The 57,232-nt window shown below is 63.2% G+C and carries 55 protein-coding genes (1 of these 55 cut by a window edge); 23 read left to right on the plus strand and 32 right to left on the minus strand.

Annotation, left to right across the window (positions count from 1 at the left end; translation table 11 throughout):
* Window positions 1–154: 154 nt before the first annotated feature.
* The 8 genes from NKH57_RS21705 to NKH57_RS21740 form a co-directional block, all read right to left on the minus strand.
* The gene (locus NKH57_RS21705) at window positions 155–1,648 is read right to left on the minus strand and encodes an aldehyde dehydrogenase family protein (RefSeq protein WP_502907327.1); all 1,494 of its coding nucleotides are present in this window, start codon (window positions 1,646–1,648) and stop codon (window positions 155–157) included.
* 24 nt (window positions 1,649–1,672) lie between these two features.
* Complete coding sequence (locus tag NKH57_RS21710) at window positions 1,673–2,317, minus strand: ThuA domain-containing protein (RefSeq protein WP_352947131.1); 645 nt, start codon at window positions 2,315–2,317, stop codon at window positions 1,673–1,675.
* A 41-nt stretch (window positions 2,318–2,358) separates the two neighbouring features.
* Entirely contained in the window at window positions 2,359–3,381 is a 1,023-nt protein-coding gene (locus NKH57_RS21715; RefSeq protein ID WP_352947244.1) for an LLM class flavin-dependent oxidoreductase, read from the minus strand.
* Between the two features lie 69 nt (window positions 3,382–3,450).
* Window positions 3,451–4,338: an ABC transporter permease gene (locus NKH57_RS21720; RefSeq protein WP_352947134.1), complete on the minus strand. Its 888-nt coding sequence runs from the start codon at window positions 4,336–4,338 to the stop codon at window positions 3,451–3,453.
* Window positions 4,335–5,294 carry an ABC transporter permease gene (locus tag NKH57_RS21725; RefSeq protein WP_352947137.1) on the minus strand — a complete coding sequence of 320 codons (960 nt, stop codon included), beginning with the start codon at window positions 5,292–5,294 and terminating at the stop codon, window positions 4,335–4,337. The genes NKH57_RS21720 and NKH57_RS21725 overlap by 4 nt, the downstream gene beginning before the upstream one ends.
* Window positions 5,295–5,301: 7 nt before the next feature.
* Window positions 5,302–6,939: an ABC transporter substrate-binding protein gene (locus NKH57_RS21730; protein WP_352947140.1), complete on the minus strand. Its 1,638-nt coding sequence runs from the start codon at window positions 6,937–6,939 to the stop codon at window positions 5,302–5,304.
* Window positions 6,940–6,973: 34 nt separating this feature from the next.
* A complete protein-coding gene (locus NKH57_RS21735) occupies window positions 6,974–7,750 on the minus strand; it encodes a DUF427 domain-containing protein (protein ID WP_352947143.1) in 777 nt (258 codons plus the stop codon).
* Between the two features lie 14 nt (window positions 7,751–7,764).
* Complete coding sequence (locus tag NKH57_RS21740; RefSeq protein WP_352947146.1) at window positions 7,765–9,123, minus strand: LLM class flavin-dependent oxidoreductase; 1,359 nt, start codon at window positions 9,121–9,123, stop codon at window positions 7,765–7,767.
* Between the two features lie 190 nt (window positions 9,124–9,313).
* Between NKH57_RS21740 and NKH57_RS21745 the strand changes: the two genes are divergently transcribed.
* The 12 genes from NKH57_RS21745 (at window position 9,314) to NKH57_RS21800 (ending at window position 21,298) form a co-directional block, all read left to right on the plus strand.
* Window positions 9,314–11,116, plus strand: a complete 1,803-nt coding sequence (locus tag NKH57_RS21745; RefSeq protein ID WP_352947149.1) for a dipeptide ABC transporter ATP-binding protein — start codon at window positions 9,314–9,316, stop codon at window positions 11,114–11,116.
* 151 nt (window positions 11,117–11,267) lie between these two features.
* Complete coding sequence (locus tag NKH57_RS21750; protein WP_352947152.1) at window positions 11,268–11,642, plus strand: hypothetical protein; 375 nt, start codon at window positions 11,268–11,270, stop codon at window positions 11,640–11,642.
* Window positions 11,643–11,768: 126 nt separating this feature from the next.
* Entirely contained in the window at window positions 11,769–13,211 is a 1,443-nt protein-coding gene (locus NKH57_RS21755; RefSeq protein ID WP_502907325.1) for a multicopper oxidase family protein, read from the plus strand.
* 42 nt (window positions 13,212–13,253) lie between these two features.
* Window positions 13,254–13,694 carry a DUF411 domain-containing protein gene (locus tag NKH57_RS21760; protein WP_127294807.1) on the plus strand — a complete coding sequence of 147 codons (441 nt, stop codon included), beginning with the start codon at window positions 13,254–13,256 and terminating at the stop codon, window positions 13,692–13,694.
* A 95-nt stretch (window positions 13,695–13,789) separates the two neighbouring features.
* Complete coding sequence (locus NKH57_RS21765; protein WP_352947155.1) at window positions 13,790–14,317, plus strand: TlpA family protein disulfide reductase; 528 nt, start codon at window positions 13,790–13,792, stop codon at window positions 14,315–14,317.
* 13 nt (window positions 14,318–14,330) lie between these two features.
* Complete coding sequence (locus NKH57_RS21770; protein WP_352947158.1) at window positions 14,331–14,666, plus strand: hypothetical protein; 336 nt, start codon at window positions 14,331–14,333, stop codon at window positions 14,664–14,666.
* Window positions 14,666–15,379 carry an SCO family protein gene (locus tag NKH57_RS21775; RefSeq protein WP_352947161.1) on the plus strand — a complete coding sequence of 238 codons (714 nt, stop codon included), beginning with the start codon at window positions 14,666–14,668 and terminating at the stop codon, window positions 15,377–15,379. Before NKH57_RS21770 ends, NKH57_RS21775 begins: the two co-directional genes overlap by 1 nt.
* A 306-nt stretch (window positions 15,380–15,685) precedes the next feature.
* The gene (locus NKH57_RS21780) at window positions 15,686–16,159 is read left to right on the plus strand and encodes a hypothetical protein (RefSeq protein ID WP_352947164.1); all 474 of its coding nucleotides are present in this window, start codon (window positions 15,686–15,688) and stop codon (window positions 16,157–16,159) included.
* A gap of 130 nt (window positions 16,160–16,289) precedes the next feature.
* Window positions 16,290–16,736, plus strand: coding sequence for a hypothetical protein (locus tag NKH57_RS21785; protein ID WP_352947167.1), 447 nt, complete (start codon window positions 16,290–16,292; stop codon window positions 16,734–16,736).
* Window positions 16,737–17,002: 266 nt separating this feature from the next.
* On the plus strand, window positions 17,003–18,862 hold the full coding sequence (locus tag NKH57_RS21790) for an ABC transporter ATP-binding protein (RefSeq protein WP_352947170.1): 1,860 nt from the start codon (window positions 17,003–17,005) through the stop codon (window positions 18,860–18,862).
* Window positions 18,862–20,754, plus strand: a complete 1,893-nt coding sequence (locus NKH57_RS21795; RefSeq protein ID WP_352947173.1) for an ABC transporter ATP-binding protein — start codon at window positions 18,862–18,864, stop codon at window positions 20,752–20,754. The genes NKH57_RS21790 and NKH57_RS21795 overlap by 1 nt, the downstream gene beginning before the upstream one ends.
* Window positions 20,755–20,965: 211 nt before the next feature.
* Entirely contained in the window at window positions 20,966–21,298 is a 333-nt protein-coding gene (locus tag NKH57_RS21800; RefSeq protein ID WP_352730880.1) for a hypothetical protein, read from the plus strand.
* A 47-nt stretch (window positions 21,299–21,345) separates the two neighbouring features.
* Here the strand turns inward: NKH57_RS21800 and NKH57_RS21805 are convergent, their stop codons facing one another.
* The 7 genes from NKH57_RS21805 to NKH57_RS21835 all read right to left on the minus strand — a co-directional run bounded on the left by NKH57_RS21805 (window position 21,346) and on the right by NKH57_RS21835 (window position 28,439).
* Window positions 21,346–22,128 carry an ABC transporter ATP-binding protein gene (locus tag NKH57_RS21805; RefSeq protein ID WP_352947176.1) on the minus strand — a complete coding sequence of 261 codons (783 nt, stop codon included), beginning with the start codon at window positions 22,126–22,128 and terminating at the stop codon, window positions 21,346–21,348.
* Between the two features lie 10 nt (window positions 22,129–22,138).
* Entirely contained in the window at window positions 22,139–22,906 is a 768-nt protein-coding gene (locus NKH57_RS21810) for an ABC transporter permease (protein ID WP_031260273.1), read from the minus strand.
* Window positions 22,907–23,030: 124 nt separating this feature from the next.
* Window positions 23,031–24,038 carry an ABC transporter substrate-binding protein gene (locus tag NKH57_RS21815; protein ID WP_352947180.1) on the minus strand — a complete coding sequence of 336 codons (1,008 nt, stop codon included), beginning with the start codon at window positions 24,036–24,038 and terminating at the stop codon, window positions 23,031–23,033.
* A 297-nt stretch (window positions 24,039–24,335) separates the two neighbouring features.
* The gene (hutC, locus tag NKH57_RS21820) at window positions 24,336–25,067 is read right to left on the minus strand and encodes a histidine utilization transcriptional repressor HutC (RefSeq protein ID WP_352947183.1); all 732 of its coding nucleotides are present in this window, start codon (window positions 25,065–25,067) and stop codon (window positions 24,336–24,338) included.
* A gap of 32 nt (window positions 25,068–25,099) precedes the next feature.
* Window positions 25,100–26,125, minus strand: coding sequence for a zinc-dependent alcohol dehydrogenase (locus NKH57_RS21825; protein WP_352947186.1), 1,026 nt, complete (start codon window positions 26,123–26,125; stop codon window positions 25,100–25,102).
* Window positions 26,126–26,140: 15 nt separating this feature from the next.
* Window positions 26,141–27,463: a histidinol dehydrogenase gene (gene hisD / locus NKH57_RS21830; protein WP_352947189.1), complete on the minus strand. Its 1,323-nt coding sequence runs from the start codon at window positions 27,461–27,463 to the stop codon at window positions 26,141–26,143.
* Window positions 27,464–27,665: 202 nt separating this feature from the next.
* Window positions 27,666–28,439, minus strand: a complete 774-nt coding sequence (locus NKH57_RS21835) for an SDR family NAD(P)-dependent oxidoreductase (RefSeq protein ID WP_352947192.1) — start codon at window positions 28,437–28,439, stop codon at window positions 27,666–27,668.
* Window positions 28,440–28,548: 109 nt separating this feature from the next.
* Between NKH57_RS21835 and NKH57_RS21840 the strand changes: the two genes are divergently transcribed.
* Window positions 28,549–28,944: a hypothetical protein gene (locus NKH57_RS21840; RefSeq protein ID WP_352730864.1), complete on the plus strand. Its 396-nt coding sequence runs from the start codon at window positions 28,549–28,551 to the stop codon at window positions 28,942–28,944.
* 260 nt (window positions 28,945–29,204) lie between these two features.
* Here the strand turns inward: NKH57_RS21840 and NKH57_RS21845 are convergent, their stop codons facing one another.
* The 5 genes from NKH57_RS21845 to NKH57_RS21865 all read right to left on the minus strand — a co-directional run bounded on the left by NKH57_RS21845 (window position 29,205) and on the right by NKH57_RS21865 (window position 36,589).
* Window positions 29,205–29,462 (minus strand): BrnA antitoxin family protein, encoded by a 258-nt coding sequence (locus NKH57_RS21845; RefSeq protein WP_352947195.1) that lies wholly within the window; start codon window positions 29,460–29,462, stop codon window positions 29,205–29,207.
* Between the two features lie 145 nt (window positions 29,463–29,607).
* The gene (locus NKH57_RS21850) at window positions 29,608–32,478 is read right to left on the minus strand and encodes a nitrate reductase (RefSeq protein ID WP_352947198.1); all 2,871 of its coding nucleotides are present in this window, start codon (window positions 32,476–32,478) and stop codon (window positions 29,608–29,610) included.
* Window positions 32,479–32,481: 3 nt separating this feature from the next.
* A complete protein-coding gene (nirD, locus tag NKH57_RS21855) occupies window positions 32,482–32,811 on the minus strand; it encodes a nitrite reductase small subunit NirD (RefSeq protein WP_352606443.1) in 330 nt (109 codons plus the stop codon).
* Window positions 32,812–32,816: 5 nt separating this feature from the next.
* Window positions 32,817–35,267: a nitrite reductase large subunit NirB gene (nirB, locus tag NKH57_RS21860; protein WP_352947201.1), complete on the minus strand. Its 2,451-nt coding sequence runs from the start codon at window positions 35,265–35,267 to the stop codon at window positions 32,817–32,819.
* A gap of 20 nt (window positions 35,268–35,287) precedes the next feature.
* Entirely contained in the window at window positions 35,288–36,589 is a 1,302-nt protein-coding gene (locus NKH57_RS21865) for an MFS transporter (RefSeq protein WP_352947203.1), read from the minus strand.
* A 164-nt stretch (window positions 36,590–36,753) separates the two neighbouring features.
* On the opposite strand from NKH57_RS21865, the gene NKH57_RS21870 reads away from it, so the two are divergent.
* Window positions 36,754–37,092, plus strand: coding sequence for a hypothetical protein (locus NKH57_RS21870; protein ID WP_352606449.1), 339 nt, complete (start codon window positions 36,754–36,756; stop codon window positions 37,090–37,092).
* Window positions 37,093–37,227: 135 nt separating this feature from the next.
* Here NKH57_RS21870 and NKH57_RS21875 read toward each other — a convergent pair whose 3' ends face one another.
* The 5 genes from NKH57_RS21875 to NKH57_RS21895 form a co-directional block, all read right to left on the minus strand.
* A complete protein-coding gene (locus NKH57_RS21875) occupies window positions 37,228–38,025 on the minus strand; it encodes an ABC transporter ATP-binding protein (protein WP_352732537.1) in 798 nt (265 codons plus the stop codon).
* Window positions 38,026–38,036: 11 nt separating this feature from the next.
* Window positions 38,037–38,927, minus strand: a complete 891-nt coding sequence (gene ntrB, locus NKH57_RS21880; protein ID WP_352947207.1) for a nitrate ABC transporter permease — start codon at window positions 38,925–38,927, stop codon at window positions 38,037–38,039.
* Between the two features lie 127 nt (window positions 38,928–39,054).
* Complete coding sequence (locus tag NKH57_RS21885; protein ID WP_352732534.1) at window positions 39,055–40,371, minus strand: CmpA/NrtA family ABC transporter substrate-binding protein; 1,317 nt, start codon at window positions 40,369–40,371, stop codon at window positions 39,055–39,057.
* Between the two features lie 359 nt (window positions 40,372–40,730).
* The gene (locus tag NKH57_RS21890; protein WP_352606493.1) at window positions 40,731–41,969 is read right to left on the minus strand and encodes a CmpA/NrtA family ABC transporter substrate-binding protein; all 1,239 of its coding nucleotides are present in this window, start codon (window positions 41,967–41,969) and stop codon (window positions 40,731–40,733) included.
* Window positions 41,970–41,971: 2 nt separating this feature from the next.
* On the minus strand, window positions 41,972–42,574 hold the full coding sequence (locus NKH57_RS21895; RefSeq protein WP_352947210.1) for an ANTAR domain-containing response regulator: 603 nt from the start codon (window positions 42,572–42,574) through the stop codon (window positions 41,972–41,974).
* 577 nt (window positions 42,575–43,151) lie between these two features.
* Between NKH57_RS21895 and NKH57_RS21900 the strand changes: the two genes are divergently transcribed.
* From NKH57_RS21900 to NKH57_RS21940, 9 genes are read left to right on the plus strand one after another with little or no spacing between them, the layout of a single operon-like run.
* Window positions 43,152–44,201, plus strand: coding sequence for a PilN domain-containing protein (locus tag NKH57_RS21900; protein WP_352947213.1), 1,050 nt, complete (start codon window positions 43,152–43,154; stop codon window positions 44,199–44,201).
* A gap of 2 nt (window positions 44,202–44,203) precedes the next feature.
* Entirely contained in the window at window positions 44,204–44,803 is a 600-nt protein-coding gene (gene gspM / locus NKH57_RS21905) for a type II secretion system protein GspM (protein WP_352947216.1), read from the plus strand.
* Entirely contained in the window at window positions 44,800–45,366 is a 567-nt protein-coding gene (locus NKH57_RS21910) for a hypothetical protein (RefSeq protein WP_023759604.1), read from the plus strand. Before gspM ends, NKH57_RS21910 begins: the two co-directional genes overlap by 4 nt.
* A complete protein-coding gene (locus NKH57_RS21915; RefSeq protein ID WP_352606463.1) occupies window positions 45,363–46,283 on the plus strand; it encodes a hypothetical protein in 921 nt (306 codons plus the stop codon). Before NKH57_RS21910 ends, NKH57_RS21915 begins: the two co-directional genes overlap by 4 nt.
* Window positions 46,280–47,920 (plus strand): GspE/PulE family protein, encoded by a 1,641-nt coding sequence (locus NKH57_RS21920; protein WP_352732516.1) that lies wholly within the window; start codon window positions 46,280–46,282, stop codon window positions 47,918–47,920. Before NKH57_RS21915 ends, NKH57_RS21920 begins: the two co-directional genes overlap by 4 nt.
* Window positions 47,920–49,137 (plus strand): type II secretion system F family protein, encoded by a 1,218-nt coding sequence (locus tag NKH57_RS21925; protein WP_023759607.1) that lies wholly within the window; start codon window positions 47,920–47,922, stop codon window positions 49,135–49,137. The genes NKH57_RS21920 and NKH57_RS21925 overlap by 1 nt, the downstream gene beginning before the upstream one ends.
* Window positions 49,134–49,607: a prepilin-type N-terminal cleavage/methylation domain-containing protein gene (locus tag NKH57_RS21930; protein ID WP_023759608.1), complete on the plus strand. Its 474-nt coding sequence runs from the start codon at window positions 49,134–49,136 to the stop codon at window positions 49,605–49,607. The genes NKH57_RS21925 and NKH57_RS21930 overlap by 4 nt, the downstream gene beginning before the upstream one ends.
* Window positions 49,604–49,963 (plus strand): PulJ/GspJ family protein, encoded by a 360-nt coding sequence (locus NKH57_RS21935; RefSeq protein WP_352606469.1) that lies wholly within the window; start codon window positions 49,604–49,606, stop codon window positions 49,961–49,963. The genes NKH57_RS21930 and NKH57_RS21935 overlap by 4 nt, the downstream gene beginning before the upstream one ends.
* Window positions 49,960–50,712, plus strand: coding sequence for a type II secretion system protein GspJ (locus NKH57_RS21940; RefSeq protein ID WP_352606471.1), 753 nt, complete (start codon window positions 49,960–49,962; stop codon window positions 50,710–50,712). The genes NKH57_RS21935 and NKH57_RS21940 overlap by 4 nt, the downstream gene beginning before the upstream one ends.
* Before the next feature lie 10 nt (window positions 50,713–50,722).
* On the opposite strand, the gene gspG is transcribed toward NKH57_RS21940, so the two are convergent.
* The 7 genes from gspG to NKH57_RS21975 form a co-directional block, all read right to left on the minus strand.
* Window positions 50,723–51,175, minus strand: a complete 453-nt coding sequence (gene gspG / locus NKH57_RS21945) for a type II secretion system major pseudopilin GspG (RefSeq protein ID WP_023759611.1) — start codon at window positions 51,173–51,175, stop codon at window positions 50,723–50,725.
* Window positions 51,175–51,663 (minus strand): prepilin peptidase, encoded by a 489-nt coding sequence (locus NKH57_RS21950; protein WP_031260278.1) that lies wholly within the window; start codon window positions 51,661–51,663, stop codon window positions 51,175–51,177. Before NKH57_RS21950 ends, gspG begins: the two co-directional genes overlap by 1 nt.
* A 2-nt stretch (window positions 51,664–51,665) precedes the next feature.
* Entirely contained in the window at window positions 51,666–53,789 is a 2,124-nt protein-coding gene (gspD, locus tag NKH57_RS21955; RefSeq protein WP_352947223.1) for a type II secretion system secretin GspD, read from the minus strand.
* Window positions 53,790–54,377: 588 nt separating this feature from the next.
* Window positions 54,378–55,604, minus strand: coding sequence for an RHS repeat-associated core domain-containing protein (locus NKH57_RS21960; RefSeq protein ID WP_352947226.1), 1,227 nt, complete (start codon window positions 55,602–55,604; stop codon window positions 54,378–54,380).
* A 100-nt stretch (window positions 55,605–55,704) separates the two neighbouring features.
* Window positions 55,705–55,866: a hypothetical protein gene (locus NKH57_RS21965; RefSeq protein WP_352947229.1), complete on the minus strand. Its 162-nt coding sequence runs from the start codon at window positions 55,864–55,866 to the stop codon at window positions 55,705–55,707.
* Between the two features lie 113 nt (window positions 55,867–55,979).
* A complete protein-coding gene (locus tag NKH57_RS21970; protein WP_352947232.1) occupies window positions 55,980–56,408 on the minus strand; it encodes a hypothetical protein in 429 nt (142 codons plus the stop codon).
* 307 nt (window positions 56,409–56,715) lie between these two features.
* A protein-coding gene (locus tag NKH57_RS21975) for a hypothetical protein (protein WP_352947235.1) crosses the window boundary here: on the minus strand, window positions 56,716–57,232 show its 3' portion. Its footprint extends 197 nt past the window's final position; 517 of the gene's 714 nt are visible here — the last part of the coding sequence; its start codon lies off the right edge, out of view; the stop codon is at window positions 56,716–56,718.

Genomic DNA, 57,232 nt, shown 5'->3' on the forward strand with positions numbered 1-57,232 from the left:
AAACCCATCGCCAGCAAGATGCGAAGAGCCAGATGGAACAGAGACTTCCTCTTCCAGCTCTTTACTCATATGCGATAGCCCTGCCACGAGGGGGGAGATGTCCGGCAGGACAGAGGGGGGCGCCGTAGAGCGCCATCTGCAAAATGCCGGCCTCTCAATCCGTCCTTATCCACACGCCTTTCGTATTGAGATATTCGTCGAGGTGCTCCGCCCCGCCCTCGCGGCCGTAGCCGCTCATCTTGTAGCCGCCGAACGGCACGGCCGGGTCGATGGCGTGGTAGGTGTTGACCCAGACCGAGCCGGCGCGCAGGCGGTTGGCCAGCTGGTGCGCCTTGCCGAGGTCGCGGGTGAACACGCCGGCACCCAGCCCATAGGGTGTATCGTTGCCGCGCCGCACCACTTCGTCCAGCGTGTCGAACGGCAGCGCCGAAATCACCGGGCCGAAGATCTCTTCGCGGGCGATGCGCATGTCGTCGGTGACACCCGAAAAAACGCTTGGCGCGATGAAATTGCCTGAACCAAGCGCACCTTCGGTGATTCGCTTGCCGCCGGTGACCAGCCGCGCGCCTTGCCTTGTGCCATCCTCGATGAATCCAGCGACGCGTTCGAGTTGCTTGGGCGAGATCAGCGGTCCGATCTCGGTCTCGGGGTCGGCGCCATCGCCGATCCGGAGCTTCGCCGCATAGGCCGAGACCCGCTCGACGAATTCGTCATGGATCGGCCGTTCGACGAACAGCCGCGAGCCGGCGATGCAGATCTGGCCGGAATTGGCGAACACCGACATCGCCGCGATCGGCACCGCGCGCTCGAGATCGGCGTCGGCGCAGACGATGACCGGCGACTTGCCGCCAAGCTCCAGCGAGACGCGCTTCATGTTGCCGGCCGAGGCGCGCAGGATGTTCTGGCCGGTCGCTGTCGAGCCGGTGAAGACGATCTTGTCGACGTCCATATGGGCGGCGAGCGGCGCGCCGGCCTCGGCACCAGTGCCGGTGACGACATTGACGACGCCGGGCGGCACGCCGGCTTCCATCATCAGCGCACCGATCAGCAGCGGCGTCAGCGGTGCTTCCTCGGAAGGCTTCAGCACAATGGTGCAGCCGGTTGCCAGCGCCGGACCGATCTTCCAGATCGACGCGGCGGTCGGCGCATTCCACGGAATGATGGCGCCGACGACACCGACCGGTTCCTTGCGCGTGTAGGAGACGATCTCGCCCGGCAGCGAATTGCCGATCGTGTGGCCATGAATAGCCGTCGCCATGCCGGCATAGAAGCGCAGCATGCCAAGCACGCGGTTCTTGTTGGCGAGCGTACGCACGATGGGCATGCCCATATCCGTGGTGTCGGACAGCGCGATCTCCTCCCAATGGCGCTCCATCAGATCGGCGATCTTGAGCAGCAGCAGCTGGCGCTCATAAGGCTTGAACCGGCTCCACGGCCCGTCGAAGGCGCGCCGGGCCGCCGCCACGGCAAGGTCGATATCGCCGGAATCGGAGAGCGGTACGGTGCCGATCACGGCGCCCGTGGCGGGATTGCGCGTCTCGAAAGTCCGGCCGCTGAGCGCGTCGCACCAGGCGCCGTCGATCAGCATCTTGCGGTGCCGGCCATCGATGGGCGTGTGCAGCGGCAAATCGGTCACCGAGACCGTCATGCTCATGTCCTCATTTCCGCTGATCTATCGGGCGGCCCAGATAAGACCCCGCTCGACGATCAGCGCCATCTCCGGCACCGCGAACTCGTCGGCATTGTGCCCCAGCGCGCTGTAAAAAACCTTTCCTGCGCCATAGCGACGCTTCCAGACGACCGGCATGACGACGCCGCCTATCCCCGGGAAATGCTCGTCGGTGAAGGTGGTGGTGGCCAGCACCTCGTTGCTCGGGTCGACGTGCATGTAATACTGCTCCGACCGGTAGGCGAAATCGGCGATGCCGGATGTGATCGGGTCGTCCGGCCTGGTGACGGCGACCCTATAGTCGATGATGTCGCCGGGATGCGCCACCCACTGGCCGCCGGTCATGAACTGATAGTCGGGTTCGTTACGAAAACTGTCGCCCATCGTGCCGTGAAAGCCGCCGAGTCCGCTGCCTCCGCGAACGGCAAGCGTCAGGTTCTGAAGTTCGGCTTTCTCGATCGTCGACATCGTGATCACCGGCACGATGAGATCGAAAGAGGCAAGCTCTGGATCGGCGAACATCGCGGTCCCCTGGCCGAGCGTGATGTCGAATCCGTTGCGCTCAAGCAGCGAGCTGATGATTTTGGCGCTGCGCTCCGGTGTGTGACCTTCCCAGCCGCCCCAGGCGATCAAAGCCTTCTTCGCCATGGTGTACCTCCCTGAAATGATCCGTCTTGACCGATCCGGTGTCAGCGCCAGCCCAGCGCCGGTGCAACATGGGTCAGGATCGCCTCGATGACATGCGCATTGTAGTCGACGCCGAGCTGGTTCGGAACGGTGAGCAGCAGGGTATCGGCTTCGGCGATCGCCTCGTCCTCAGCCAGTTCCTTGATCAGCACGTCCGGCTCGGCGGCGTAGCTGCGGCCGAAGATCGCCCTGGTGTTCTCCTCGATGAAGCCGATCTGGTCGCGGCTCTCATTGCCGCGTCCGAAATAGGCCCGGTCGCGATCGTCGACCAGCGCGAAGATGCTGCGGCTGACCGAGACGCGCGGTTCGCGCTTGTGGCCGGCAGCCTTCCAGGCCTCGCGGTAGATGCGGATCTGCTCGGCCTGCTGGATGTGGAACGGCTTGCCGCCCTCGTCGAATTTGAGCGTCGAGCTTTGCAGGTTCATACCGAGCTTCGCCGCCCATTCCGACGTGGCGTTGGTCGCCGCACCCCACCAGATCCGCTCGCGCAAACCCTCCGAATGCGGCTCAAGCCGCAGCAGGCCAGGCGGGTTGGGGAACATCGGTCGTGGATTGGGCTGTGCGAACCCCTCGCCGCGCAGAGTGTCGAGAAAGACCTCGGCGTGATGACGCGCCATGTCGGCGTCGCTTTTGCCTTCCGGCGGCGCGTAGCCGAAATAGCGCCAGCCGTCGATCACCTGTTCCGGCGAGCCGCGGCTGATGCCGAGTTGCAGGCGGCCGCCGGCGATGATGTCGGCCGCGCCCGCATCCTCCGCCATGTAGAGCGGATTCTCGTAGCGCATGTCGATGACGGCGGTGCCGATCTCGATGCGGCTGGTCTTGGCGCCGACAGCCGCCAGCAGCGGGAACGGCGAAGCGAGCTGGCGGGCGAAATGATGCACGCGGAAATACGCTCCGTCCGCGCCAAGCTGCTCGGCCGCGACGGCAAGATCGATGGATTGCAAAAGCGCATCCGATGCCGAGCGCACCTGCGATTGCGACGAGGGCGTCCAGTGCCCGAACGACAGGAAACCGATTTTCTTCATAGCCATGCGATATAAGGATGCGCGCCAGGCTTCAATGCAAAAGAAACTTTCCAGCGCCCGGTTTAAGGCTCATGCATCGCTATTTTCGAAGGCACCGATGCCTTGTGCGACGAGGTTGGTCGCCATCACCAGCGAGACGATTGCCGCGGAATTGAACACGACGACCCACCATTTGCCGCCGGTCAGGAAGCCGTAGCCGTCGGCGACGGCCAGTCCCCAATCGGCCGACGGCGGCTGGATGCCGAGGCCCAGAAAACTCAGGGTCGCGATCGAAAAGAACGCGTAGCCCAGCCGGGTGACGAGCTCGATGAGGATCGTCTCCCTGATGTTGGGCAATATCTCCAGGAACATGATGGCAAGCGCGCCTTCGCCGCCAAGCCGGGCGGCGCTCACATAGTCGCGCTCCTTCTGCTCGCGCACGGCGGCGCGGACGGTGCGCGCCACCAGCGGCGCATAGGCGATGCCGATCACCAGGATGACGGTCAGGTTCGACGGCCCGATCGCCACCAGCGTCATGGTGACGAGAACGATGAACGGAAATGCCATCAGCGTATCGAGCAGCCGCGCGCCGATGGCATCGGTGAGGCCATCGAGATAGCCGAGCACCAGGCCGATGATGCCGCCGGCGGCAACGCCGGCCAGCGTCGCCAACGGCGCAACCAGCAGGATGTCGCGCGACCCAATCACGATGCGGGACAGCACGTCGCGCCCGAGCTGATCGGTCCCGAACCAATGCAAGGCATCGGGCGGCGTCAGCGTCGCCAGAAAATCCTCGGCATAAGGATCGTAGGGAACGAAGCGATTGCCAAACAGCGCGCAGGCGACCCAGAACAGCAGCAGCAGCGTTCCAATCACGACCGATGGGGGCAGTCCGGAGAAGGCACTGCCGATCCTGCGCACCGCTGGCAAACCAACCACAGCGCGCCGCGGCGCCGGAGATTCCGTCAGATCCGTCATGGCGAGGTCCGACGGCGCTGCCGCGGATCGAGCAAGGCCAGCACGAGGTCTCCCACTGCCGCCGACAACACGAAGATTGCCGCCATCACCAGCACGCCCGCTTCAAGCATCGGAAAATCGCGTGCCTTGGCCGCGTTCAGAACCAGATTGCCAAGCCCCTGGATGCCGAACAGCGCCTCGATCACCACCAGCCCGCCAAGCATGTATCCGGTCTGCGTCGCCAGAACCGCGATGGTCGGGGTCAGCGCGTTGCGCAGTACGTGCCGAAGGATGATCTCACGCCGATTCAGACCCTTCAGGACGGCGGTGCGTGTGTAGTCGGCGGCCATCGCCTCGATCACGCCTGCCCGCGTCATCCGGGCGATGTAGCCGGCAAGATTGAGCACCAGCGGCAACGCCGGCAGGATCAGATAATAGCCATGCGTCCAGAAGCCCGCGCCATCCGGCGCAACGCCTGAGATCGGGAACCAGTTCAGCCACAGGCCGAAGACGATGAGCAGCATCAGGCCGGACACAAAATCAGGAACGATGCCAAAGGAGACGCCCGCCATCACGATCAGCCGGTCGATCAAGCGGCCGGCGTTGAGACCGGCAACGACGCCGGCACCGACCCCGAGCGGAACGAGAAAAATCAGAATAATGCCGGCAAGGGCCGCAGAGCGCTTGAGGCTTTCGAGCACGAACGGCGCCACCGGCCCGCGCATCGACAGCGAAGTGCCGAGGTCACCTGTGACCGCCTTGCTGAACCAGAGCCAGTACTGGACGAGAACCGGCTGGTCGGCGCCGAGCCGCTTGTTCAGTTCCGCCACCGCTTGCGCGTCGGCAAACGGCCCGAGCATCACACGGCCGACATCGCCGGGCAGAACCTGCCCCGCGAAGAACACCAGGACACTGACCAGCCACAGCGTGAGGACGAGCGTGCCCACACGCGCCGACAGAATGCGGCCGGTCAGCATGTCTCAATCATGCCTGGACGAAGGAAACGCGGTCGAGCAGAAGATGCGAGATCGCGGTGAAGCGCACGCCCTCGACCTTCGAGCTGACGATCCGGCTGTATTGCGAGAAGTAGCTGATGATCGCCGGCGTCTCGTCGAGCAAGAGGGTCTGGATCTTGCCGGCAACGAGGCGCTGCGCCTGCAGATCACGTGCCTTGGAGTAGTCGAGCAGCAGCGCATCATAGACCGGGTTGTTGAAATGCGCCGCGTTCCAGGCTCCCGAACTCTTCAGCGTGGCGTTGAGGAAGATGTCGGGCGTGCCGCGATGGCCGTAGTCGGTGATGCCGAGCACCGAATCCAGCCAGGGCGAGCTGCCGAAGGTCGCCGAGCCGTAATAGGCGTCTTGTGGCAAGACATTGAGCTTGACGTCGATGCCGGCCTTTTTGGCGAAGTTCTGGATGATCACCGCATAGTCGGGAATGTCATAGGCGCGCTCGGTGGTCAACGTCACCTCGAAGCCGTTGGGCACGCCCGCCTCGCCAAGCAGCCGCCTGGCTTCCGCAATGTCTTGCTTGCGCTGCGGCACCGACGGATCGGTCGAGGGGAAGATCGGCGCGAACGGGCTGTCGTTGCCGACGATTGCACGGCCCTTGAGCAGGCCCTTGACCACCGCCTCGCGATCGATGGTGAGGGCCAGCGCACGGCGGATGCGCTTGTCGGTGAACGGAGCCTGGTCGGTTCTGAGATGCACCTGGTCGTGTGAGCTCGCCTGCACGCTCAGCAGCTTGAAATTCGGATTGCCCTCGATCGCGAGTTCCAGGCGCGTCGTGCTCGGGATGACGTCGAGTCGGCCGGCCTGCAGCGCCAGCACCTGCGCCTGCTCGTCGTCGAAGAACTTGATCTCGACCCGGTCGGGCAGCGCCTTGTCGCCCCAGTAATTCTCATTGCGCACGAAGCTGGCGCCTTGCTTGGGACGGAACGATTCGAGCTTGAACGGACCGGTGCCGTTGAAAGTCTTCTCGAAATCACCGGCATAGTCGGCCGGCAGGATGACGGCGTTGTAGACGTCGGAGGAGACATAGAAGGGGAAGTTGCTGTTCGGACCGTCGAGATCGAAAGCGACTGTCTGCTCGTCGACCAGCTTGGCACCACCCTTGGACAGGATGCCCTTGTAGGCCGACAAGGCAGACGAGCCGCTGGCCGGATCGACCAGCCGCTCGAAGCTCGCCACCACGTCTTTGGCGGTGACCGCACGGCCATCGTGGAATTTCACCCCTTTCCGCAATTTGAAGGTCCAGCGGCTGGCCGTCTCGTCGGCTTCCCAGGACAGGGCAAGCTTCGGCTGCAGCCCGTCCTTGGGGTCATCGAGGATCAGATATTCGCCGACCTGGCTGATCACCCCGATACTGGCCGGATCGGTCACCGAAACCGGATCGATCGCCTTGGTCGGCTGGCCGAGCCCGACACGCACCGTGCCGCCTGCTGCGGCGGCAGCGCGCGCGCCTCCCAGCCCCTGCGAGGCGGCAAAGCCGGTCAGGCCAAGCAGTGCGGCATATTTCAGGAGATCGCGGCGCTTGAGAAAGCCGCCCTGATATTCGTCGACGGCGACATTCCAGATGTCTCCCGACAGATTGCGAAGTGCGTCGATATCCCTGTGTTTGGTCATGTTAAAACCCCTGCTCTGAAATGAAGATTGAAAGCTATGCGACGGGTTCGCCGTCGAGATGGATGCGGTCCACGGCCTGCGGATAGAAGGCGATGAGGCCCTTGATCTTGGGCATCTCCGCGATCGGATCGCGATAGCTCCAGGCGATGTCCGGGCGCACCCTTCCATCGCTCAGCAGACCGGACCAGTAGGAGGCGATGCCCTTGTAGGGACATCGCGTCGTTGTGACGGACGCCGTCAGCCGCTCCAGCCGGATGTCTTCCGCCGGCAGATAGAAGCGCGTCGGCAGATGCGTCTCGAACAGCAGCACCGGACGATGGCTGTCGGCGATCGGCTCGCCGTCGAACCACACCTGCACATGGCTCGTGCTTTGCAGCACATCGATGCGCGCATAAGGGTCTCGCGCATGGACGAAGACCTCTTCGTCCTCCTCGAACCATTGGTCGACGGCCTTCCAGGTGAAGGCGATGCGGCCGGCGAGCGGCGCCAGGTTCTCATCCGGCGGCGAGATGAAGGCCCACGCCGCGTTGGCACTGCGCCTATCGCCGCTGTCGATATCCCAATAGGCCGTCTCGCCACCGACCGGATGCGGTTCGCGATGCAGCGAAGGCTTCAGCACCGACGGGTCGACCGCTGACGGCGGGAAGAAATAGATCGGCAGGAAATGGTTGGAGCGCAGCACCAGCACGTTACGGCTGTCGGCGATGGTGCGGCCGCCGAATTTGACCCGCACGCGCTTGGGGCTGTGCAGGACGTTGACGAGCTGCGGAGCGGTCGCTTCGCGAGGCTGCAATCTTGGGGCGACAGTCATGATCGTTCTCCCGGTCAGGACACGGCGCGCGCATTGTCGCGCTGCTCGGCGAAGCGGTTGGCGGGCCGCGCCAGGCCGAAGCGGTCGCGCAGCGTTCCCGGCGCGTATTCGGTCGGGAAGACGCCGCGCCGTTGCAGCTCGGGCACCACCTGTTCGGCGAAGTTCACCCAGTCCTCCGGCAACAGCGGGAACATCAGGTTGAAGCCGTCGGCGGCACCCGAAACGAACCAGTCTTCGAGTTGGTCGGCGATCTGTTTGGGCGTGCCGGCGACGGTCGGTACAGAACCGCTGTTGGCGAGCTTGCGGGCAATCTCACGCAGGCTGAGATTCTGCTTCGCCCACTGCTTGACCCGGTTGAGCGACGTGCGCCCGCCATTGAAGGTGCTCTCGTCCGGCAGCGGCGGCAGCGGCCCGTCCGGCGGATAGACGGAGAGATCGATGCCGCTCCAGCTCGACAGCAGGTCGATGCCGACCTGATCGGGCAGCAGCGTCTGGAGGTATTCCTGTCTTTCCCGGCCTTCCGCCTCGGAAGCGGCGACGATCGGCAGGATGCCGGGCAGGATCTTGAAGCTCTCCGGCCGCCTGCCGTGGCGGGCGAGACGCTCGTTGATGTCCTGGCGATATTTGATGCCATCCTCCTTGGTGCTGTAGATGGCGAAGTGCGCATCGGCCTGCGCGGTGGCGAAGTTCTTGCCGTCCTCGGACGATCCGGCCTGGACGATCAGCGGATGGCCCTGCGGCGGCCGCGAGACGTTGAGCGGCCCCCGCACCTTGAAATGCTTGCCCTTGTGGTCGATGGGATGGACCTTGTCGGGGTCGGCGAAATAGCCCGACGCCTTGTCGATCAGCAGCGCCTCGTCTTCCCAGCTGTCCCACAGCGCCTTGACGATATCGAGGAATTCGGCCGCGCGCTCATAGCGGAGCGCATGCTCGATGTTCCCATCGCGGCCGAAATTGCGCGCCTCCTCATCCATCGCCGAGGTGACGACGTTCCACGATGCCCTGCCCTTGCTGATATGGTCGAGCGACGCGAACATGCGCGCCACATTGTAGGGCTCGCTGTAGGAACTCGACGCCGTCGTGATCAGGCCGATGTGTTCTGTCACCCCGGCCAGCGCCGACAGCAGCGTCAGCGGTTCGAGGCGGGCATTGGCGTAGTGGGCGACACCGCTCTTGACCGAATCCCAGATCGACACGTGGTCGGCGACGAAGATGGTGTCGATCCTGGCCCGCTCGGCCGCCTGCACGAGATCGCGGTAGAACTCGAAGTCCAGCACCTCCCGGCCCGGCGCCCGCGGATGGCGCCACGACATGCGATGATCGCCCTGCGGGTTGAAGAAAAATGCGCTGAGGATCATGTGGGCTCGAGCCATGCCGGTCTCCTTCCAGATCTGCTCCGAGGGACGTCGCGCTGCTTCGGCAGACGGCGACAATCTCTCTTGAGCCCTGAAAGTTAGATTGCGCTCCGGCTTAATTCGAGTAACTTTATAGAGATAATGCATTGAGAAAGTGGAAGCGATTGCCCTCGATCGCGACGCTGGAAGAAAGTGGTTTCAAGCCCCAATGTTCTCCTCGGTTCTGAACGTCGACCAGCTTTCCATCGCCTATGACGGGCGCAATGGGTCGCATCCCGCCGTCAGCGGCGTCTCGCTGCGCATAGCCGAAGGCGAAGCACTCGGCCTTGTCGGCGAGTCCGGATCGGGGAAAAGCTCGGTGGCGCTCGCCATCCTGCGCTATCTGCCGAGGAATGCCCGCATCGCGGCGTCAGCGCTGGAGTTCCAGGGGCGCGAAATCCGCGACCTCTCGGCCGAGCAGTTGCGCCAGCTTAGGGGGGATCATATCGCCGCCGTCTACCAGCATCCGGGCGCGGCCCTCAACCCAAGCATGACGATCGGCCGCCAGATCACCGAAACGATCATGCGGCATCGCCCGGTGCGCCATGAGGAGGCGCGCGAGCGGGCTTCCAAGCTGCTCGGGCGCGTTCGGGTGAGCCATCCGCAGCGGGTGCTGGGGCTCTATCCACACGAACTCTCCGGCGGCATGCAGCAGCGTGCCAACATCGCCATCGCGATTGCGCTCGACCCGTCGCTGCTAGTTCTGGACGAGCCGACGACGGCGCTCGACGCCAGCGTCCAGTCCGAGATCATCGCCATCCTCTCCGACCTGCGCAAGGACCACAAAACCAGCATCCTGCTGATCAGCCACGACATCAACTTGATCCGCCGCTCCTGCGACCGGGTGGCGGTGATGCAGTCGGGAAAGGTGGTGGAGAGCGGCGCTGCCGGTGATGTCTTCGACAACCCGTCTCACGCCTACACGAAGGCGCTCATCGCCTCGATCCCGGCGCTCGATTACACCAAGCGGAACGGAAGACTGGCGGAGACGGACGGCCTGCCATCACACCCGGCGGTCCAGAATGAAGCCGCCGGCCCGCCAAAGGAACGCCGAATCGCGATCGCCTGCAAGGGCATCAGCCATGCCTTCGGCAGCCAGCCAGTGCTGCACGGCATCGATCTCGACATCCGCCAGGGCGAGACCTTCGGGCTGATCGGCGAGTCCGGTTCGGGCAAGTCGACCCTGGCACGGATCGTCACCGGCCTGCAGATATCAGACGCCGGATCGGTCGAGCTGTTCGGCAGGACCGTCGCGCCGCGCGTCGAGAGAAGGAACCTTGCCGAACGCCGCGACGTGCAGATGGTCTTCCAGTCGCCGGATCGCACGCTCAATCCGCGCCAGCGGATCGGCAGGATCCTCGGCCGCCCCCTGCGCCGGCTCGCCGGCCTGCGCAGCAGTGAGGTCAAAGCCCGCGTCCGCGACTTGCTGCACTCGGTTCGTCTTGCCGGCGCCACAGCCGAGCAGAAGTCGCGATCACTATCCGGTGGCCAGCGGCAACGGGCGGCGATCGCGCGGGCCTTCGCCGGCCTGCCGAAGGTCGTCGTGCTCGATGAACCCACTTCGGCGCTCGACGTCTCCGTACAGGCGACCGTCCTCAACCTGCTCAACGACCTGCAGCGCGACAAGGACACGACCTATCTGTTCATCAGCCACGACCTCAGGGTGGTGCGCTATATGGCCGACAGGATCGGCGTGCTCTATCGCGGCCGCCTCGTCGAAACCGGCTCATCCGACCAGATTTTTCAGGGCCCCAATCACCCCTATACGGCATTGCTTCTGGCGGCAGCGTCCGATGAGGCCGAGCCGAAGCTATCCGCTCCAGTCGACATCGAGGAAGCCCCGAACACCGGATGCTCCTTCGCCGACCGCTGCCCTCTGGTCCTGCCCGACTGCAAAAGGGCCGAACCGCCCGCCAGAGAGACAGCGGCCGGCCATTTCATCGCCTGCTGGCGACACGGCCAGGCTTCGTAAGCGGATTACCGACAGTCCAAAGCCCTCAACAGCATGTTCTTCCTCAGGCACGATGCGATGCCGGGATTGTCGCAGCATCGGAATCCAGCTTGCAAATGCCATCTTTTGAGGCCAGCCTAGATGCATGATGGCACGCCGGTCGCCAAAACATATGCTTGTCATGCTCCTCGCGGTATTCCTGACCGCCGGGTTCAGCCTGTCTGCCGCTCAGGCGAGCGTCATGTCGGCGAAGATGATGATGGCTGGCGGCGGCATGACAATGCCTGTCGGCACCGGCATGGCCAAGATGGCCGACACCGGCATGAATGGCGACTGCAACGCCTGCCTCAAGGGCGCGGCCGACACCGGCAAACCGATGCATTGTCCACCGACCTGCATCGCACCGGTGCTCGCCGTACTCCCTCAAAGCCTCGCCATCGCCGTGGTTCCACCGGTGCAACAACCATCGGCGCTACCGATGCCGTTCCTTCACGGGCGAAGTTCCTTGCCCGACCCATTCCCTCCCAAATCCATCGATCTCGCCTGACGCCGGTTCAGCCATCCCGCGGCTGATTTCCGGCGTTTGATTGCCGCTGGCGCTTTGCGCCGGCAGGCACGCAGCAATTCGACGCCGAGAGGCTCGCCGTCGATCGAGATCGCAAAGGGAGTGAGAGTGAGTACCGATTTCCGTCATATGATGTCGCGCCGCAGGTTCGTCCTTGCGGCGGCGGGCGTTGCTGCGGCCACCCTGGTGCACCCCGCAACGCCAAGAGCATCCGCCGTCGATGAACGCCGCATCAGGATCGCGCCCGGCCACGCCAGCTTCACCGGCGCTGGCGATCCGCTTACTCCTGTCTGGGCGTATGACGGGACGGTCCCCGGCCCGATGCTGCGCCTGCGCCAGGGCCGACCCGTTCACATCACGGTCGAGAACGCATTGGACGAGGAAACCACGGTCCATTGGCATGGCATCCGCCTGCAAAACGCCATGGACGGAGTACCCGGCCTGACGCAGCAGCCGATCAAGCCGGGAGAAGATTTCGTCTATAAATTCACGCCGCCCGACGCCGGCACCTTTTGGTACCATCCGCATGCCAACAGCCTTGTGCAGCTCGGCCGCGGGCTCGCCGGCGCCCTCATTGTCGAGGAGACCGAACCCGTCGCCGTCGACCGCGACCTCTTGTGGTTGCTCCAGGACTGGCGGCTTGCCGATGACGGGCAGATGGCGCCCGGCTTCGGCAGCGCGATGGATGCGGCGATGTCCGGCCGCGTCGGCAACGTCGTCACCATCAACGGCACGGCGCCGGCCGACCAGAGCGTAAGGGCGGGCGAACGTGTCAGGCTGCGGCTGGCCAATGCGTCGCTCGCCCGTATCATGGCGCTGCGCTTCGAAGGCCACCGCCCGGTCGTCGTGGCGATCGACGGCCAGCCCTGTGATCCGCATGAACCGGAGGACGGCCGCCTTGTTCTGGCCCCTGCCATGCGCATCGACGTCGTGATCGATATGCAGGGCGACCCAGGCAAGCGTTACGCAGTGATCGACGATTTCTATGACGGTCTCGCCTATACGCTGGCCACGCTTGCCTATGACAGCGCATCGCCACTTCGGACCCATCCTCTCGGTACGCCGCTTGGCCTGCCGCGCAACCCGTTGCAGCAACCCGATCTCGCAAGCGCCGAGCGCCAGGAGATCGTCCTGCAAGGCGGCATGATGGGTGGCGGCAAGCTCGCCGGCGTCGGCGGCATGATGGGCATGGCGACACCCGGCATGAAGGGTGGCGCTGCGTGGGCGATCAACGGCATGTCGATGACCGGTGACGGCCACGCCGGCATGGCGCCGCAGTTCACCCTGCCCCGCGGCGCAACCTGTCATCTCACAATGCGCAACGAAACTGCCTGGTGGCACCCGATGCACATCCACGGCTTCAGCATGCTGGTGCTTGCGCGCAACGGTTCGCCGGTACCGCACCGGCAATGGCAGGACACGGTGCTGCTCGCTCCCAGGGACACGATCGAATGCGCCTTCGTCGCCGACAATCCCGGCGACTGGATGCTGCACTGCCATGTCGCCGACCACCAGATGGCCGGCCTCATGACGGTGTTTCGAGTGACCTGATTTTCTCGTCAAAACAACGATAAGACAACAAGGAGAACTGCAATGAAACTGACTTACTCTCTCGCCGCTTTCGCCGTCGCGATCGCAATGCCGCTGCCGGCTGTCGCGGCAACGATCAACGCGGTGATGTACAAGAACCCGCAATGCAGCTGCTGCGAATCCTATGCCAACTATCTGGAACACAACGGCTTCAAGGTCGACATCAAGCCCGTCAACAATCTGTCCCAGATCAGCAGTGACGCCGGCGTGCCGGCGGACCTCGAAGGCTGCCACACGCTGATGGTCGACGGCTATGTCGTCGACGGGCTGGTGCCGGTCGATATCGTCAAGAAACTGTTGACCGAACGCCCCGCCATCACCGGGATCACGCTGGCCGGCATGCCGACCGGTGCCCCCGGCATGGGTGGCGAGAAGGCTGGCCCTTTCATCGTCTACGCCTTCACCAAGGACGGCAAGGCTCCCACGGTCTACGCGACGGATTGAAAGGCAAGCGCCATGTCTGCCGATACGTCGGATTGCCCTGCCCGAACCTGGCTCGCCAGGACGTTCCTGCGGCTCGAATCGAGGGAACGGCAGCTATGAAGATGGTCGCTCTCGTTCTCTTCGGCGCACTGCTCGCGGTGCCTGGACCTGCGACGGCCGGCGAGCCGCCGCAGAATTTTGCTGTTCAGGCGAGCCCGCAGCCGCTTCCGGAGATTCAGTTCCAGGACGGCGATGGACAACCCAAAACGCTCGCCGATTTTTCCGGCAAGGTCGTGCTGCTCAACATCTGGGCGACGTGGTGCGCTCCCTGCCGAAAGGAAATGCCGGCGCTCGACAGGCTGCAGGCCAAACTCGGCGGGCCGGACTTCGAGGTCGTCGCGCTGTCGATGGAGCGCGGCGGTCCGGACAAGGTGAAAAAGTTCTTCGCCGAGATCGGTATCGAGCATCTCGCCCTCAACATCGACACGTCGGCCAAGGCGATGTTCGCGCTCGGCGCCCTCGGCCTTCCCATGACATTGCTGATCGACCGCCGGGGCAAGGAGATCGCCCGCCTGATTGGTCCGGCTGAATGGGATGCTCCCGACATGGTCGACTTCATCCGCAGCCATCTTGCTGCCAACTGAGAAGGAGTTCACTGTGACCACTACAGAACTGATCCGAGCCAATGAGGCCTCGTTCGGCCGCAATGTCCTCGCTTCGATTCGCTACTATCTCGGCGGCCGACGTGGCCTCCCCGCATTGGCGGCGGCCGTGATCGTCGCAGGCCTTGCATCCAACTGGAGCTGGCTGGCGGCGGCGGGCGTCGCGCCGCTGCTTCTCAGCGCTTTACCCTGCGTCGCAATGTGCGCGCTTGGCCTCTGCATGCACAAGATGACAGGTCGCGCCTGTCCGGGCGAAGACGGTTCCCCCAAGGCTGACGAGGTCACCGTTGGTCCGACAACGGTGCCCGCCGATCTGAAAGGCAACAGTTGATGCCAGTCCGTATCCAAGAATGGATGCATTTCCTGCGTTGCCTGATTTCCGTAGCTGCGCTGATTGTGGGCTTCGTCCACGGCGCGCAAGCGCACTCGCTCGAAGAACTCGACGCCATGCTTCAGGGCGACGAAAAGTATTTCCAGCAGATCGACAAACCCGCGCCAGACTTCACGCTGCGCACCGCAGACGGGCACATGGTGCGGCTGGCTGATCTGCGTGGCAAGGTTGTCATCCTCCATTTCATCTACACATCGTGCACGGACGTTTGTCCCTTGCATGCCGAGAAGATCGCCGAGATCCAGAAAATGGTGAACGGCACGCCGATGAAGGACCAGGTCACTTTTGTCAGCATCACCACAGATCCGACGAGAGACACGCCGGACGTGATGCGAAAATACGGGCCAACGCATGGGCTCGATCCCGTCAATTGGGCGTTCCTGACCACAACCCAGGACCAGCCGGAGGACGCTACCCGCACGCTGGCGGAAGCTTTTGGCCACAAATTTACCAAAACGGAGGACGGCATTCAGGCGCACGGCATCGTCACGCATGTGATCGACAAGGAGGGCCATTGGCGCGCGAATTTCCATGGCCTGGACTTCGCACCGATCAATCTCGTCACCTTGGTCAATGCGCTGACCAATAGCATCGAGCGGCCGCATCACGAACAGCAAGAGGGCTGGCTGGCGAAATTAAAGAACCTTTTCTGAAGCATCATCCGAAGGAAGGAGAACCCTATGATCTATAATTCAGGGCAATTCGGCGGAGTTTCCGGCAAAATGGCCCGTTCCCTCATGCTGGCCATTGCAACGCAGCCGCCAGGTGGCGCCGATCATGGCGGGCTTCGTCGTCAGCGACCAGATTTCCCCGGGCGCGACCGATCTTGCGACGATGAAGAGCCTGGTCGAGCAGGCCAGGGCCGCCAACTGAGCCAGATATCGCACCCCAGTCGACGAACGGTTCTGCGCGGCATTTTTGGGGCCGCCGCGATTATGGGCTTCCTCAGGGATACGGATTTGGCAATCGCCGCGGAGGATCCAGGCCTGGCGAGCCGCTTCAAAGACCTCAGCGAAAACGGCAACAGCACGTGCTCGGCCAAATTCACGGAATCGATCGCCACCATGCCGAGCACCTCGCGGATCAAGGGCTCGTGCTGCAGCCCGATGGAAATGAAGCGCTATGTCGAGCAGGTGACCGGCTTGGCCAGATACCGGGACATAGCGATGATCCCGAGCGATCCGTACGATATCCCGGCGGGCATCGCGCAGAAGATGATGCCTTACTACGATGTGAAACTCACCAGCACCGAACAGCAGACCTACGACTATGCGATGGCAAATTCCGAGGAGAAGGGTCCGTGCTGCTGCCAATGCTGGCGCTGGAAAGTGTATGGCGGCCTGGCGAAATACCTGATCCGCGAGCACGGCTTCATTGGCAAGCAGATCGTCGATGTCTGGGACCTGTCCGATGGCTGCGGCGGCGGCATGTGAAATTGTCGCGGCGTACTGACTTGCCGGTAACCGGAAGCCCGGAGTTCTACCGCCGAGATGGACTTCGGCGCTTCTTCGCATACAAGTAAATGCGTTTGTGCTAATATATCATCGCCATGCACCTTCGTGCGTGACCAACCAATGGGAGGACGCGATGAAAACCATGAATCGCAGGTCTGCAATTGCTCTCGGTATGACGGCCGCCGCGGCGACGCCTTTTTTTGCCCTGACGGCGTCCGCGAAGGTCAAGAAATACGGCCCGAAAGAAGGCAAGGAGATTGCGCCCGGTGTCAGACTGGTTGAGGTCGGCACCGGCAACTCCGACATTCCCGCCTACAAGAGCATCGCGATTGTCGACATAGTCTTTCAGCCCGGAGCACACGCCCCTCAAACCGTGATGGACAACGACATGGTCTGCACGATCACTTCCGGCGCGTTCACCATCAAGAAGGCAGACAAGGAATTCAAGCTCAAGACAGGTGACATGTACACCTGCTCCAAGGGCAAGACCGACGAGGCGACGAATACAAGCAAGGAGGTCGGTGTGCATCGTCTCGCCGTCCTGATACCTGCCTAGCAACTGGAACTCCGGCCGGACGGTTGGTTGCATCTCGTCCGGCCATCTCTTGCCTAACTGCGGCTGCCGGCCTCGTGGCCGATGGCCGCTACGAGCCGGTCCCGGCAATGCACCGGATCACACTCGCAGCATGTTGCTTCAGGCACAGTGCGCCGACGGCATTGGCTCTTGAACGGTGGAGCCGGACCCGCGTACCATCGCGCCATCTGAATTGAGTCTGCTTTATTAGTCCGGGCTAACGTCCGGATTGGTCTGGATATTTTCCTTTGAACACGCAAGCAATCGGCGGCGCGCCGGAGCGCGGCAAATCGTTTGCCCATGTGGCGGAAGCCTCCTGGGGCAAGGGTCTCAGCACCTTGCTCCGCATCGTGCGCATGACGCTGCGCCATCCCTGGCAGGTCGCCATCACCATCGTCTCGACCTTCATCGCCGCGACGCTGCAGCTTTTCATTCCGCGCCTGCTGGGACGCGCCATCGACCAGGCGCAGGGCGTCATGACCACGGGTGCCGGTGCCGCGGCAGAGCAGGCGCTGTGGAACACGGCGCTGACGCTGCTCGTCGTCAGCATCCTGCGCGGTCTCTTCACCATGGCGCAGAACTACTATGGCGAGGCTGTCGGCCACCGCACCGGCTATGAGCTGCGCCTGGCATTCTATGAGAAGATCCAGCGATTGAGCTTCTCCTTCCACGACAGGGTCCACACCGGCGATCTGATCACGCTCGGCCTGCTCGATCTCGACGGCGTGCGCATGTTCTTTTCCACCGGCATCCTGCGCGTCGTGCTGCTCGGCGTGCTGATCGGCGTCGGCGCCTATCTGCTGATCAGCACCGACCTCGTGCTCGGGCTGCTCAGCTTGAGCTTCGTGCCCTTCGTTGCCTGGCGATCCTCTGTCACCCAGCTCGCATTGCGCAGCACCTGGCTAACGTTGCAGGAGCGCCTCTCGGTGCTGAGCCGAGTGATGGACGAGAATCTCGGGGGCATCCGTGTCGTGCGCGCCTTCGCGGCGCAGCGGCACGAGCTCGAAAAATTCGACCGCGCCAAGCTGTCGGCATTGGAGCTTGCCAATCAGCGCGTCGACATCCGCGTCTCCAACACCAGCGCCATGAACTTCTCCTTCCTGGCAGCCATGGGCCTGGTGCTCTGGTTCGGCGGCCAGAAGGTGATCGCGGGCCAGATCAGCGTCGGCACGCTGGCCCAGTTCCTCACCTTCATGACCATCCTGCAGATGCCAGTTCGCCAGCTCGGCCTGATGGTCAACTCGTTCGCGCGCGCCTCGACCTGCGGCACGCGGCTGTTTGAGCTGCTCGACGCCGAACTCGACATCGAGGACGCGCCTGGCGCCAAGGACCTCGTCGTCACCGACGGCGTGTTGCGCTTCGACAATGTCGGCTTCCGCTACGAGGGCGCGGGCGGACGGCCGACGCTGTCGGGCATCTCCTTCGAGGCCCGGTCCGGTGAAACCATCGGCATTGTCGGCCCGCCTGGCAGCGGCAAGTCGACCATCGCGCACCTGATCCCGCGCTTCTACGACGTGACTTCTGGTGCGATCACCATCGACGGCCAGGATATCCGCAAGGTGACGCTGCAATCGCTGCGCAAGGCCGTCGGCGTCGTGCAGCAGGATGCCTTCCTGTTCACCACCTCGATCGAGAACAACATCGCCTACGGCAATCCCTGGGCGCGCGAGACCCGCATCGGGCAGGCCGCCGAATACGCCCAGTTGCACAATTACATCATCGGCCTTCCGGCTGGCTATACCACGGTGGTCGGCGAACGCGGCGCGTCGCTTTCCGGCGGCCAGCGGCAGCGCCTGACCATCGCCCGCAGCCTGATGCTGCGGCCGTCGGTGCTGGTCTTCGACGATTCCACCGCGGCCATAGACGCCGGTACCGAGCAGCGGATCCGGGCGGCGATGAAGCGCTTCGCCAGGGATCGCGTCACGCTCATCATCTCGCACCGGCTGAGCTCACTGATGCATGCCGACCAGATCTTGTTCGTCGAGGGCGGCCGGATCGTAGAACGCGGCACGCATGAGCAATTGCTGGCGCTCGGTGGACGCTATCGCGCGCTGTACGATCTGCAGCTGCGGCCGGACGACGATCGGCCCTTGGCGGGAGCCGCGTGATGTCGACACAGAGCGACGACGACAAGGAAGACACCAGCGGGCGGCCGACCAAGGCCGTCGTCGGCTCGCATCGCGACGAGGAAGAGGTTTTCGGCAAGGCCTACGATCCGCGCATCGTCAGGCGCGTCTGGAGCTTCGTGAGACCCTACCAGAGCCGCATTTTCATCTCGGTTGCCGCGGTGCTGGTGTTCACGCTGACGCAACTGGCGATCCCGCTGGTCATCCGCTACGCCGTCGACCACGGGATGACGGCGGGCAGGCTCGACCAGTCGGTGATGATCGCCGCGACCGGCGCGTTCACGCTGGTCATCCTCATCAACTATGCCGCCAGCTACGTGCAGGAAAGCGTCGTCGGCAAGGTCGCCGAGAACGTGCTGTCCGACCTGCGCCGTGCCATGTTCAGCCATCTGCAGCGTGTCTCGCTGAGCTTCATGGACAAGACCGAGGTCGGCCGGCTGATGTCGCGCCTGCAGGGCGATGTCAATTCGATGCAGGAATTCCTGGAGACGTCTGTCATGTCGGTGGGCGATATCGTGCTCTTGTTCGGCATAGTCAGCGTGCTTTTGTGGCTCGATTTCCGGCTCGGCCTGCTGACGCTGTCGACCATGCCGGTGCTGTTCGTCGTGCGCCTGTTCTGGCTGCCGCGCGCCAAGGTCGCCTTCATGGCCGCGCACGAAACCAACTCGATCGCCAACGGCGCGCTGGCCGAAGGCATTCATGGCGTACGCACGGTGCAGAGCCTCGAGCGCCAGCACGTCAATTTCGACCTTTACGACGAGAAGGTGCTGGCCAATCTCAATGCCCATCTGCGCTCGGCGAAATATGCGCAGGTGATGGTGCCGATCGTCGACACGCTGACCGGCATCGCCATGGCGACGGTCATCGTCGTCGGTGGTTCGATGGTGCTCTCGCACAGCCTCGATATCGGCGTCATGGTAGCGTTCCTGTTCTACATCCAGCGCTTCTTCGACCCGATCCGCTCGCTGACCATGCAATACAGCGTCATGCAGCGCGCCATGGCTTCGGGCCAGCGCATCTCCGAAGTGCTCGATGTTCCCGTGGACGTCAGTGACAGGCAAGGCGCCGTCGCCCTGTCGCGCGACATGGACGGCTCGGTCGAGTTCAGGAACGTCACCTTCGGATACCGGCCGAACCAGCCGGTGCTGAAGAACATCTCCTTTCGCGTCAATCCGGGCGAGACCGTGGCCCTTGTCGGTCCGACCGGGTCGGGCAAGTCAAGCTCGATGGCGCTGGTGCACCGTTTCTACGATGTCTGGTCGGGTCAGGTCCTGGTCGGTGGCCACGATGTGCGTGACCTGACGCAGGATTCGCTCGGCGATCAGGTGGCGATGGTGCTGCAGGAGCCGTTCCTGTTCTCAGGTTCGGTGCTGGAAAACATCCGCTATCACAAGACGAGTGCCAGCCGCGAGGAAGTGGTGCGTGCCGCGAAAGCCGTCGGCGCGCACGATTTCATCGAGAACCTGCCCGATGGCTACGACACCGAGCTCGAGCAGCGCGGCGGCAATCTCTCGCTCGGCCAGCGCCAGCTGATCAGTTTTGCGCGTGCGCTGGTGGCGGATGCGAAGATCCTGGTGCTCGACGAAGCCACGGCCAGCATCGATTCCTACACCGAGATGCTGATCCAGAAGGCGCTGGTCAAACTGCTGGAAGGCCGCACAGGGCTGGTTATCGCCCACCGTCTGGCCACCATCCGCGGCGCCGACCGCATCATCGTGCTGCAGAACGGAGAGAGCGTCGAAAGCGGCAACCACGAACAGCTGATGCAGGGGAAAGGCCTTTACGCCCGCCTCTACAACATGAACTACGCTTCGTTCGATGACATTTCTGGGGAAGAAATGGCAATGGACGCGGCGCTCGGCAAAGCGACCTGAGTGCGGCCGGCAGGGTTCGACCCGACAGATCGCCTGCTGCCCGTGCGTTTTCTGACAAGGCCTATGTGCGAGATCGCCTGAGTGAGGCAAGCGGCGATTGCGCAATACGGCCGTTGTCCAAAGATCGCTTGTCCCGATTTTGTGAAGGAACGTGTGGGTGCAGAATCCGTTTTCGTCCCGTGCATGTCTCGCATGAACAGGAGGCATCCTCATGAAACGGCAGATGATGCTCACCGGTGCCATTGTCTTGGCGGCCGCGAGCGCGATCTCTTTTAGCACTGTCGCCGATGCCGCGGTCGTCAGGCACCATTCTGTCCGCCATGCCGCGGCACATCGCGGCGGCGAGCATCGGCACGTGGTTCACCGGGAATATCTACGGACTGACGTGTGGGTTGGCGGCGGTTGGACGGGCGACAACTCGGCCGGTGACAATGCCCGGATGGACAGCTACTACAATGGTTACGGCAGCTACCATGGGTATGTCGGCGACTTTTGCGGAACCGTCGCGTGGACGCTCGGCCTATGCGGTCCCCACGGCCCCTGATTCCTGACTGATATGTGGGGCCAACGAATTGTTTGACCGCCCGGATGCTACGCCATTTCGGGACGTCTCGACGCCTCGCGGATCGCCTTGTGGACGCCGCGCTGCAAATCCATGAATGCCGGGCTTTCCATCACCTCTTCGCGGCGCGGACGCTCGATATCGACGTTGAACGTCTGCGTGATGCGCCCCGGACCGATCCCCATGACGACGATCCGGTCAGACAGATAAACGGCCTCCTCCACGTCATGGGTGACAAACAGGACGGTCAACCTGTGTTCCTCCCAGATCTGCGTCAGCAGCTCCTGCATCTGATGCCGGGTCAAGGCATCGAGCGCGCCGAAGGGCTCGTCCATCAACAGCATCTTGGGCCGATAGGAAAGCGCACGGGCGATGGCAACGCGCTGCTTCATGCCGCCCGAGAGTTCGGCCGGATAGCGATCGGCGCTGTCCGACAGCTTGACGAGCTCGAGATGCTCTAGCGCGATGCTGCGGCAGGTCGAACGGTCGTAGCCGGCGGCCTTGAGGGCAAACTCGATGTTCTGCCGCGCGGTCAGCCAGGGAAGCAGCGTGTAGGACTGGAAGACGACGCCCCGGTCGAGCCCCGGCTGCAGGATCGGCGCGCCATCGATGCTGAGATCGCCGGCGTCGAAATCCTGCAATCCGGCGACGATCGACAGTAGCGTGCTCTTGCCGCAGCCCGATATGCCGACCAGGGAGACGAACTCGTTGTCGGCAAGATCGAGGTTGATGTCGCGCAGCACTTCCTTGCGCCGCTCGCCCGTGCCGAAGCTCTTGTTGAGACCGGCGATCCGCAATTTGGGGGGGCTCATCGGCGGCACCTCATTGCGAGCGGCCCTCCTGCTTGAACAGCACCTTTTCCAACGCCTTCATGACCTGGTCGGTGATCAGGCCGAGCAGGCCCAAGAGCAGGATATAGCCGATGATGGTGTTGGTCTGGAAATAGCGCTGCGACACGGTGATGCGATAGCCAAGCCCGGATGTCGCCGCGACGAGTTCGGCGAGCACCAGCCAGGTCCACGCCCAGCCCAGGCTGATGCGCAGCGTATCCCAGATACCCGGCAGGGCGCTGGGGACGACAATGCGCGTCAGGATCTTGCGATCCGGCAGGCCGAGCGTGCGCCCAAGGCCGATGAAATCGGCGGGAACCCGTTTGACGTTGTCCATGATCATCAGCACCTGCTGGAAGAAGGTGCCGATGAAGATGATCAGGAATTTTTGCGTATCGCCGGTACCCGCCCACAGGATGGAGAGCGGCACGAAGGCGACGACCGGCATGTAGCGGATGAAGTCCACCAGGGGTTCGATGGCCGCTTCCCAGGAGCGGAAGCTGCCGATCAGAACGCCGATCGGTATCGACAGTGCCGAGGCGATGAGGAAGCCGATGGAAATGCGATACATCGAGGCTTTGAGGTCCAGCCACAACGTGCCGTCGGCCGCGAGCTTGGCTATCTGCGTCGCGACGCTGCCCGGCGACGGCAAGAAGATCGGCTTCACCCATCCCAGTCCGGTCGCCGTCCACCAGGCAAGGCCAAGCCCGACAAAGACAGCCACCGCGATCGTCAGAAAACGCGACCTGGCGATGGGCACACCGATCCCGGAGGATCGGCGGCGCCTCGCCGGTTTCGTGATAGGGCGTGGCGCGGAATGCGCCGGGCCTGTTTCCGCCGGTCGCTCCGCCGACATTTGCGTCACCACAGCGATCCGGCCTTGGTCATTCCGCCGCCTTGACGAAAGATGGGTCGATCATCTGTTCCGGCGTCACATCGGCCTGCAGCAGCTTGGCGTTCTTAGCGGCCGCTTCGACATCGGCGAAGGTCTTCGTGCTGAAGTCGCCGGTGAGCGCCGTCTTGTTCTCGGCAAGCGAGTAATAGCGCACGCCGTCAAAGGCGGTGTTGAGGTCCTTGACATCCGAGCCGACTGCCTTGGCAATGATGGCGCGGCCGCCTGATGTATCGGCTTTGTAGTCCTTGAGCGCCGCGTCCCAGCTCTTGATCATGGCCAGCACCTGGCCGGGCCGCGACTTGATCACCTCGTCGCGCACCACCAGCACGTCGCTGATCAGGCCGGGATCCTCGCCGGCGGTGAACAGCAGCTTGACGTCCTTGTTCTGCGCCATGGCGACAGTGAGGTACGGTTCATAGGTTACCGCGACCGGCACCTGGCCGGCGATCAGGGCGCCGCCTGCGTCGGATGCCGGCATCGGCACGGGCTTCACGTCGTCGATCGACATGCCGTTCTTGGCGAGCGCGTATTTGAGCAGGATGTCGCTCGTCGTGCCTTCCTCGAAAGCGACCTGCTTACCCTTGAGGTCCGCGATGGAGGTGACGTCCTTGCCGGCGATGATGGCGTCGGCGGTCATGGAGACGTCGAGCAGCAGCACGATCTTCACCGGCAGACCGGCCGCGACCATGCCCATCGCCGTGTGGGTGGCGATGTTGGCGGCATCGAGCTGGCCGCTTGCAAGTGCTGCATTGATGTCCTTGTCCTCGGCGAAGTTGACGATCTGGACGTCCGTCAGCCCGTTTGCCTTGAACAGCGCCTTGGCCTCGGCGACATGCCACTGGCCATAGCCAAGCCAGGGCTCGATGCCGATCTTGAACGACCCCGCCTCGGGCGTGGTGGGAATGGCCGCATCGGCCGCGTAGGCTGCCGGGGCGGCGGCGAGCCCGATGGCGGCGGCCATCACGAGCGCGCGAAATTGTCCTGTTAGGTTACGCATCATCTTTGTTCCCCTTGATGATCAGACCGCTTTTTCTAACCCAGGTAGCCGGTCTGGTGAGACTGCGGGTTTCTGCTCTTGCGGCACTGTGCCTCGGCGTCTTACCTGCCACCTCATGGTGAAGTGCGAGGATATTTCAGCGTCAGCAGGAGCGGATGTCAAGGCTAAAATACATACATGCATATACAAGTTGGAAGGGACTCAATTTCGACTTTGATCGTGCGCATCTGCCTGCCCTCAATACACGCAAAATACGTTGGCAACGAAACCTTTCCATTATGCGTCGCAGCGTTGCCGTCAGCTATTTTTGGAAGGGGAATAGCGGCTGCCGAGCGAATAGCGGCTGCCGGCATAAGTCAGCTTGCTGATCGTCGCCACCACCGCACCCGTCCATGTCCGGCGATGCAGGAAAAGGCAGCAGGCGCCGACATCGATGCCCAGGTGCCGCGCTGTCTCGGCATCCGCCGGGATCGCCGAGATGATGTGTTCGACCTCGGTCACCGGGGTTTTCTGCATGAGGTAGTCATAGGTCGCCGTCTTCGAAAAATCCTGCTTGTCATAATCGGGGATGAGGCTCGGATTGACGAAGCGCTCTTCCAACTGCACCGGCAGATCGTTCTCGAAATTGACGACGACGGAATGATAGATCGAGACACGCTTTGGAAACTCGAACGACAGCGCCAGTTCCTTTGTCGGCACGATCGTTTCGAGGACGAGGACTTCGGAACGATGCCTGTTGCCGCGCTCGACGATTTCCGCCGCGATGTTGTTGATCTCGATCAGCGTCGATTGCGGCCGCGGCGGTGCAATGAAGGTCCCCACACCTTGCAGCCGGGTCAGAAATCCCGCCGCGGTCAGTTCCCGCAAGGCCCGATGCACCGTCATCCGCGACACGCCGAGCGAAGCCACCAACTCATTTTCGGACGGCAGCTTGCGATCCTTGTTCCACTGGCCTTTTCCGATGTTGGTCAGGATGTAGTCCTTCACCTTCTCGTAGAGAGGGCTGGCCGTATCGGGCAAAGTGATCATTTCAAAAGTCCTTTCCGGCGATTTATCGGAAATCACGACTGCTCGACAGGTTGCCGCATGCGGATGATTGTTTTCAAGCCGTCGCTGCGCCCCGCCAACAGCCGCTCATAGGCGGCGGGAAGATCATCCAGGCCGATCTCTTGATCGATCAGTGCCAGCAGCGGTTCGCTGAGTTCACACAGCATCCGGACGGCCTCGGGCAGCTCGTCGGCAAAGGCGTGGCATCCCAACAACCCGATTTCGCGTTCGACCAGACTATTGGGGTCGATGTCGAGGCGGCCATGGAAGATGCCGACCATAGCTACCGTGCCGCCGGGATCGAGAACGCCGAGCAACTGGTTCAGTGCCGCGATGCTGCCTGTCGCTTCGACGGCCGCGAGCAACGGGGCATTGGCGGTAGCGCTGGCAATGGCATCCCTGTTCAGGTCGACGATCGTTGCCCCTGTCACCTGCGCCACCCGGGCGCAACGGGCCAGGTTGCGGTCGGCAACCAGCACGGTACCGGCGAAGGTGCGTGACAGCAGCAGCGCAGCGAGACCGCCGATGGGTCCACAGCCGACGACCAGCACGGAACCTGTCGTTTTCGGCAGCCGCCGCACCGCGTGCAGCGCCACCGCCAGCGGCTCGGCCATCGCCGCGACCCGCTCGTCGAGCGCGGCATCGACGGCATGCAAAAGCCGCGCGGGCAGTACCGCCTGTTCTGCAAATCCGCCGTCGCATATCTCACCCACGAAGCCCAGCGACGTGCAGAGATGCCGCCTCCCGGCGCGACATTGCGCGCAATCTCCGCACCAGAAACGGGAATCGGCAATTACCCTGTCGCCGACGACGAACGTGTCCACGCCCTCGCCAATGGCGATCACCGTGCCGGTCAGCTCATGACCGGCCGTCGAAGGCGACCGGCTTATCCATTGGCCCGTGCGGAAATTGTGCAGATCCGAGCCACAGATGCCGGCCGCATCGATCCTCAGCTTCACCCAGCCCGCATCCGGCGCGCCCGGCGTGGCGATGTCCTCGACGCGCAGGTCGCCGGGTCCGTAGAGTCGCGCGGCCTTCATCGCGATCGCGTCCGCTCAGCCGGCGAGATAGCGGTCGCGAATCTCAGACACGGCGTTCTCGTGCGAGCTGAACCCCTCGTAGCGGGCGAGCCTGCGCGCATGCAGCGCGAGTTCAGGATAGGCCGCCGAGGTCACATAGCCGACCGACGAGCGCTTGACGAAATCCGTCACCGAAAGCGGCCCATAGGTTCGCGCCCAGCGGCTGGTCGGCAGTACGGCATTGGGTCCGAGGACGAAGTTGGCAAGGGTCACCGGCGTGTGCGGTCCCATGAGGATTTCGGCCGCCTCGGTGATGCGTCCGAGATGCGCGAACGGCTCCTTCGACAGGATCTCGAGATGTTCGGGCGCATAGTCGTTGATGAAACGGTAGCTGTCTTCCAGCGATGCGGTCAGCACGATGCCGCCGCGCTTGCCGGTCAGCACGGCGCGCGAGAACTCAACACGCTGTTCGGTCATCCGCGACCAGTGATCCGGAAGCGCGGCGAGTGCTGCTTCGGCGACCTTGCGGCTGTGCGTCACCAGATAGGCCGAGGAATCCGGCCCGTGCTCGGCTTCGATGAGAAGATCAAGCGCGGCAAGGCCGCCGTCGATGCTGTCATCGGCAAAGATGATCGCTTCCGACGGGCCGGCTGGAAGACCCGTATTGATGACCGAGGACAACACGCTCTTGGCCGCCACCACCCACGGGCTGCCGGGACCGACGATCTTGAGTGCGGGCTTCACTGTCTCGGTGCCGTAGGCGACGGCGGCGACGGCTTGCGCGCCGCCGCATTTGTAGACGGTCCCGACGCCGGCAAGGCGCGCGGCGACCAGCGTTGCAGCGTCCACCGAACCATCCGATGTCGGCGGCGTCACGATGGCGATCTGGGGCACGCCGGCAATCACCGCCGGTACCGACGTCATCATCGTCACCGACGGGAAGGCGCCCTTGCCGCGCGGCACGTAAAGCGCAACGGAAGCGATCGGCGTGTACCTGTCGCCGGCATAGGCTCCCGGCCGGACCTCCTTGAGCCACATCGTTTCCGGCTTCTGCTCCTCGTGGAAATGCCGGATGTTGTCGATACCGAACTGGATGCTCTCCACGACATCTTTTTCGACCTTGTCGAACGCCGCGTCGAACTCAGCTTCCGACACCTGCAGTTCGCCCTCGGCGACATTGGCCTTGTCGAGTTCCCTGGCAAACCGGATCAAGGCGGCGTCGCCTTCGTCCTTGACGGCCTGGATGATCGGCCGGACCTTGTCGACGAAGACCGTCAGATCGGCCTCGGCGCGCTTCAGCAGACTGGCGCGCTGGTCGGCATCGATGGATGACAAATCGTGGAAGCTGATGTCGGACATGGCAGCTGGTTCTCCTGGGACTCTTCGAACGCAGTGACGGCCGGTCGGCCATCTTTCCGCAGGCCGACGGGTCGACCCGGGACGAGGATCAAAGCCATCGCGAGGCTTCGCCCGGACATAAAGTATATACATGTACGTATGACGGTCGCCAGCAATTTTTCCACCGTCCTTCCGGTCGAAACTGCCGAGGCAAACTGCTCCATCAGATCGAGGCGAGAAAGCCGCCATCGACCGGGATGGACTGGCCGGTGATGTAGGCCGCGGCATCCGAAGCAAGGAACACCGCGATGCCGTGCAGGTCGTGGAGATCGCCGAAGCGGCGCTGCGGAATCTTGGCCAGCATCGACTGCTGCCATGCTTCGCTGCTGTAAAACACGTCGGTCATCGCCGTCCTGAAATAGCCCGGCGCAATGGCGTTGACCCGGATGCCAAGCTCCGCCCACTCCGCCGCAAGCGCCCGTGTCATGCCGAGCAGGCCCGACTTTGACGAGCCGTACGGCACCGCCGTGGGGATTCCGACTTCCGATGTCAGCGAACACAAATTGATGATGGCGCCGGAACAGCCGGCGTCCCGCATCTGCCGTGCGGCGGCCTGGGCACAGAAGAACGCTCCCTTCAGATTTGTATCGACGATCCTGTCCCACAGCGCTTCGTCGACATCGAGCGAGGGCCGCACCTCCTCTATCCCGGCATTGTTGACGAGAATATCGAGACCGCCAAGCAGGCCGGCGGCCTCGGCCGTTGCTGCCCGGCACCGCTCGACATCGGTGACGTCAAGCGCGATGGCGTGCGCCACCCCGCCGGCCGCGCGGATGGCTGTCGTCGTCTCTTCAAGCGAGGCTAGGCCACGTGCCGTGACCGCGACGTCGGCGCCGGCCGCGCTCAGCGCCTCGGCGATGCTGCGCCCGATGCCGCGGCTTGCGCCGGTGACAAGCGCCTTCCTGCCGGAGAGATCGAAGAGAGAAGCATTTCGCATGTGATCCTCCTTGCTGTGCCGGCTTCGGTTTCGAGGCTATCATATCATATTGCATATACAAGCATATACAAAGTACATCAGCTGCGCTGCTGATGGCATCAGTCGCCGCATGAGCACCCTTGTCGTCAATGTCGACGGCACATTTTATTTGGCCTCGAACCGGACGCAGGTCTTAACTTTCGCGGCGTGGGTTTTTACATCCCTTGGCGTCTGCAAACCATTGACGCTTGAGGAGGCTCCTTTGCAGCAGCAACCAGACTCTGTCGCCGCCCGCCGATTGGGCATTCTCATCGAGCAGTATGTGGAAGCGCGCAAAAAGCGCTACGACTATGTGTCGACCGAACACGCCTATCGGGCCATCCGGCAGGTCCTCAAACCCGCCATTCCCGATCGCGAACTCGACGACATGGTCGCCTCGCATGCTGTCAAGAAGGGCTTGGCAGTCGTTTTCGACCGCCAGACCAAAGCGTCCGCCGATGATATTCCTCCGGGGATCCGGTCTTAGATCAACGCATGCCTGCCGGCCGCGTCAGGCCGCCGACCAATAAGCGCCGGCATCCGCGCCCGGTTTGTCGAATACAGGACGGTTGTCCTGTTTTGCCATGCCGCGCAGAAAATCGCCGAGGATGCCGCGACCTTTGCCGTGGAAATCAGCGGAGCAGAATTCTGAACCGTTGCAGCGCTCTGGAGTCGCGGCATGTATCCTCGGGTCTGCGCCGCGTTGCTACGCTCCTGCTTCGCCCGTGGATGACGAAGCAATGGACTCTACTCGTCGTCCAAGCCGCCGACCGTCGGCTTGCCTTCTATCGCCCGCCGCAAGGCGTCGTTGATGCGATCCTGCCAGCCGGGTCCATCCTCCTGGAAATAATCCAGAACGGCTCGGTCGATCCGGATCGAAACAAGCTCCCTGACACCTGGAGCGGCCGAGGGCTCACGAACCGGAGCAGCCGGCTTCTTCACCGGCTTGAAGGCGGCCTCGGCGGCCGTCATCGGATTTGTCGGTCGGCGCGGGGGATTAGCCATTGGGTGACCCTGACTGAAGAGGATTCGTGCCCGGTGCTGCACGCTTGTGCCATCTTAGCCCAACTGGCGCCGCGGCGCAGATCCTTTTGGTTTCGAGCGGGCGGCAGCGGTCGGGCGCACTCTTCGCGGCCCGCTCCGGCGCTCGTCACTCGGCTGCCTGAAGAGTTTGTGCGTCGACGATAACCCTGATTTCGGCGCGGCAGGAGCCGCAATTCGTTCCGGCATGCAGCGCCGCGCCGATTGCCGCGACGCTGCCGCAACCCTGGCGCACCGCTTCCGCGATCTGGTTGGCGCCGACGCCGAAACAGGAGCAGACGATGGCGCCGCGGTCGGCGTCGATCCCGCCGGGCCGCCCGGCCACGATCGCCAGCCTGCCGCGCCGGTCGACGTGATCGGCACTCAACTGTTCCGCCGCCCAACCACGCGAAACGGCAACCGGACCGGGCGCGACGAACAAGGCCCCGGACAATTGATCGCCGTCGAAGGCAGCGATGCGATGCTGGCCGGCGTCGCGGTCATGATAGGCGAGGATTTCGGCGCCCGGTGACGTGCCGAACAAGGAGCCGGCGAAGCCAGCCCAGTCGATGTCGTCATCGCCAAAGGCAAGCTCGACCCGCCAGCCGGCTTTGCATTTGGCCACGGCCCAGTAGCCCGCCTTGTCGGGCTCCGGCCTCCGCCGCGTCACCGCGAAGCCGAAGGCTTTCGCGGCGAATTTCTCGATGCGGGCCGCGACATGTTTCAGCGCCGGCTGGCCGGAAATCGGGTCGGTCAGCGGCGCGGTCAGCGTGTCGAGCCTGCCCTTTGCCGCAAACTGATCGGTCCAGTGCATCGGTGCAAACAGGCTGCCCTGGCGCTGGCGCGCCGTCACCAGCGCGCGCACCAGTACCTCGCCGCGCGGGCTGGAAACGCGCGCGATGTCGGCGTCGCCGATGCCGTAAAGCGCGGCATCCGCCGGGTGGATTTCGACGAAGGGCTCGGCGATGTGCTGGGAAAGCCGCGGGCTTTTCCCCGTCCGCGTCATGGTGTGCCAATGGTCGCGGATACGGCCGGTGTTGAGGATCAGCGGATAGTCCGGGCTGGTGCGGATTTCTGTAGTGGGGCGGATGGCAATGAAGCGCGCCTTGCGGTCGGGTGTGTAGAAATTGCCGTTGGCGAAGAAGCGGGTAGTGGAAGGGCCAGGTGCGGCGTGAGCGCTCTCCTCTGTCTGACGTCCAGCTTGAACACCCCCCTCTGGCCTGCCGGCCATCTCCCCCGCAAGGGGGGAGATTAGCGGTTCAGGCGTTGCCGCCATTCTTGCCACGTTGGCGATTGGCGAAGGCTGTAGTGACAGCCGATCTCCCCCCTTGCGGGGGAGATGGCCGGCAGGCCAGAGGGGGGTGCCTTGGCTCGGCGCCGGCCATTGGAAAGGCTCCAACGCGTCGTAGTCTTCTCCATCAACCCCGGCATAAGCTCCAATATCGAAATCCCGCGCACCATCGTTCTCGAACCCCGACAGCGCGGAATGCTCCGCAAACACCTCCGCCGGCGTGGCATGGGAAAACGCCTCGCCAAAACCCATCCGCTTGCCGACCTCGGCAACAATCCGCCAGTCCGGCAGCACTTCTCCGGGCAGGTCCAAAAAAGCACGCTGGCGCGAGATGCGACGCTCGGAATTAGTGACGGTGCCGTCTTTTTCGCCCCAGGCGGCGGCGGGCAGCCGCACATGGGCGTGGCGCATGGTGTCGGTCTGGGCCAGCACGTCCGACACCACGACGAACGGGCAGCCCTTGATTGCCGCTTCGACGGCGTCGGCGTCCGGCATCGAATCGACCGGGTTGGTGGCCATGATCCACAGCGCCTTGATGCGCCCATCGGCCAGCGCCTGGAACATCTCGACCGCCTTCAGGCCCGGCTTTCGGGCAATGGTCGGTGCATTCCAGAATCGCTGCACGCGGTCGCGATGTTCCGGGTTTTCGACTTCCATATGAGCGGCCAGCATGTTGGCCATGCCGCCGACCTCGCGGCCGCCCATGGCGTTGGGCTGGCCGGTCACCGAAAATGGCCCTGCCCCCGGCTTGCCGATGCGGCCGGTGGCGAGATGGCAGTTGATTATGGCGTTGACCTTGTCGGTGCCCGAGGATGACTGGTTCACCCCCTGGCTGTAGACGGTCACCGTTTTCGCGGTCGCCGAAAACAGGCTGTAGAAGCGGCCAAGCTCGTCCTCGCTCAGGCCCGTGGAGGCGGCGACGTCGGCAAGGTCGAGCGCGGAGGCGGCGAAAAGAGCCTGCCCGAAGCCGCTTGTATGCGCCGTGATATAGGGGCGGTCGAGCGCATTGTGCTGGCCGAGATAGGCCAGCAAGCCGGTGAACAGGGCGACGTCGCCATCCGGCGCGATCGCCAGGTGCATGTCGGCGATGTCGGCGGTCATCGTGCGACGCGGATCGACCAGCACGATCTTCATCTCCGGCCGCTTTTCCCGGGCCGCCGCGATGCGCTGGTAGAGCACGGGATGGCACCAGGCGAGGTTGGAGCCGACCAGCACGATGAGGTCGGCAAGCTCCAGATCCTCGTAGGTTCCCGGCACCGTATCGGCGCCGAAGGCACGGCGATGGCCGGCGACCGAGGAGGCCATGCACAGGCGCGAATTGGTGTCGATGTTGGCCGAGCCGATAAAACCTTTCATCAGCTTGTTTGCGACGTAATAGTCCTCAGTCAGAAGCTGGCCTGAGACATAGAAGGCAACCGAATCCGGGCCGTGCTCGGCGATGGTTTGCGAGAAGGTCGAGGCGACCAGGTCGAGCGCCTCGTCCCAGCCGGCGCGGCAGCCGTGGATCTCCGGATGAAGCAGCCTGCCGTCAAGGTCGACGGTCTCGGCCAGTGCCGAACCCTTGGAGCAGAGCCGGCCGAAATTGGCCGGATGGTTGGGGTCGCCGCGGACGGACACTTGCCCATCCGCGGCGACCTTCGCCAGCACGCCGCAGCCCACCCCGCAATAGGGGCAGGTGGTCCTCACCTCGCGCGCTTCTTCAATTTTCATGTGTCAGGCCGCGCGGCTCGCCAGCGCTTCCAGCGCAATGAACAGATGCTCGCCCTCGACCCGCACTGGAATGGTCCGCACCGCGCCCTCGTCAGCGCCGAGCGCCTTGCCCGTCTCCAGCGAAATCACCCAATTGTGCAAGGGACAGGTCACGGCCGTGCCATGCACGATGCCCTGGCTGAGCGGTCCACCCTTGTGCGGACAATGGTCATCGATGGCGTAAACCTGATCGTCGGCGGTGCGGAAGACAGCGATTTTCCCCTCGGGCGTGGCGACGCAGCGGGCGCCGCGGCGCGGGATGTCGGAGATGGAACCAATGGCGATCCAGTTCATGATTGTCACTCCGCCGCCTGCGCAAAGCCGACCGAGGCCATCGGCCGGAATTCGTGCTTGTCCTTGCCGGACACGCGTTCCGACCATGGGTCGACCTGGGCGAATTTCTGGCTGAAGACGAAGCGGTCGTAATAGGCCTTGCGCTTCTCCCCATCGTCCATGATCTGGCGCTTGATCTCGGGGATGCCGACGCGCTTGGCCCATTTGTAGATGCGCTCGAGATAGCGGCCCTGCTCCCGGTACATCTGTGTCAGCGCCACGATGTGCTCCAGCGCCTCGTCCTCGGTCTTGACCAGTCCGAGCACTTCGGTGCCCTTGATGTCGAGGCCGGCAGCCCCGGCAAAATGGATCTCGTAGCCACTGTCGACGCAGATGACGCCGACATCCTTGCAGGTCGCCTCGGCGCAGTTACGCGGACAGCCCGACACCGCCATCTTGACCTTGGCCGGGGTCCACGAGCCCCACATGAATTTTTCGATGCGGACGCCGAACCCCGTCGAATCCTGCGTGCCGAACCGGCACCAGTCGGAGCCGACACAGGTCTTCACGGTGCGCAGGCCCTTGGCGTAGGCATGGCCGGAGACGAAGCCGGCCTGCCCGAGATCCGCCCACACGGCCGGCAGGTCCTCCTTGCGGATGCCGAGCATGTCGATGCGTTGGCCGCCGGTGACCTTGACCATCGGGATCTCGAACTTGTCGACGACGTCGGCAATGGCGCGCAGTTCGGCAGCGTTTGTGACACCCCCCCACATGCGCGGTACCACCGAATAGGTGCCGTCCTTCTGGATGTTGGCGTGGACGCGCTCGTTGATGAAGCGCGACTGGTAGTCGTCGGCATAGTCGTCCGGCCAGTCGCAGACGAGATAGTAGTTGAGCGCCGGCCGACATTTGGCGCAGCCGCAAGAGGTCTTCCATTCCAATTCCTGCATGACCGCCGGAATGGTCTTCAGGCTCTTGGCCTTGATCAGCCGGCGCACCTCGTCATGGCCAAGCGTCGTGCAGCCGCACATCGGCTGCACCGCCGCCGGATTGTATTTGTCACCGATGGTCAGCACCATCAGCTTCTCGACCAGCCCGGTGCACGAGCCGCAGGAGGCCGATGCCTTGGTGTGCGCGCGCACGTCGTCGAGTGAGGTCAGGCCCTTGGCCGTGATCGCGCCCGTGATCTTCCCCTTGCAAACGCCGTTGCAGCCGCAGATTTCCGCATCATCCGGCAAGGCTGCAACGGCCGCCATAGGGTCCAGCGGGGCACCCCCCTGGTAGGACTGGCCGAAGATGAGCGTATCGCGCATCTCTGAAATATCGGTCTGCTTCTTTTTCAGATCGTTGAACCAGGCGCCGTCGGCCGTCTCGCCATAGAGCACCGTGCCGATGATGCGGTCGTCCTTGAGCACCAGGCGCTTGTAGACGCCGGCGGAGGCATCGCGCAGCACGATCTCCTGGCGGTCATCGCCCTCGGCGAAATCGCCGAGCGAGAACAATTCGATGCCGGTGACCTTGAGCTTGGTCGGCGTGTCCGAATGGACGAAAGCCGCTGCCTCGTCGCCGGCGAGCTGGCTGGCTGTCACGCGCGCCATCTCGTAGAGCGGCGCGACCAGCCCATAAACCTGACCATTGACCTCGGCGCATTCGCCGAGCGCGTAGATATCGGGATCATTGCTGCGCATGCCGGCATCGACGACGATGCCGCGATTGACGGCAATACCAGCTTCCTTGGCAATTGCGGCGTTCGGTCGGATGCCGACCGCCATGACCACCAGCGTCGCCGGAATGATGGTGCCGTCGGCAAGTTCCACCTGCTCGACCTTGCCGTTGCCGGTGATGGCCTGGGTGTTGGCCTTGGTGATGACCTTGATGCCTCGCTGCTCCACCGCACGCTGCAGCAGATAACCGGCGGCCGGATCGAGCTGACGCTCCATCAATGTCGGCATGACATGCAGCACGGTGACGTCCATGCCTTGCGCATTCAGCCCGGCTGCCGCCTCCAGGCCGAGCAGGCCGCCGCCGATGACCACGGCCTTGGCCCGTGACTGGGCGGCAAGCATCATCGCCCGGACGTCGTCCAGATCGCGATAGGTCAGCACGCCCGGCAGATTGTGGCCGGGTACCGGGATGATGAACGGCACAGAGCCGGTGGCGATGACGAGCTTGTCGTAGGGCTCGGTAACGCCATGATCGGACGTGATAGTCTTGGCCTCCCGGTCGATGGCAACGATCTTGTGGCCCTTGTAGAGGGTGATGTCGTTGGCGATGTACCAGCCGTCGCCGTGGATGATGATCTCCTCATAGGCCTTCTCGCCCGACAGAACGGGCGACAGCATGATGCGGTCGTAATTGACGCGCGGCTCGGCGTTGAAGATGGTGACCTGGTAGCGGCCGGGGGCCTTTTCCAGGAGATGCTCAAGCATGCGCCCAGGGGCCATGCCGTTGCCGATGATGACGAGTTTTTCGGTCATATTCCTGATCCGCTCCGGTCTCACTCAGCCGCGTAGGAAAGGGCTGGGGCTTCGGCAGATGCCGCACGCTCCATCCGCCGAATGCTGAACTGCATCCAGGCAAAGCAAGCGACGACGATGACAAAGAGCAGCATGAAGCAGCTCGACCAGACGCCCGTGAGGTCGTTGAGCGCGCCGAAGGCAATCGGCAGGACGAAACCGCCGAGCCCGCCGATCATGCCGACAACGCCGCCGACTGCGCCAACGCTGCCTGGATAGTAGGCCGGTATGTGCTTATAGACGGCAGCCTTGCCGAGGCTCATGAAGAAGCCGAGCACGCTTGCGACGGCGATGAAAGCCACCGGCCCGATGGCGAAGTGGAAGGCGATCGGCCCGGTAATGCCGTGCACGATATAATCCGTGGGCGGCAGCGACAGGATCAACGTGGCGACGGACGACACCGCGAAGGTCCAATAGAGCACGGTGCGAGCGCCGATCCGATCGGAAAGCACGCCGCCATAGGCGCGGAAGACACTCGCCGGGATCGAATAGGCTGCGCCGATCATGCCGGCGGTCGCGATGCCGAAGCCGTAGACGCCGATCAAGTAGCGCGGCAACCACAGCGACAGTGCCACGAACCCGCCAAAGGCGAAGAAGTAGTAGAAGGCGAAGCGCCAGACCTGCACGTTCTTCAGCGGCGCGAATTCCTCCCAGAACCTTCTCGCCGGTGCCGCCTTGCCGGCGCGGCGCTCACGAATGACCGGGTCGTCGCCCGTCGTGAACCAGAAAACGACGGCCATGAGGACCAGCGCGGCCGCCCAGATCAGCGCGACCAACTGCCATCCCCAGGACAGAAGCACGAACGGTGCCAGGAACTTGGTGACCGCGGCCCCGACATTGCCGACACCGAAAATGCCGAGCGCCGTGCCTTGCTTGCCGGCGGGGAAGAAGCGCGAGACATAGGCGACACCGACGGCGAAGGAGCCACCGGCCAGCCCGACGCCGAGCGCGGCGATTAGCATCTGCCCGTAGGTGTGCGCGAAAGCCAGCAGGAAGGTCGCGACCGCCGCAGCAAGCATGGTCGCCGTGTAGACCAGCCGTCCGCCAAAGCGGTCCGTCCAGATGCCGAGCAGCATACGTACGAGTGAGCCGGTGAGAATTGGTGTGCCGACGAGCAGGCCGAATTCCGTCTCGTTCAGCCCAAGCTCCGTCTTTATGCGGATACCGATGATTGAAAAGATCGTCCACACCGCGAAGCAGACGGTGAAGGCGATGGTGGACATCATGAGCGCCTGCCGGGAGGCATTGTCCTGGCTCGGCGCGGCTGGGAGATTTGCGGTCATTATCAGGCTCCGTTTTGCGGCGTGGGAGGCACCGCGCTTGTCTGGTCGTTCGCGGCTGTCAGCGGCGCGGCATCGGCGAACTGGTTGAAGCCGACCTTTGCGCGGTCGCTTCGAGACCCTTGCCGTCAGTCTTGGCGCCTGCGGGAAAGAGGAGGAGCGCAGCGGTGAACAGCGCCGCCGTCAGCGCGCTGCTGGCCAGAAAATCGCGGCGCGCGAAGTCCGCGAGGGACGCGCCAGTTCCGATCCGTTTCGTCATCGTCGTCTCCGGTTGGGCGCCGCTTGGGACCAGCGCCGTCGATTGCGTGTTCGGTCAAAACAAAAAAGCTGCCGGCCAGGCCGCCGCGTCCGTCTATCCGGGATCGCGTATTGACCTGAGCAGCAGCTTTGCTTGTGGCGCCCGCCATTGGACGCCGTGTCACTTGGCCCTTGCAGGCCTACATTCTGAGAAGCAGGAAGCGTGCCAATTCGACAGCGCTCTGAATTATCGAATGAAATCAATGTGAACCGCAGCCGCACGACTTTTGATCAAGCCCGGCAGCGGATCAAAGATTAGTCAGAATGCCTTGCACAGCAGCATAATATTTGTGCAATGCGGTATACTGCCCATTGCCGATGCAGATTGTTTTTCGGTCACGGCCTTACTCCGCTGCTTCGACGAAGCGGTGGCGTTCGTAGAGGAACTTCAGCACCGCCTCGCGGCAGCGCAGGAAGGTGCGGTCGGAAGAGAGTTCGACGCGGCGGCGCGGCCGGGCCAGCGGCACGGCAAGCACCTCTCCAATGGTCGCCGCCGGGCCGTTGGTCATCATGACGATACGGTCGGAGAGCAGCACCGCCTCGTCGACATCATGGGTGATCATGATCGTCGTCGAGCCGAGCCTGGAATGGATGTCCATCACCGCGTCCTGCAGATGGGCGCGCGTGAGCGCATCCAGTGCGCCGAACGGCTCGTCGAGCAGCAGGATCTTCGGCTCCATGGCCAGCGCCCGGGCAATGCCGACGCGCTGCTTCATGCCGCCGGAGATTTCCGCCGGGCGCTTGTCCTTGGCATGTGCCATCTGCACGAGATCGAGATTGCGCATGATCCAGTCATGCCGTTCGGCCCTGCTCTTCGAGCGACCGAAGACCTTCGACACGGCGAGGTTGATGTTTTCGTAGACGGTCAGCCACGGCAGCAGCGAGTGGTTCTGGAACACCACGGCGCGTTCGGGTCCGGGGCTGTCGACCTCCTTGTCCTCGAGGAGCACGGCGCCGGCGGACACCTTGGTCAGCCCGGCGATCAGGTTCAGCAGGGTCGACTTGCCGCAGCCGGAGTGGCCGATGATGGAGACGAATTCGCCCTTGTCTATGGTCAGCCGGATGTCCTTCAGCACTTCACTGACCTGATTGCCGCGGGCGAAGGATTTGTCGATATGGTCGAGTTTCAGATAGGCAGTCATCGCCCCTCTCCTCACTTTGCCGTTGCGCCGCGGGTGACGAAGGCGCCGACCGCCGCGACCAAACGGTCGAGGCAGAAGCCGGTGACGCCGATATAGGCGAGCGCGACGATGATGTCGGGCAGCCGCGACGAGTTCCACGCGTCCCAGATGAAGAAGCCGATGCCGACGCCGCCGGTCAGCATTTCGGCGGCGACGATGGCGAGCCAGGACAGGCCGATGCCGATCCTCAAGCCGGTGAAGATGTAGGGCGCGGCGGCCGGCACCATGATTTTCACGAAGAACTCGAACTGGTTGAGCCGCAGGATGCGCGAGACGTTGCGGTAATCCTCGGGGATGTTGCGCACGCCGACGGCGGTGTTGATGATGATCGGCCAGATCGAGGTGATGAAGATGACGAAGATCGCCGACGGGCTGGAATCGCGAAACGCGGCCAGAGACAGAGGCAGCCACGCCAGCGGCGGCACGGTACGCAGGATCTGGAACACCGGGTCGAGACCGCGCATCGCCCAGATCGACTGGCCGACCAGCGCGCCGAGCGCCACGCCGACGATCGCCGCCAGGCCGAAGCCGATGGCAACGCGCTGCAGCGAGATCAGCACGCGCCAGGCGAGCCCGATATCCTGCGGGCCATTGTCGAAGAACGGATGCGCGATCAAATCGTAGGCCTCGTTCCACACCTGACTCGGCGGCGGCAGGCTTGATGTCGGCGACGAGCAGGCGATCTGCCAGACGACCAACATGATGGCGATGACGATGGCCGGCGGCACCAGCGCCCTGGCCAACTTGCCAGCGATGGCGAGCAGATCGAAGCGGCGCCGCGCCTTGGCGGTGAAAGCGATCACCGCCGCAGGTTTCGCGGGGAACGCCTTCACCTTTGTGTCCTCGATAGTCTGGATCGACATGTCTGGGAAAAACTCCGTGGTCGGGATTTGCGACAAGCGGCGCGAGCGCCGCTTGCGTGCGGCAGCGGCGCAAGCGGCGCCGTTGCACTTGCGGTCGACAAACGGCGCACTGCGCCGTCTGCGGCGGTCAAGCCGAGGCCTTGATCTTCAGGCTGTCGAGATAGGCGGACGGGTTGGCCGGATCGAAGATCTTGCCGTCGAAGAAGGTCTCGACGCCTCGCGATGGCGACGCCGGGATGTCGGCTGCCGCGACGCCAAGGTCCTTGGCCGCCTCGCGCCACAGATCCTCGCGGTTGACCTGGTCGACCAGCACCTTGAGATCGGTGGTCGGCGCGAACTTGCCCCAGCGGATGTTCTCGGCGAGGAACCACGTATCGTGGCTCTTGAACGGATAGGAGACGCCGCCTTTCCAGAACTTCATGTAGAGATCGGTGCCGTTGGCGACGCGGCCGTTGCCGTAGTTGATGTCCCCCTTGAGGCGGCCGATGATATCGGCGACGGGCACGTTCATCCATTGCCGCTTGCCTATGATGGCGGCCATCTCGTCCTTGTTCTCGCTGACCTCGCACCATTGCTGGGCTTCCATCACGGCCATCAGGATCGCCTTGGTGGCGTTCGGGTACTTCTCGATGAATTCGGCGCGCAGGCCGAGCGCCTTTTCCGGGTGCCCCTTCCACAATTCGCCCGTCGTGGCAGCGGTGAAGCCGACGCCCTGGTGGACGAGTTGCTCGTTCCATGGCTCGCCGACACAGAACACGTCCATGTTGCCGACCTTCATGTTGGCCACCATCTGCGGCGGCGGCACGACGATGGTCGAGACGTCCTTGTCGGGATCGATGCCGCCGGCGGCGAGCCAGTAGCGCAGCCACAAATCATGCGTGCCGCCCGGGAAGGTCATGGCGGCCTTGATTTCTTTGCCGGCCGCCTTTTTGGCGGCGAAGGCGTCCTTCAGCTTCGAGGCATCGAGGCCGACACCGGTGCCGGCATATTCCTGGGCGACCGAAATGCCCTGGCAGTCGTAGTTGAGCCGCGCCACGATCGCCATCGGCATCGGCTGGTTGTTCTGCGTCACCTTGCCGGTGTGCATGAGATAAGGCAGCGGCGTCAGGATGTGAGCACCATCGATGCCATTGGCCGCGCCGCCAAGCATCAGATTGTCACGTGTCGCGCCCCAGGAGGCCTGTTTGAGCACCTCGACATCGGGCATGCCGAACTTGGCGAACAACCCTTTCTCCTTGGCGATCATCAGCGGAGCCGCATCGGTCAGCGCGATGAAGCCGAGTTTGGCGCCGGTGACTTCCGGAGCGGCCGTTGCGGCATAGGCGCCGGAGGGCAGCAGCGCACGCGCGGCCGCCAGGGTTGCCGCGGTGGCAGCACTTGCCATCAGGAAATTGCGGCGAGTCATACCCTCGAGAGGGGCTTCGGTCTTGATGCGTTTCGTCATCATCGTCTCCCGTTGGGCACTGCTTGGGATCAGCGCCGTTGATTGCGTGTTCGATCAAAACAAAAAAGCCGCCGGCCAGGCCGCGCGCGTCCGTCCATCCGGGATCGCGTGTTGACCTGAGCGGCAGCTTTGCCTGTAGCGCCCGCCATTGGACGCCTGTTCCGTGACCCCGAGAAGAGTCTGCTTATTGCAAAGCAGGAACCATGCCAGTTTTGGGATGGATAACAAACATCAATGGGATCAATGAGATGCCACAATCGTCGGCGCGCCGGCCCGCCGGGCGAGCAAGCCAAAGATTGTTCATTAGCGCTGGTGCGCGCACAACTTTTGTGCAATGCACAAGAGTGGCGCGGAAATGATCAGTCGTTCGTGTGAGCCGACTTCTGTCCGGCAATATAGGCGTCGATCTCAAGGGGATCGAAGATCTGGCCGTCGAAGAAACCGTCCGGGCCGAGCACCAGGCCGGCCCCAGTCGCACCGACCGCGGTTGCTGCTTTGAGCGCGCCCTCGACCTTCGAATTGGCGCCGGGAAGTGCTACGCCAAGCGGCTTCAGCGCCGAACGATAGAGGTCGGGCCGGTAGCAGTCACGGGCGATGGCGAGATTTTCCGGCGTGTGCGCCACATGCCCCCAGCGCACCATCTGCGTGTAGAACCACAGCGCATGACTCTTCCACGGAAAGTTCGCCGCCTTGTCGAAAGGCAGGAAGAAGTCGTCGATATCCAACTCCGCCCCGCCACCCAATTGCAGATGGCCGGTCAGGATCGGCATCTGCATCGCAGGCGGCAGGCCGAGGAAGCCGGCCTGCGCCATCACGGCGGCCAACTCGCCATGGTTGGCCGGATCCTGGCACCAGCGCGCCGAGTGATGCAGCGCGCGCAGCAGTGCTGCCAGTGCCTCGGGGTTCTCGTCCGCCCAGGCCTTGCGCACGCCGATCACCTTCTCCGGGCTGTTGCGCCATATCTGCGCCTTGACGGTGACGATATGGCCCGTGCCGGCAGCCACCGAGGCGCTGTTCCAGGGTTCGCCGACGCAATAGCCGTCGATCCGCCCAGCGGCCAGCGCGTCGGCCATGAAAGGCGGCGGCACGATGACGATCTCGATCTGCCGCTCTGGATCGATGCCGCAGGCGGCGAGCCAGTAGCGCAGTTCGTAATTGTGCCCGGAATGCGGATGCACAACCGCGAAGCGCAACGGGTCGTAACCGGCCACGGCACGCTCGCGGATGAGCGCGCCAAGTGCCGCACCGGCACGCGCCGGGTCGAGATCGGGTTCGGCGCCATGCGCCGCCATGCCGGCCCAGACGGCGTTGGAGATGGTGACGCAATTGCCGCCGAGCCCGAGCGAAAACGGCACGATGGTCTCCGAAGCGAGCGGCGTCAGCCCGAGATTGCAGGCGAGCGGCATCGGTCCCAGCATATGCGCAAGATGGAAGTGGCCGATGGCGATGCGGTCGCGGATGTTGGCCCAGGACGTCTCGCGATGCAGCGCAAGCTCGATGCCTTCGCGCGCGGCAAAGCCAAGCTCGCCGGCCGCGACCAGCACGGCGCTGTCGAAAAGCGGCATGAAGCCGGCGGTGATCTGGTGCTCGGCGCCCATGCTCATTCGTCCTCCGCCGGTCCCAGCAGCCCGGCGGCAGTCACCAGGCTCTGGGCGATGTCGCCGATCTTGCGGTTCTGGTTCATCGCCGTCTTGCGCAGCAGCGTGTAGGCCGCCTCTTCGGAGAGGCCACGCGACTTCATCAGGATGCCCTTGGCGCGATCGATCACCTTGCGGCTCTCGAGTTCGCCGCGAACTTCTTCCAGTTCGCGCGCCATGCGCGAAAAAGCGTTAAAGCGGCTCACCGCCATGTCGAGGATCGGCTTGACGCGCTCTTGCCGCAGCCCGTCGACGACATAGGCCGAAACGCCGGCATCGACGGCTGCCTCGATCGAGGCCTGGTCGGAACGGTCGACGAACATGGCGATCGGCCGCTTCACCGCGCGCGACAGCTGGAACATGTTCTCCAGCATGTCGCGGTTCGGATTTTCAAGATCGATGACGATGACGTCGGGCTCGATCTCGGCGATCCGCCGCGCAATGCCGGCCACGTCGTGGATGACGGTGACCCGCTCATGCCCGGCCTCACGCAGCCCCGCCTCGATGATCGCGGCGCGGATACGGTTTTCGTCGATCACCAGGACGGCGAGAGAAGTTCGGACCATGCCTGCATTGTGACCAAGCGAAGGAATTGTGCAATGCGGTATAACCGAACAATCCCTACATTCGCTGAAACCGGCGATTAATGCCGCACAGCTGAATTCAGCAGGCCCTATGACACCAACGCCGTCGATCACGCGCACGGGCGAAGCGCGAGCAGTTCCTTGGCCGTCGCAAGTCTCCTCGACACGGCCTTGCCGGAATCGGAACTGTTGGACGAAACGGCAGTCAGGAACCCGAGGATCGCCGCAAACGCCACGCGGACCGCCTCCACCTGATGCCTCCAACCCTGTATGCCGAACCAGGGAAATGAAAGGGGCTTCCGATACCTCTCAGTCGACCAGTTGCTCGACCATCGACTGAACGAGAACCCGCTTGGCAGGCCGACCGAGAAGTAAAGCAGAGGTGCTCAAGACCAAAAATCGGAATGCCTGCGGTTTTATGTCGTTCTTCGGTCTCAACAAAAGCTGTGACTAATCGGCCTACCGCGCCTTCGCTAATATCCGCATCAAATCGGCTTTTGTAGTAATCTCATCTTGAAAACCTCGGCCGAGAATCAGCCGGGTTGGCGGGCGGCTGGTTGTGGCGACACTCAACGCGCAGGTTCTGGATTTTTTCGACTGGTGGCTCGACGAGCTGCGAGGGGTCCGGGCGCGGCTTGCGCCCAAGCACAGGCAAGCCACCACCTGCGACTGGATCGTCAGCCTGGCCGATGACGGCATCCGCGCCCGCGAGGCCAATGCGCCGGAGTTCCAATCAATCCCGTTGGCGCTCAACGCCGCTTCGGACGAGGTCCTGGCGCTTCTCCAGGGCGGGCCTCGGCGCAAGCGGCCGACCTTCGATATCCGCATTGAGCCCGGGCTGTTCCTGACCCGGCAACTGGCGGCGCGGCGGCTGCCGCTTCGCCAGGCTCGGGACATGGCCGAGCTCGACCTCCTGGCCTCGACGCCGATCGATCCGGCGCAGGTGCATGTCGTCTTTGCCAGGCACGCCGAGCAGGACTGCTTCTACCATGTCGTCAAGGCGAAGACGCTTGCTGCGGTGCTCGAAGCGGTCCGCCGGGCTGGTGGATCGGTCCGCTGCCTATCGCTGTCGCAGCCGCACAGCGTGCTGCCGGCCGATCCGCTCAGCCTCGCCGCCGTCTGGCCGCCGAGCGCTGGCGACCGGAGCCGCAGAACTATAGGGATCGCGGCCTGTTCGATCCTGGCCGGAGCCATGCTGGTCACCTTTGCTCACGCGCATTGGCGCAGCTGGCAGGCGGGTGCCGAACTGGACGCGCAGATCGCCGATGCGCAGGTGCTGGCCAAGGCGGCACGCACCTCGCTGCAGAAGCGCCAGGCCGGCATCGAGCAGATCGAAAGAATCCGCCAGGAAAAGAAGACGACGGCGTCGTTGGTCCGCGTCTGGGCCGAGCTGACGCACCTGCTTCCCGACACGACCTGGCTGACCGATCTTTCGGCCAAGGGCGGCGACCTGACCATCACAGGCTTTTCGGCCTCCGCCGCCGAGCTGATCCAGCCGCTCGACGCCTCGCCGTTGTTTTCGGCGCCCGAATTCGCCTCGCCCGTGGTCAAGGTTCCCGGCCAGGAGGGCGAACACTTCACCATTACGGCAAAGATCGGAGCGCTCTGACGATGCTCTCCGCCATCCTCAACACCAGCCCGCTGGTTCGCCGCCTGATCGCGCTGGCCATCGCGGCGGTATCGGCTGGCGTCCTCGCCTGGGTGGTGTTCGCGGCGCTCGACAGTGTCGCCTCGGCACAGGCCGGGATCGAGGAGAAGCGCGAGCTCCTCGGCCAGTTGCAGAGCGTGGCGGCACTGGCCAAGCGCCTCGATAGCGCCGCCAGTCCGGCAGTGGCAGCAAATCCCGAATTTCTCACCGGCGGGAGCGAAGCGATCATTCGCGGCGGGCTGCAGACCCGCCTGAACGCGATCGCCGCCGCCAATGGCGTGAACGTGCTGTCGGCCGGCAATGCACCGGTGCTCAGCGAAGCCGGCGTCGATTTCATCGGGCTGCGGGCCAACCTTTCGGGGCCGCTCGAGGGCATTCACAACGCCGTTCTCGCCATCGAAACGTCGCTTCCGGTGCTGTTCATTCGCGAGGCCACCGTGCGCACGACCGATGTCGGACCGGCCGCCGGGCACAGCGGCGACCCCGAGATCTTTGCCGAGATCCTGTTTTACGGCCCGCTGCAAACGCAAGGCGCATCGGCAGCCAGTGGGGTCAAGCCATGACCCTGAAAGTCACCGGCCTGGCGATTGCGGCCATGATCGCGGGCCTCATCCTGGTCAATGTCGTGCTCTACGGCACGCCGGTGGACATCACGCCGGTCGCCTCCGGGAAAGGGCATGACGGCGCGTTGGCATCAGCGGCGGGATCGCTGCAGTTTCCTGAGGCCGGCGATTTCAGCGAGACGTTCCAGCGTCCGCTGTTCACACCGACGCGCCGGAAAATCGTGCCGCCGCCAGTCCCGCCGCAGCCGGTGGAAATCGCCGTCGCACCGGCCGAGCAGCCGGCTCCACGGCCCGAAGCCGCACCGGCCGTTACGCCATCGCTGCTGGGCATCAGCAGAAACGGCGGAGCGGCAAAGGCGCTGCTGCGCGTCGCGGGCAGCGATGCTGCTGTCTGGTATGGCAATGGCGAGACCGTCGATGGCTGGAAGGTGTCGGCGATCGACAAGGATCAGGCCGTGCTCGAGCGTGACGGCAAGGTGGCCCACATCCTGCTTTATCCGCCATGGGAGAACCTCCCGCCACCACCACCGCCCCCTCCGCCACCCCCGGTCCCGGAATTATGAGCGGCCGCACACCTCACGACGGCGCAAGCGCAGGCAACGAAAGCCCAAATAGCGGCTTTTCGCTGGTCGCCGTGCTGGTGTTCATGCTGATCGTCTCGGCAATAGTCGTGCCCTTCGCCGTGACGGCCAAAACGCGGCTGATGATCGCCAACAACGAGGTAGAACAGGAGCGCCTGTCGCTGCTTGCCGAGGGCCTGGGCAATCTTGTTGCGAGCGAATTGACCGGCGGCTCGGGGACAAAGACGTTTGCGCTGGATTCCACACCGGCGGCGTGCCGGTCGGGTGCGTTCAGCTTCGATGTGCGCGTCCAGGATCACGGCGGGCTGATCGATCTCAATGCCGCCGACGACAATTTGTTGGCGCTTGGTTTCGCGTCGCTTGGCTTCGAGCAGCAGGCGTCGCAAGCGCTGGCCGAGGCCGCGCTCCGGTTTCGTGACAACGCCAAGCTGTTTGCCGGCCAGCCCGGGCCAAGAAGCGCCGTCGGGCCGCCGCAAGACAAGCAGGCGCCGTTCGAATCGGTGTCCGAACTGCAGGAGTTCGCTGCCCTTGCGTCAGTGCCCCTGCAGGCCCTCCATGCCGCCTTCACGGTCAACTCGAAGCGCGGCACGATCAGCGCCGATCGTGCACCGAACCGTCTTCGCGCGGCCCTTGCCACTGGTTCCAGCGCCGCGCTTGTTCAGGCTGCCGAGGCATCGGCCTACACGGTCGACGTGGCCGTCAGACGCGACGGATCCGGCATCACGGGTCAGGCCGGGTTCATCATCGAGAAATCTCCGGTGAGCGACACGGCGTTCCGGCGCGTCTCGCGAAGCCCGGCGCGTGACGCCGGCACATTGCCGGCAGGCGCCGGCAGTGCCGGCTGCGAGGTGCTTTTCGGCACCGAGGCCGCACAGCTCCTGCAGGGGTGGAGCTCATGAACGCCCCCGCCCAGCCCCAGGGGACCGAAGCGTTTCTGGCCTTTCTCGAAGGCGAGAAGGTGCTGACTGCGCACGCGGCCCAGCGCGCATTGGGAGCATCGCGAACATCAGGACACCCATTCGATACGGTGATGACCGAACTCGGACTGATCGGCGAGCAGGAGCTTGCCAACAGCCTCAGCCGCTACCTCCAGGCACCGACGGTCGAGATTCCCGAACAGATCAGCCCCGAAATGCTGGCAAGCGTGCCGTTGGTCTACCTGCGTGCAAATGCGATCCTGCCGCTGCAAATGGATGCCGAGCGGCTGGTTGTCGCCGTCGCCGATCCCTTCTCGTCGGCAACCATCGACGCGCTTGCCTTTCACTATGAGCGGACACTGGCGCTGCGCATCTTGCCGAGGCGCACGATCACCGAATGCATCGATCGCATCGAGCAATCGGCTCTGGAGGCCGTTTCAAATGGCGGCGGTGGTGGCGAATTCCTGGATTTCGGTCCCGACGACCTCGAACGATTGAAGGATTTTGCCCGTGAGGCGCCGATCGTCCGCTTCGTCGCCGAGACCATCCACAAGGCTGTCGATGCAAGGGCCACCGACATCCATATCGAGCCGCTCGAGGATCACGTCCGCATCCGCTTCCGGCATGACGGCATGCTGTCGACCGTCGATACCGCATCGATTGCGATGCTGTCCGGCATCTCCACCCGCATCAAAATCCTGTCGCGCCTCAACATTGCCGAGCGGCGCCTGCCGCAGGATGGACGCATGCGCATCGCCGTGCGCGGCCGCGACGTCGACCTGCGCGTCTCGGTCATTCCGTCGATTCACGGCGAAGCCATCGTACTTCGAATTCTTGACCGTGCCGGCGTCGAATTGAAATTGGAGAAACTGGGTTTCGACGGTGTCGCGCAAGGCAAGATCCGCTCCATGTCGCAAGCCGCCAACGGCATCGTGCTGATCACCGGGCCGACCGGCAGCGGCAAGACGACGACACTCTATTCGATCCTCGCCGAGCGTTCGCGGCCGGACGTCAAGATCTTCACGGTCGAGGATCCGGTCGAATATCGCATGGCGGGCATCACCCAGTTGCAGGTCAATCCGGCGATCGACCTCGACTTTGCCGCCGCCCTGCGTTCGATCTTGCGGCAGGACCCCGACATCATCCTGCTCGGTGAAATTCGCGATCGCGAGACGGCGCAGGTCGCGGTCCAGGCGGCGCTCACCGGCCATCTGGTGTTCTCGACACTTCACACCAACAGTGCCGCGGGCGCGCTGACGCGGCTTCGCGACATGGGCATCGACGGCTATCTGCTCGGCGCGACGATCCGGGGCGTCATCGCACAGAGGCTGTTGCGCCGTGTCTGCCCGACCTGCCACGGCGCCGACCAAACCGGCCCGGCCTGCCGCACCTGCAACGGCTCCGGCTACAGCGGGCGCACAGTGACCTACGAAATGCTGCAGGTATCGCCGCGCATCGCCGAGCTTATTGACCGGGGCGCCGGCGAAATGGAGATCGGGAAAATTGCCGCCGAGGACGACCTCGTGCCGATGTCGGTCCACGCAACCGCCCTTGCCCGATCGCAGGTCACCACGATGGACGAAGTCCGGCGTGTCATCGATCTCGCGGGAGGGGGCTGATGCCGGCCTTCGCCTATCGCGCCTATCTCGTCGACGGCAGCACCGAGACCGGCATTCTCGATGCGTCGACCAAGCAAGATGCGGCGCGCAAACTGGCGCAGCAGGGCCGCCGTTCCTTTCACCTTGCGCCTGTGAGCGGCGACAAGCAGCAGCTTCGCCTGCCCGGGCGCAGCGCGCTGACGTTGACCCGCAAGGTCGATCTCGGCCGTCTGTTTTCCGAGCTTTCGGTGCTTCTGAATGCCGGGTTCACCGTCGACCGCGCCTTGCATGCGGTCATTTCGGGCGAGGCCAACGGTCAGCGGCGTCAACAGCTGCAATCGGTGCTCGATCTCACAACCGGCGGCCGGCCGATCGCCGAGGCCTTTGCCGGGCTGCCGGGTATCACCTCCGACGTTGCCGCCCTGCTCGCCAGCGGCGAGCGCAGCGGCAAGATGGCCTATATATGCCAGCGGCTGGCGGACACCTATGAGGCAACGGCCAAACGCCGTGCGGCAATTATCGAGGCTCTGGCCTATCCTGCCTTCCTGCTGCTGGTGATGAGCGGGGCGCTGGTCATTCTGGCGACGGTCCTGGTACCGGCGCTGGAACCGATTTTCGAAGGCTCATCTGCTCCCAAGCCGTTCACCATGACCATGCTTTCTGCATTCGGCACGGTGTTTCGCGACTATCCGTTCGTCTTCCCGCTGGCGGCGGTCCTCGGCCTGCTTACCTGGCTTTTTCTGTCCCGATCCACCGGTGCGAGAAAACGCCTCTCGCATTGGCTGTTGAAGATCCCGCTGATCGGCGCGCTGGTCAGGGATGCCGTGATCGCGCGCTATCTGGAAACGCTTGCGCTGCTGCTCGGCAATGGCGTGGCGATGACCGAGGCGCTCGGCCTGGCCGCCAATGTTTCCAGGCAGAGTTCGCTGGCGGCAAGCTTTGCGGCGATCGAAGAAACCGTCGCCAACGGCGCCCGCCTGCATGGCGCGATCGTCAAGGCAGGGATTTTCGACAATGCGACGATGTCGCTGGTCTCGCTCGGCGAAGAGGCGAATGCCCTTCCCGTGGTCCTGGATCGGGCCGCGAAAATGCTCCAGCTGACGCTGACGCGCCGGATCGACACTGTGCTGAAGCTGCTGACCCCGGCTTTGACGATTTCGCTCGGTTTCCTCGTCGGCAGCCTGGTCATTTCGGTGATGACCACGATCCTCAGCATCAACGACCTGGCGCTGCAATGACAGCTGCGTCGAGAGCCGGCGCGCCGGCACACGCAACCGCCGGATTTACTCTGGTCGAGATGCTGGTCGTGCTGGCGATCATGGCCCTCGTCGCGGCCATCGCTGCACCGGGGCTGGTCAGCAACTATCGCACCAGGAACCTGGAGACACTGGCCGGCGAGATCACCATGCGGCTGCGCCTGTCGCGCACATCGGCGATCGCCGCCGCCAGGCCCAGGCAGGTTCTCGTCGATCTCGGCACCCGCACCTTCCGGTTCGGCGAACAGAACACGCTCACGCTGCCGGACGATGTCAAAATGACCGTGACCACCGGCCAGGAGACCGTCATCGCCGACCGGCAGACAGTCCTGACCTTCCTTCCCGATGGCAGCGCTTCCGGCATGGACATCTCGCTGCTGCAAAAAGGGCGGACCGCGCGCATCGCGGTCAACTGGCTGACCGGGCTTTCAACCTGGCGCGCGCTGCCATGACGGCGCCATCGTCTCAACCGACCTCCGAAGACGGATTTTCGATCCTGGAGATGATCGTCGCCATGACCATCCTGGCGCTTGTGCTTGGCATCGCCAGCCAGTCGATCGTTCTGGCGAGCCGCAGCATCGCCGCGGCCAAGCGCCAGGTCGAAGCCGCCAGGACGGTGCGTGTGATGCTGGCCGACTACGAAGCCCGGACACAAACCACGGCGCCAAACGGCTGGACCCTGAAGACGTACACGATAGAAATGTCGAAGGCCAAGGTGACGGCTGTGCTCATAGAAAAGACGGGCGGAGCGTTTCCAGGCAGGCCGTTTCTAACCTTCGTGCCGGTGCAGGAGCCCGGTGCTCAATGAGCGGCCTGTTTTCCCGCGCTCACTCGAAAATCCGCGCCGTCTGCCGGCCGGAGCGCCGTTCAGGCATCCCCCTGCCCGACGCCAGATCATCAAGGGGACCATCGGCATCAGTCGAGGGATTTGCGCTGATCGACGTGTTGGTCGGGCTGGCCCTGATCGGCGTGATCACATCGCTGATGATGGTCTTCCTCGGCCAGGCTCGAACCATGCTGCGCATCGAAAAAGCAACGGAATTCCAGATGGAGGTCGATTCCGCATCGCGGTTTCTGGAAACGGCGATCAGCCATGCCGAGCCCTTGCCCTTGTCGAAGTCGTCGCCGGACCAGGTGCTTTATCTCGACGGCGATGGTTCCCGGATCGAGTTCAACGCCGTTCAGGCGATCGGCTTCAAATCCTCCGCGCTGCGCGAAATTGCAGTTTCGCTTGGCGGAAGTGCACTGGCCATTGTCCAGAAAACACGGCGCGGCAGCGGACCCGGCGCGTCGACGCAGAGCCAGCCGGTGCGGCTGCTCGGCGGTGTGAACGCCATAAGATTCGAATATCTCGACGGTTCGACGGCTGGTTCATCATGGTTGTCGAGCTGGAATGCGCCGCGGCGCCTGCCCGCCGCAGTGCGGTTCACCGTGTCGGTTCAGCGCGATGGTGCCGCCTTTTCGGCGAGCGGTTTTGCTCGCCTCGATCTGGCCAATGCCCGGCAGCTGCCGGGCATGAACGAAACACAGCGCCCCGAAACACAGCGCCGACCATAGAGAAGAAAAATCAGTTGCTGATGTCCTGGTCTTCGCCGGTTCCATCGGGCTTGCCGTCTTTTCCAAGGCTGCGGATGACCACGCCGCTCGCATCGGCCTTCACTTCGTAGGAATAAGGCCTCCCCCACGGATCCTTGAGACCGGTCGTCCCCTTGAGGTAAGGGCCGTTCCAACGCGCTTCGCCTGTGGGCGCCGCAACCAGGGCCGAGAGCCCCTCCTCCGCGGTCGGATACTTCGCATTGTCGACATAGTAGAGTTCAAGCGCGCTTTCGATGTTGCGGACTTGCGCCTTGGCCGCGTTGGTTCTTGCCGAGCCGAGATAGCGCAGCACCTGAGGTGCTGCGAGCGTGGCGATCAGCGCGATGATGGCGAGCACGACCAGAAGCTCGACCAGGGTGAAGCCGCTTTCGCGATCGTCGCGTTCTCGGCGGGATTTTTCAGAGGTAAAGCGTGGAGTGATCATCAGAGCAGTCCCATGTCCAAACCTGCAAGTTGCTCCAGTGCCCAGCTGCAGCCGAGGCCGATGGCGATGAACGGGCCGAAGGCGACACGGGCTTTGGCCGCCGCCGGCCCTGTCGCGATCACCAGCCCGCCGACGAACAGCAAAGCGCTGGCGCTGGCGACGAACAGCAGCACCGGCAACAGCCGTGGGCTGATCCAGCATGCAGCGGCGGCCAGCATCTTGACGTCGCCGAGGCCGAGGCCAATCCGGCCGGTCATCAGGAAATGGCCGCGCCGGATCAACCAGGCAGCGGCAAAGGTCAAGGCGGCGAACAGCAGGCGCGCCGGCAGGCCATCCGCCTGCGTCGCCATCTGATAGACAAGGCCGATGCCGGCCAGGGCCAGGTTGAACCCATCCGGGATGATCTGCCGGCGGAAATCGGCGATCGAAATAGCGCAGAGAATAGCGGCCAGAGCGATCGTGGCAGCCAGCACGAGGGATGAGTGCATCGTCAATACGCCAGCCTCTTCAGGTCCTCTTGCAGCTTGGTGCCGCCGCGTCGCTTCTGGATCGGCGTCTGCAAGCTGATCTTGCCGCGGAATTCGTCCGTCACCTCGCGCGCTTCGTTGATGTCGCGCACGACATGCGGCCTGATGAAGATGATCAGTTCGGTGCGTCCGATGCTGTCCGTCTTTTGCTTGAACGCGTTGCCGATGATCGGGATATCGCCGAGGATAGGCACTTGCGTGCGGTCGACATTATTACGCGACTGGATCAGGCCGCCCAGCGCCAGGCTCTCGCCGTCATTGACCAGGACGCGGGTCTGAATCTTGCGCTGCTGGATGGTCGGCGAATCGATGCCGGAGCTGGTCGTCCTTGTGACGTTGCTGACCTCCTGCTGGATGTCGAGCATGACCCTGCCGGCATTGTTGATGCGTGGCGTCACCGTCAGTATGACACCGGTGTCCTTCATCTCGACCGAGACGACCGGCGAGCTGCCGAGCGTCTGGTCCACCACTTGCCTTGTCGCGATCGGCACCTGGTCGCCGACCTGCAAGATCGCCTTCTGGTTGTTCAGCGCCATGATGGTCGGCGCCGAGATGACATTGACGTCGGTGATGCTGGAAAGTGCATTCAGCGTCACCTGGATGTTGTCGGTGGCGTAGCTCCAGTTGAAGCCGGGCAGTGCCGCAGCGGCAACGCCCTTTGCCACGTCGGTCACCGAGATGTTCATGCCGCCATTCTCGAAGAACCAGCGCAGTCCGTATTTCAAATCGTCGTTGAGCGTCACTTCGGCGATGACAGCCTCCAGCATGACTTGCGTCGGCAGCACGTCGACCTTGGCCAGTATCTGCTCGATGCGTTCGTAGTCGCGCGCTGTGGTCTGGATCAGCAGCGCATTGTTTTCGACATCGGCGACGACCGTGGCGTGGGCCGGCGCCTGTCCATCCTGCATCGGCATCGAAGGCGACGGCCCGGTCAGTGGCACCGGCGTGACGCCATCCGATTGCATGGCGATCGGCGTCTGGTCGGGCGACACATTCGAGCCGCCTGTATCTCCCTCGGTCTTGACCGTGGTGCCAAGCACGGAGCTCAACACCGCAGCCAGTTCCTTGGCCGGGCGGTTCTGGATCTGGTAGACGAAAAGCTGATCTTCGTTGGTCTCGGCCAGCCTATCGAGCTTGTTGATCCAGGTCGCGGCACGGGCGAGATAGGCCGGGCGCGACGTGATCACCAGCACCGAATTCAGCCTGTCGTTGGGGATAAACTGGATGAGCTTGGCGCCGGGCCCTTCCTTGGTGCCGAAGATGGAATCGAGTTCGGCGGCAACCGCCTCCGGCTTGGAGGTCTTGAGCGGATGCAGCGCCACCGACATGCCGCGCATCCAGTCGACGTCGAACACCGAGACCGCTTCTCTGATAGCATTGAGGTCGCTGTCGTTGCCGGCGACCGTGATCAGGTTGCGAACGGAATCGACCCGCAGCACCGACCCCTGTCGGGTGATCGGTTCGAGAATGGTCTTCATCTCGTCGGCGGCGATGAACTGCAGCTGCAGCACCTGCACCTTGACGCCGGGGCCGGACGGCGAAACCGAAGGCACACTGACCGGCGGTGTGCTGGACATGATCTCGGAAAGCGGCACGATCTGATAGGTGCCGGCGCGGTTGGTGATGCCGGCGGAATTCACCGCGAGCGCCGATTGCAGGATATCGACCAGCGCGTCCTTCGACACCGGCTGCGAGGTCTGCAAGGTCACCGTGCCCTGCACGCGCGGATCGACGATGTAGTTGAGGTGCAGCGCATCGCCCAGAACCGCTTTGGCCGCCTCGGTGATCGGCGCATTGATCAGGTTGAGCTCGAACTGGCCCGAACCGTCTGTCGTCACCTTGGTGACGGGCGCGCCGGAGGAGACGAACTGGCCCGAGCCCTGATATTGCGTGCCGTTGAAGCGCTGCGCCTGGCCGGCGGCCGAGGTGATGGCGCCGGGACCGGTGTAGCCCGCCCGCAACGGCGAGTTCCTGGCATGCAGGCTGTCGATGGTCTCGGTGAAGAAGTCCTTGCCCGGCGCGGAGGTGCAGCCGGCAACCGCCAGCAACGTGCACAACACGACGCGATGACTCGGCTTGATCGACATCCACCCGATTCCCCTGGGTTTTTAGTCTACGGCCTTTGCAAGCCGATGTCGGGAATGATGTGGGTGTTTGGGGTCTATCCACAGGGTTGGGGGTGGAGGGCGGCAACCTGCCGGGTCAGGGTAAGGCCTGAGATCTGGATATCAACAAGGGAAGCCTGCTACTTGAGCAGGGCAGCCAAGACTGCGGTGGGCTACAGAGATGGCCGCCGAGCAGGCCCTTGCCGCATCGGCGGCCGGGCGAAGATAGCAAAAAGTGCACTGTCACCGTAATTGCACACGGTCGGTCTATCGACTACAGCTCCAAAAGCAAATGCCGACACATGGAATGTCAGTCGTCGTGTTGTTGCTTATTCCATTTCCCGTTGGCAAACTCAGCAAGCCATCCAGGTTTTAGCTCTCCAATAAGTTGTATATTTTCTTGGCGGTCAATTATGTGATTCAATCCAACCACCTCGAAGTCTGACAGATCATGAGGGTGATCGTACTGTCCACATGTAAGTTGCCACCCGCCATCTGAATGGCGGATTACCAGAGCCACTGGCCTTTCATCTCGAAAAACGTGGCCGCAGACCAGAGCTTGAACCTCCATTACTCACCCCTGTACCTTGTTGGCGACCATTCTGTTCCAAGATCTTTTGCGCCTTTTGAGCCGTTACATGGTTGGCAGGCTGGATCCAAATTGTCCAGAGATGTCGGGCCCCCTTTAGAATATGCTTTAATGTGATCCGCCTGAATCTTATCAGGAGCCGTCGCTTTCCCACAATACGCGCAAGTGATCGTTCCGTCTGGATTGCGCCCTTTGCTCAGTACCTGATCTCTAAGTGCTCCCCTGGCACTTCGTGGCCCTCGGATTTCAGGGGCAATTTTGGCCGGCACAGCCTCTTCGGCTACCGGCGCGTTCATCTTCATCCCGACAGCGTCTTGAGCATAGTATCCCGGTCCCGCGAAATCTCCCGGTGCCGCGCAAGCGCCACCGCAGATAGGTGCGGCAGTAGGACCGAGCTTGCCAGCTGTAACCGGCTCGAAGTCAAAGCCTACGAAATCATCTTCCGCGATGTGATCGCCAACAGCCGTTTTGTTTTTGCCTTTGAAGCCCAGATTCGCTAGATCTTTGTTGCTGTCTGCCGAAGCTTGGGGGCCCTTGTCGCTAGCAGTGCCCGTGCCGCTGTTGGTGCCGCCGCCTTCTCTGCCAGCGTTAGCCAACCCAGCGGCGCTGTCGTCGGATGACCGCAGCGAATGGCCATTGCTGTCCGCCTTGTGGACCGGATCATTCTGGGCATAAGCATACCGGTTCGTGCCGACACCTGCCTTGGTCGGATCCCAATCATCCGGCGAAATAAACCTCCCCAGCACCGGGTCCATGTACCGTGCATTGAGATACAGCAGGCCGGTCTCGGGATCGAAGCGTTCGCCGATGTAGTTCTTCTGCGTCTGGAAGCCGGTGTTGAGGCTTTCGCCATAGGTGGCGTAGCTGGTCTGTTCGACGATGGCGCCTGTCATGTCGGTGACCTGGCGCACCGAGGCCAGATGCTCGCGGTGCAGGAAGTATTTGGTCGTGCCGACGACCTTGATGTCGGGATGCGGGTAGCGCGTGTAGGTCTCCGCGCCCGGTGTCTTCGGATCGATCTCGACATTGGCGTCGGGATAGAGCGTCGTGGCGAAGCTCGAGGACTTCCTGGCGCGCGCTCCGTCCGGCCCGTAGGCGAGGTTGACGGTGTTGGAGGCGCGCGTGACCGTTTTCAGCCGGTTGGCCTCGTCCCAGACCAGCGTGCGGCTGCCGTCGGAGGTCAAATTGCCATTGGCATCATAGGCCATCGCATTGGCGCCGACCGAGATTGGCGCATGCGGACGTGGTGCGCTTGCCGCAGGCCATCCGGATCGGCCGGTGTCAGGATCAGGTGCACATGGTTCGGCATCAGGGCCAGATGCCGACATCGGCGGCGCGGCAATGCTCGACCAGCAGGTTCTTGTAGGGCGCATAGTCACCAGGCGCGAAAAACACTTTGGCGCGCCGGTTGCCACGCCGCGTCACGTGGTGCGGCAGACCGGGAACGACAATACAGGCAAGGCGAGCCATGCTGGCCGTCTACACGCAATGCAGGTCGGACGAACATGAATAAAGTGCACCGTCACCGTAATTCGCATCGATGGTCAGGCGAATATGGTGAAAGGTGCACCGTCACCGTAATTTTAAAACGACATAGATGAAATCATCGTCTTCGCTTCGGTCAATTCTTTATTTATACGGCCTGCGTCCTCGCTCGAAGCGACGTATGTTACAAAGACAACGTCTTTCCCATTTGATAAATACCACGCTGACAAGGTTTCATCTTCGGTTTTCGAAGCTAATCCGACGCACATTATGTTATTGTTTTTTGCGGATGAGATATCTTTACTATCAATTGAGTTATTTTGGCAAAACTCAATCATAAAAGATCTGAGGTCGTTGAAATTCACATTCGGATTTTTCCCGCTATGATATGTCGCGATAGAGAATTGAACAGCCCCGACACCTGACGCTTTAGCCAAGGTAGGTGGTGACCCCGCGGGAAGGTTGTCAGTTATGTCTTCCCATCCTGTAGGCATGTCGAAGGTGACACCGTAGAATTGTACTATCATTGCGGTTTCATTGAGTCCGATGAGTTTTCTGGTTTTTCAGACTTTTCTTGGTTAGTATTATCTTTCAATTTTCCTGTATGTGGATCGTAGTCAAGTTTATATGTATCATCGCGCCATTTATTCTTTTGATCAGCTCTGAATGTCCTAGCGCCAGTTGGTGTCGCGGGCTTGAAGTCCCCGTAGGCGAAGCCTGGAGGCCAAGATGAATTGGGGTACGCAGAGGGGTGTTTGCCGTCAACTACCTTGACGTCTTGTCCGGGCACGCCCGACTTCTTGAATTCGAACTTGGTATCTGGGTACTGTTGTCTCAGCTGATCCGGTAACATCCCTGGCTTATTTGAATGCAGCGTACTCCCTCTGCTGGCGGCAGCGCTAGTGGCGGCGCGCCCTTTCGGTGGGCTCGTTGGGGCTGCTTTAGTAGGTTCAACCTTCTGGACTTTATTCGGGGTCTTGGAGTACGGATTCGTCTGACCAAGCGCTTGAAACGCGTTTTCGCGAACCGCATCAGAATTACGGTGACAGTGCACCATTTTCGTTTCGCCGCCTGCCTCGCTTTCCCGATTTCACGGCCCTTCCGGTTTGCCCGGCAACCCGGTCCAGAAATGCGTCGCTGCCCACCGGCCGGCCGATGCTCGGCTTTGCGCAGGGCATCGAAAGCCGCGACATCCGTCTCGATCAGATCGAACAGTCCGGCCGACGAGGGCAGCCGGTCTTTCATCGGCCCCAGATCCGTAACGCCATTGGCTTCATCCGTCAGATGCGCCCGAGCGCTTGACCAGGGCCAATCCGCCGCCTGGCTCACCAGCCCCGCGCGTACCGGGTTC

The organism is Mesorhizobium sp. M1050 (assembly GCF_040318715.1).
Classification (GTDB): Bacteria; Pseudomonadota; Alphaproteobacteria; order Rhizobiales; family Rhizobiaceae; genus Mesorhizobium.

Bases quoted from the DNA above. Each gene is read 5' to 3' on its own strand.
- NKH57_RS21705 (WP_502907327.1), bottom strand. From the start codon at position 1,648: ATGACGGTCTCGGTGACCGATTTGCCGCTGCACACGCCCATCGATGGC.
- NKH57_RS21710 (WP_352947131.1), bottom strand. From the start codon at position 2,317: ATGGCGAAGAAGGCTTTGATCGCCTGGGGCGGCTGGGAAGGTCACACA.
- NKH57_RS21715 (WP_352947244.1), bottom strand. From the start codon at position 3,381: ATGAAGAAAATCGGTTTCCTGTCGTTCGGGCACTGGACGCCCTCGTCG.
- NKH57_RS21720 (WP_352947134.1), bottom strand. From the start codon at position 4,338: ATGACGGATCTGACGGAATCTCCGGCGCCGCGGCGCGCTGTGGTTGGT.
- NKH57_RS21725 (WP_352947137.1), bottom strand. From the start codon at position 5,294: ATGCTGACCGGCCGCATTCTGTCGGCGCGTGTGGGCACGCTCGTCCTC.
- NKH57_RS21730 (WP_352947140.1), bottom strand. From the start codon at position 6,939: ATGACCAAACACAGGGATATCGACGCACTTCGCAATCTGTCGGGAGAC.
- NKH57_RS21735 (WP_352947143.1), bottom strand. From the start codon at position 7,750: ATGACTGTCGCCCCAAGATTGCAGCCTCGCGAAGCGACCGCTCCGCAG.
- NKH57_RS21740 (WP_352947146.1), bottom strand. From the start codon at position 9,123: ATGGCTCGAGCCCACATGATCCTCAGCGCATTTTTCTTCAACCCGCAG.
- NKH57_RS21745 (WP_352947149.1), top strand. From the start codon at position 9,314: ATGTTCTCCTCGGTTCTGAACGTCGACCAGCTTTCCATCGCCTATGAC.
- NKH57_RS21750 (WP_352947152.1), top strand. From the start codon at position 11,268: ATGCTTGTCATGCTCCTCGCGGTATTCCTGACCGCCGGGTTCAGCCTG.
- NKH57_RS21760 (WP_127294807.1), top strand. From the start codon at position 13,254: ATGAAACTGACTTACTCTCTCGCCGCTTTCGCCGTCGCGATCGCAATG.
- NKH57_RS21765 (WP_352947155.1), top strand. From the start codon at position 13,790: ATGAAGATGGTCGCTCTCGTTCTCTTCGGCGCACTGCTCGCGGTGCCT.
- NKH57_RS21775 (WP_352947161.1), top strand. From the start codon at position 14,666: ATGCCAGTCCGTATCCAAGAATGGATGCATTTCCTGCGTTGCCTGATT.
- NKH57_RS21795 (WP_352947173.1), top strand. From the start codon at position 18,862: ATGTCGACACAGAGCGACGACGACAAGGAAGACACCAGCGGGCGGCCG.
- NKH57_RS21800 (WP_352730880.1), top strand. From the start codon at position 20,966: ATGAAACGGCAGATGATGCTCACCGGTGCCATTGTCTTGGCGGCCGCG.
- NKH57_RS21805 (WP_352947176.1), bottom strand. From the start codon at position 22,128: ATGAGCCCCCCCAAATTGCGGATCGCCGGTCTCAACAAGAGCTTCGGC.
- NKH57_RS21815 (WP_352947180.1), bottom strand. From the start codon at position 24,038: ATGCGTAACCTAACAGGACAATTTCGCGCGCTCGTGATGGCCGCCGCC.
- hutC (WP_352947183.1), bottom strand. From the start codon at position 25,067: ATGATCACTTTGCCCGATACGGCCAGCCCTCTCTACGAGAAGGTGAAG.
- NKH57_RS21825 (WP_352947186.1), bottom strand. From the start codon at position 26,125: ATGAAGGCCGCGCGACTCTACGGACCCGGCGACCTGCGCGTCGAGGAC.
- hisD (WP_352947189.1), bottom strand. From the start codon at position 27,463: ATGTCCGACATCAGCTTCCACGATTTGTCATCCATCGATGCCGACCAG.
- NKH57_RS21835 (WP_352947192.1), bottom strand. From the start codon at position 28,439: ATGCGAAATGCTTCTCTCTTCGATCTCTCCGGCAGGAAGGCGCTTGTC.
- NKH57_RS21840 (WP_352730864.1), top strand. From the start codon at position 28,549: ATGAGCACCCTTGTCGTCAATGTCGACGGCACATTTTATTTGGCCTCG.
- NKH57_RS21845 (WP_352947195.1), bottom strand. From the start codon at position 29,462: ATGGCTAATCCCCCGCGCCGACCGACAAATCCGATGACGGCCGCCGAG.
- NKH57_RS21850 (WP_352947198.1), bottom strand. From the start codon at position 32,478: ATGAAAATTGAAGAAGCGCGCGAGGTGAGGACCACCTGCCCCTATTGC.
- nirD (WP_352606443.1), bottom strand. From the start codon at position 32,811: ATGAACTGGATCGCCATTGGTTCCATCTCCGACATCCCGCGCCGCGGC.
- nirB (WP_352947201.1), bottom strand. From the start codon at position 35,267: ATGACCGAAAAACTCGTCATCATCGGCAACGGCATGGCCCCTGGGCGC.
- NKH57_RS21865 (WP_352947203.1), bottom strand. From the start codon at position 36,589: ATGACCGCAAATCTCCCAGCCGCGCCGAGCCAGGACAATGCCTCCCGG.
- NKH57_RS21875 (WP_352732537.1), bottom strand. From the start codon at position 38,025: ATGACTGCCTATCTGAAACTCGACCATATCGACAAATCCTTCGCCCGC.
- ntrB (WP_352947207.1), bottom strand. From the start codon at position 38,927: ATGTCGATCCAGACTATCGAGGACACAAAGGTGAAGGCGTTCCCCGCG.
- NKH57_RS21885 (WP_352732534.1), bottom strand. From the start codon at position 40,371: ATGACGAAACGCATCAAGACCGAAGCCCCTCTCGAGGGTATGACTCGC.
- NKH57_RS21890 (WP_352606493.1), bottom strand. From the start codon at position 41,969: ATGGGCGCCGAGCACCAGATCACCGCCGGCTTCATGCCGCTTTTCGAC.
- NKH57_RS21895 (WP_352947210.1), bottom strand. From the start codon at position 42,574: ATGGTCCGAACTTCTCTCGCCGTCCTGGTGATCGACGAAAACCGTATC.
- gspM (WP_352947216.1), top strand. From the start codon at position 44,204: ATGCTCTCCGCCATCCTCAACACCAGCCCGCTGGTTCGCCGCCTGATC.
- NKH57_RS21910 (WP_023759604.1), top strand. From the start codon at position 44,800: ATGACCCTGAAAGTCACCGGCCTGGCGATTGCGGCCATGATCGCGGGC.
- NKH57_RS21915 (WP_352606463.1), top strand. From the start codon at position 45,363: ATGAGCGGCCGCACACCTCACGACGGCGCAAGCGCAGGCAACGAAAGC.
- NKH57_RS21920 (WP_352732516.1), top strand. From the start codon at position 46,280: ATGAACGCCCCCGCCCAGCCCCAGGGGACCGAAGCGTTTCTGGCCTTT.
- NKH57_RS21925 (WP_023759607.1), top strand. From the start codon at position 47,920: ATGCCGGCCTTCGCCTATCGCGCCTATCTCGTCGACGGCAGCACCGAG.
- NKH57_RS21930 (WP_023759608.1), top strand. From the start codon at position 49,134: ATGACAGCTGCGTCGAGAGCCGGCGCGCCGGCACACGCAACCGCCGGA.
- NKH57_RS21935 (WP_352606469.1), top strand. From the start codon at position 49,604: ATGACGGCGCCATCGTCTCAACCGACCTCCGAAGACGGATTTTCGATC.
- NKH57_RS21940 (WP_352606471.1), top strand. From the start codon at position 49,960: ATGAGCGGCCTGTTTTCCCGCGCTCACTCGAAAATCCGCGCCGTCTGC.
- gspG (WP_023759611.1), bottom strand. From the start codon at position 51,175: ATGATCACTCCACGCTTTACCTCTGAAAAATCCCGCCGAGAACGCGAC.
- NKH57_RS21950 (WP_031260278.1), bottom strand. From the start codon at position 51,663: ATGCACTCATCCCTCGTGCTGGCTGCCACGATCGCTCTGGCCGCTATT.
- gspD (WP_352947223.1), bottom strand. From the start codon at position 53,789: ATGTCGATCAAGCCGAGTCATCGCGTCGTGTTGTGCACGTTGCTGGCG.
- NKH57_RS21960 (WP_352947226.1), bottom strand. From the start codon at position 55,604: ATGGCCTATGATGCCAATGGCAATTTGACCTCCGACGGCAGCCGCACG.
- NKH57_RS21965 (WP_352947229.1), bottom strand. From the start codon at position 55,866: ATGGCTCGCCTTGCCTGTATTGTCGTTCCCGGTCTGCCGCACCACGTG.
- NKH57_RS21970 (WP_352947232.1), bottom strand. From the start codon at position 56,408: ATGATAGTACAATTCTACGGTGTCACCTTCGACATGCCTACAGGATGG.